The sequence below is a fragment of the Pseudomonas sp. A125 genome (assembly GCF_055409485.1).
In genome coordinates, this window is the sequence record NZ_JBUZVP010000006.1 from 1 (window position 1) to 57,211 (window position 57,211).

51 protein-coding genes (1 of these 51 cut by a window edge) are annotated in these 57,211 nt (G+C 60.7%); 31 read left to right on the forward strand and 20 right to left on the reverse strand.

Annotated features, from left to right (window positions below):
• Positions 1-270: 270 nt before the first annotated feature.
• Both olsB and ACZRN6_RS09785 read left to right on the forward strand, forming a co-directional pair.
• Positions 271-1,026, forward strand: coding sequence for an L-ornithine N(alpha)-acyltransferase (olsB, locus tag ACZRN6_RS09780; RefSeq protein ID WP_322143672.1), 756 nt, complete (start codon positions 271-273; stop codon positions 1,024-1,026).
• Positions 1,026-1,817 (forward strand): lysophospholipid acyltransferase family protein, encoded by a 792-nt coding sequence (locus ACZRN6_RS09785; protein WP_464007845.1) that lies wholly within the window; start codon positions 1,026-1,028, stop codon positions 1,815-1,817. The genes olsB and ACZRN6_RS09785 overlap by 1 nt, the downstream gene beginning before the upstream one ends.
• 11 nt (positions 1,818-1,828) lie before the next feature.
• Here the strand turns inward: ACZRN6_RS09785 and ACZRN6_RS09790 are convergent, their stop codons facing one another.
• A complete protein-coding gene (locus tag ACZRN6_RS09790) occupies positions 1,829-2,413 on the reverse strand; it encodes an acyl carrier protein phosphodiesterase (protein WP_464007846.1) in 585 nt (194 codons plus the stop codon).
• Positions 2,414-2,569: 156 nt separating this feature from the next.
• Here ACZRN6_RS09790 and ACZRN6_RS09795 point away from each other — a divergent pair, with 156 nt between their 5' ends.
• From ACZRN6_RS09795 to ACZRN6_RS09805, 3 genes are read left to right on the forward strand one after another with little or no spacing between them, the layout of a single operon-like run.
• On the forward strand, positions 2,570-2,884 hold the full coding sequence (locus ACZRN6_RS09795; protein ID WP_322143669.1) for an ArsR/SmtB family transcription factor: 315 nt from the start codon (positions 2,570-2,572) through the stop codon (positions 2,882-2,884).
• Positions 2,885-2,897: 13 nt separating this feature from the next.
• On the forward strand, positions 2,898-4,064 hold the full coding sequence (locus ACZRN6_RS09800) for an MFS transporter (RefSeq protein ID WP_322143668.1): 1,167 nt from the start codon (positions 2,898-2,900) through the stop codon (positions 4,062-4,064).
• Positions 4,065-4,089: 25 nt separating this feature from the next.
• A complete protein-coding gene (locus ACZRN6_RS09805; RefSeq protein WP_464007847.1) occupies positions 4,090-5,145 on the forward strand; it encodes an alkene reductase in 1,056 nt (351 codons plus the stop codon).
• A 230-nt stretch (positions 5,146-5,375) separates the two neighbouring features.
• Here ACZRN6_RS09805 and ACZRN6_RS09810 read toward each other — a convergent pair whose 3' ends face one another.
• Positions 5,376-6,008, reverse strand: coding sequence for a TetR family transcriptional regulator (locus ACZRN6_RS09810; RefSeq protein WP_322143666.1), 633 nt, complete (start codon positions 6,006-6,008; stop codon positions 5,376-5,378).
• A 286-nt stretch (positions 6,009-6,294) separates the two neighbouring features.
• On the opposite strand from ACZRN6_RS09810, the gene ACZRN6_RS09815 reads away from it, so the two are divergent.
• From ACZRN6_RS09815 to ACZRN6_RS09835, 5 genes are all read left to right on the forward strand, one after another.
• Positions 6,295-7,443, forward strand: coding sequence for an efflux RND transporter periplasmic adaptor subunit (locus tag ACZRN6_RS09815; RefSeq protein WP_464007848.1), 1,149 nt, complete (start codon positions 6,295-6,297; stop codon positions 7,441-7,443).
• A 3-nt stretch (positions 7,444-7,446) separates the two neighbouring features.
• A complete protein-coding gene (locus tag ACZRN6_RS09820) occupies positions 7,447-10,608 on the forward strand; it encodes an efflux RND transporter permease subunit (RefSeq protein WP_322143664.1) in 3,162 nt (1,053 codons plus the stop codon).
• Positions 10,605-12,062: an AdeC/AdeK/OprM family multidrug efflux complex outer membrane factor gene (adeC, locus tag ACZRN6_RS09825; protein WP_464007849.1), complete on the forward strand. Its 1,458-nt coding sequence runs from the start codon at positions 10,605-10,607 to the stop codon at positions 12,060-12,062. Before ACZRN6_RS09820 ends, adeC begins: the two co-directional genes overlap by 4 nt.
• 171 nt (positions 12,063-12,233) lie before the next feature.
• On the forward strand, positions 12,234-13,484 hold the full coding sequence (locus tag ACZRN6_RS09830) for an OprD family porin (RefSeq protein ID WP_464007850.1): 1,251 nt from the start codon (positions 12,234-12,236) through the stop codon (positions 13,482-13,484).
• 78 nt (positions 13,485-13,562) lie between these two features.
• Positions 13,563-14,462 carry a polysaccharide deacetylase family protein gene (locus ACZRN6_RS09835; protein WP_464007947.1) on the forward strand — a complete coding sequence of 300 codons (900 nt, stop codon included), beginning with the start codon at positions 13,563-13,565 and terminating at the stop codon, positions 14,460-14,462.
• Here the strand turns inward: ACZRN6_RS09835 and pcaC are convergent.
• From pcaC to pcaR, 11 genes are all read right to left on the reverse strand, one after another.
• Complete coding sequence (gene pcaC / locus ACZRN6_RS09840; RefSeq protein ID WP_003219813.1) at positions 14,459-14,851, reverse strand: 4-carboxymuconolactone decarboxylase; 393 nt, start codon at positions 14,849-14,851, stop codon at positions 14,459-14,461. The two genes, ACZRN6_RS09835 and pcaC, sit on opposite strands and share 4 nt — an antisense overlap.
• 187 nt (positions 14,852-15,038) lie before the next feature.
• Positions 15,039-15,830 carry a 3-oxoadipate enol-lactonase gene (gene pcaD / locus ACZRN6_RS09845; protein ID WP_464007851.1) on the reverse strand — a complete coding sequence of 264 codons (792 nt, stop codon included), beginning with the start codon at positions 15,828-15,830 and terminating at the stop codon, positions 15,039-15,041.
• A 10-nt stretch (positions 15,831-15,840) separates the two neighbouring features.
• Positions 15,841-17,205 carry a 3-carboxy-cis,cis-muconate cycloisomerase gene (locus ACZRN6_RS09850; protein ID WP_322143659.1) on the reverse strand — a complete coding sequence of 455 codons (1,365 nt, stop codon included), beginning with the start codon at positions 17,203-17,205 and terminating at the stop codon, positions 15,841-15,843.
• Positions 17,206-17,254: 49 nt separating this feature from the next.
• Positions 17,255-18,550, reverse strand: coding sequence for an MFS family transporter (locus ACZRN6_RS09855; protein WP_322143658.1), 1,296 nt, complete (start codon positions 18,548-18,550; stop codon positions 17,255-17,257).
• A gap of 180 nt (positions 18,551-18,730) precedes the next feature.
• Positions 18,731-19,297 (reverse strand): protocatechuate 3,4-dioxygenase subunit alpha, encoded by a 567-nt coding sequence (gene pcaG / locus ACZRN6_RS09860; RefSeq protein ID WP_322143657.1) that lies wholly within the window; start codon positions 19,295-19,297, stop codon positions 18,731-18,733.
• Position 19,298: 1 nt separating this feature from the next.
• On the reverse strand, positions 19,299-20,003 hold the full coding sequence (gene pcaH, locus ACZRN6_RS09865) for a protocatechuate 3,4-dioxygenase subunit beta (RefSeq protein ID WP_322143656.1): 705 nt from the start codon (positions 20,001-20,003) through the stop codon (positions 19,299-19,301).
• A gap of 28 nt (positions 20,004-20,031) precedes the next feature.
• Positions 20,032-21,237 carry a 3-oxoadipyl-CoA thiolase gene (pcaF, locus tag ACZRN6_RS09870; protein WP_464007948.1) on the reverse strand — a complete coding sequence of 402 codons (1,206 nt, stop codon included), beginning with the start codon at positions 21,235-21,237 and terminating at the stop codon, positions 20,032-20,034.
• A complete protein-coding gene (locus tag ACZRN6_RS09875) occupies positions 21,234-22,016 on the reverse strand; it encodes a CoA-transferase subunit beta (RefSeq protein WP_464007949.1) in 783 nt (260 codons plus the stop codon). The genes pcaF and ACZRN6_RS09875 overlap by 4 nt, the downstream gene beginning before the upstream one ends.
• Complete coding sequence (locus ACZRN6_RS09880; RefSeq protein ID WP_322143655.1) at positions 22,013-22,870, reverse strand: CoA transferase subunit A; 858 nt, start codon at positions 22,868-22,870, stop codon at positions 22,013-22,015. The genes ACZRN6_RS09875 and ACZRN6_RS09880 overlap by 4 nt, the downstream gene beginning before the upstream one ends.
• A gap of 255 nt (positions 22,871-23,125) precedes the next feature.
• Positions 23,126-24,472 carry a 4-hydroxybenzoate transporter PcaK gene (gene pcaK, locus ACZRN6_RS09885; protein ID WP_464007852.1) on the reverse strand — a complete coding sequence of 449 codons (1,347 nt, stop codon included), beginning with the start codon at positions 24,470-24,472 and terminating at the stop codon, positions 23,126-23,128.
• A 145-nt stretch (positions 24,473-24,617) separates the two neighbouring features.
• Positions 24,618-25,460 (reverse strand): pca regulon transcriptional regulator PcaR, encoded by an 843-nt coding sequence (gene pcaR / locus ACZRN6_RS09890; protein ID WP_464007853.1) that lies wholly within the window; start codon positions 25,458-25,460, stop codon positions 24,618-24,620.
• Positions 25,461-26,085: 625 nt separating this feature from the next.
• Between pcaR and ACZRN6_RS09895 the strand changes: the two genes are divergently transcribed.
• Complete coding sequence (locus ACZRN6_RS09895; RefSeq protein WP_003219834.1) at positions 26,086-26,286, forward strand: hypothetical protein; 201 nt, start codon at positions 26,086-26,088, stop codon at positions 26,284-26,286.
• Between the two features lie 311 nt (positions 26,287-26,597).
• Complete coding sequence (locus ACZRN6_RS09900) at positions 26,598-28,073, forward strand: inorganic phosphate transporter (RefSeq protein WP_177050519.1); 1,476 nt, start codon at positions 26,598-26,600, stop codon at positions 28,071-28,073.
• 354 nt (positions 28,074-28,427) lie between these two features.
• Here ACZRN6_RS09900 and ccoM read toward each other — a convergent pair whose 3' ends face one another.
• Both ccoM and ACZRN6_RS09910 read right to left on the reverse strand, forming a co-directional pair.
• Positions 28,428-28,544 (reverse strand): cytochrome c oxidase subunit CcoM, encoded by a 117-nt coding sequence (gene ccoM, locus ACZRN6_RS09905; protein WP_010176679.1) that lies wholly within the window; start codon positions 28,542-28,544, stop codon positions 28,428-28,430.
• Positions 28,545-28,687: 143 nt separating this feature from the next.
• Positions 28,688-28,993, reverse strand: coding sequence for a hypothetical protein (locus ACZRN6_RS09910; protein ID WP_464007953.1), 306 nt, complete (start codon positions 28,991-28,993; stop codon positions 28,688-28,690).
• Here ACZRN6_RS09910 and ACZRN6_RS09915 point away from each other — a divergent pair.
• The 3 genes from ACZRN6_RS09915 to ACZRN6_RS09925 all read left to right on the forward strand — a co-directional run bounded on the left by ACZRN6_RS09915 (position 28,982) and on the right by ACZRN6_RS09925 (position 31,606).
• A complete protein-coding gene (locus tag ACZRN6_RS09915) occupies positions 28,982-29,854 on the forward strand; it encodes a LysR substrate-binding domain-containing protein (RefSeq protein WP_464007854.1) in 873 nt (290 codons plus the stop codon). The two genes, ACZRN6_RS09910 and ACZRN6_RS09915, sit on opposite strands and share 12 nt — an antisense overlap.
• 88 nt (positions 29,855-29,942) lie before the next feature.
• Positions 29,943-30,413, forward strand: a complete 471-nt coding sequence (locus ACZRN6_RS09920) for a RidA family protein (RefSeq protein ID WP_322143651.1) — start codon at positions 29,943-29,945, stop codon at positions 30,411-30,413.
• Complete coding sequence (locus tag ACZRN6_RS09925; protein WP_464007855.1) at positions 30,410-31,606, forward strand: aminotransferase class V-fold PLP-dependent enzyme; 1,197 nt, start codon at positions 30,410-30,412, stop codon at positions 31,604-31,606. Before ACZRN6_RS09920 ends, ACZRN6_RS09925 begins: the two co-directional genes overlap by 4 nt.
• On the opposite strand, the gene ACZRN6_RS09930 is transcribed toward ACZRN6_RS09925, so the two are convergent.
• Positions 31,603-31,944, reverse strand: a complete 342-nt coding sequence (locus ACZRN6_RS09930; protein ID WP_464007856.1) for an aspartate-semialdehyde dehydrogenase — start codon at positions 31,942-31,944, stop codon at positions 31,603-31,605. The two genes, ACZRN6_RS09925 and ACZRN6_RS09930, sit on opposite strands and share 4 nt — an antisense overlap.
• A gap of 218 nt (positions 31,945-32,162) precedes the next feature.
• Here ACZRN6_RS09930 and rapA point away from each other — a divergent pair, with 218 nt between their 5' ends.
• Positions 32,163-35,009, forward strand: a complete 2,847-nt coding sequence (rapA, locus tag ACZRN6_RS09935) for an RNA polymerase-associated protein RapA (protein ID WP_464007857.1) — start codon at positions 32,163-32,165, stop codon at positions 35,007-35,009.
• A 187-nt stretch (positions 35,010-35,196) separates the two neighbouring features.
• Here rapA and ACZRN6_RS09940 read toward each other — a convergent pair whose 3' ends face one another.
• Positions 35,197-36,543, reverse strand: coding sequence for a spinster family MFS transporter (locus ACZRN6_RS09940; RefSeq protein ID WP_464007858.1), 1,347 nt, complete (start codon positions 36,541-36,543; stop codon positions 35,197-35,199).
• A 280-nt stretch (positions 36,544-36,823) separates the two neighbouring features.
• On the opposite strand from ACZRN6_RS09940, the gene ACZRN6_RS09945 reads away from it, so the two are divergent.
• A complete protein-coding gene (locus tag ACZRN6_RS09945; protein ID WP_322143646.1) occupies positions 36,824-39,085 on the forward strand; it encodes a putative bifunctional diguanylate cyclase/phosphodiesterase in 2,262 nt (753 codons plus the stop codon).
• A 234-nt stretch (positions 39,086-39,319) separates the two neighbouring features.
• Positions 39,320-41,497, forward strand: a complete 2,178-nt coding sequence (locus ACZRN6_RS09950) for a hypothetical protein (protein ID WP_464007859.1) — start codon at positions 39,320-39,322, stop codon at positions 41,495-41,497.
• Between the two features lie 977 nt (positions 41,498-42,474).
• Here ACZRN6_RS09950 and ACZRN6_RS09955 read toward each other — a convergent pair.
• Positions 42,475-42,777, reverse strand: coding sequence for a DUF2288 domain-containing protein (locus tag ACZRN6_RS09955; RefSeq protein ID WP_322143644.1), 303 nt, complete (start codon positions 42,775-42,777; stop codon positions 42,475-42,477).
• A gap of 340 nt (positions 42,778-43,117) precedes the next feature.
• Here ACZRN6_RS09955 and ACZRN6_RS09960 point away from each other — a divergent pair, with 340 nt between their 5' ends.
• From ACZRN6_RS09960 to ACZRN6_RS10000, 9 genes are all read left to right on the forward strand, one after another.
• Positions 43,118-44,245 (forward strand): branched-chain amino acid ABC transporter substrate-binding protein, encoded by a 1,128-nt coding sequence (locus ACZRN6_RS09960; protein ID WP_322143643.1) that lies wholly within the window; start codon positions 43,118-43,120, stop codon positions 44,243-44,245.
• Positions 44,246-44,472: 227 nt separating this feature from the next.
• Entirely contained in the window at positions 44,473-45,396 is a 924-nt protein-coding gene (livH, locus tag ACZRN6_RS09965) for a high-affinity branched-chain amino acid ABC transporter permease LivH (protein WP_322143642.1), read from the forward strand.
• Entirely contained in the window at positions 45,393-46,646 is a 1,254-nt protein-coding gene (locus ACZRN6_RS09970) for a high-affinity branched-chain amino acid ABC transporter permease LivM (RefSeq protein ID WP_464007860.1), read from the forward strand. Before livH ends, ACZRN6_RS09970 begins: the two co-directional genes overlap by 4 nt.
• Complete coding sequence (livG, locus tag ACZRN6_RS09975; protein WP_322143640.1) at positions 46,643-47,410, forward strand: high-affinity branched-chain amino acid ABC transporter ATP-binding protein LivG; 768 nt, start codon at positions 46,643-46,645, stop codon at positions 47,408-47,410. Before ACZRN6_RS09970 ends, livG begins: the two co-directional genes overlap by 4 nt.
• A 1-nt stretch (position 47,411) precedes the next feature.
• On the forward strand, positions 47,412-48,113 hold the full coding sequence (locus ACZRN6_RS09980) for an ABC transporter ATP-binding protein (protein WP_003211664.1): 702 nt from the start codon (positions 47,412-47,414) through the stop codon (positions 48,111-48,113).
• 234 nt (positions 48,114-48,347) lie between these two features.
• Positions 48,348-48,653 (forward strand): BufA1 family periplasmic bufferin-type metallophore, encoded by a 306-nt coding sequence (locus ACZRN6_RS09985; protein ID WP_322143639.1) that lies wholly within the window; start codon positions 48,348-48,350, stop codon positions 48,651-48,653.
• 26 nt (positions 48,654-48,679) lie between these two features.
• Entirely contained in the window at positions 48,680-49,555 is an 876-nt protein-coding gene (bufB, locus tag ACZRN6_RS09990) for an MNIO family bufferin maturase (RefSeq protein ID WP_464007861.1), read from the forward strand.
• A complete protein-coding gene (locus tag ACZRN6_RS09995; RefSeq protein WP_464007862.1) occupies positions 49,552-50,328 on the forward strand; it encodes an HvfC/BufC N-terminal domain-containing protein in 777 nt (258 codons plus the stop codon). The genes bufB and ACZRN6_RS09995 overlap by 4 nt, the downstream gene beginning before the upstream one ends.
• Positions 50,325-50,810 carry a DoxX family protein gene (locus ACZRN6_RS10000; RefSeq protein ID WP_322143636.1) on the forward strand — a complete coding sequence of 162 codons (486 nt, stop codon included), beginning with the start codon at positions 50,325-50,327 and terminating at the stop codon, positions 50,808-50,810. The genes ACZRN6_RS09995 and ACZRN6_RS10000 overlap by 4 nt, the downstream gene beginning before the upstream one ends.
• On the opposite strand, the gene ACZRN6_RS10005 is transcribed toward ACZRN6_RS10000, so the two are convergent.
• Positions 50,807-51,715: a LysR family transcriptional regulator gene (locus ACZRN6_RS10005; protein ID WP_169387264.1), complete on the reverse strand. Its 909-nt coding sequence runs from the start codon at positions 51,713-51,715 to the stop codon at positions 50,807-50,809. The genes ACZRN6_RS10000 and ACZRN6_RS10005 overlap by 4 nt on opposite strands.
• A 104-nt stretch (positions 51,716-51,819) precedes the next feature.
• On the opposite strand from ACZRN6_RS10005, the gene ACZRN6_RS10010 reads away from it, so the two are divergent.
• The 3 genes from ACZRN6_RS10010 to ACZRN6_RS10020 all read left to right on the forward strand — a co-directional run bounded on the left by ACZRN6_RS10010 (position 51,820) and on the right by ACZRN6_RS10020 (position 54,955).
• The gene (locus ACZRN6_RS10010) at positions 51,820-52,419 is read left to right on the forward strand and encodes a short chain dehydrogenase (protein WP_464007863.1); all 600 of its coding nucleotides are present in this window, start codon (positions 51,820-51,822) and stop codon (positions 52,417-52,419) included.
• Positions 52,420-52,561: 142 nt separating this feature from the next.
• On the forward strand, positions 52,562-53,233 hold the full coding sequence (locus ACZRN6_RS10015; RefSeq protein WP_322143634.1) for a COG3650 family protein: 672 nt from the start codon (positions 52,562-52,564) through the stop codon (positions 53,231-53,233).
• Positions 53,234-53,341: 108 nt separating this feature from the next.
• On the forward strand, positions 53,342-54,955 hold the full coding sequence (locus ACZRN6_RS10020; RefSeq protein ID WP_464007864.1) for an NAD(P)/FAD-dependent oxidoreductase: 1,614 nt from the start codon (positions 53,342-53,344) through the stop codon (positions 54,953-54,955).
• A gap of 85 nt (positions 54,956-55,040) precedes the next feature.
• Here the strand turns inward: ACZRN6_RS10020 and ACZRN6_RS10025 are convergent, their stop codons facing one another.
• Positions 55,041-56,138 (reverse strand): PLP-dependent cysteine synthase family protein, encoded by a 1,098-nt coding sequence (locus ACZRN6_RS10025; RefSeq protein WP_322148627.1) that lies wholly within the window; start codon positions 56,136-56,138, stop codon positions 55,041-55,043.
• 213 nt (positions 56,139-56,351) lie between these two features.
• On the opposite strand from ACZRN6_RS10025, the gene nhaA reads away from it, so the two are divergent.
• Positions 56,352-57,211, forward strand: partial view of a Na+/H+ antiporter NhaA gene (gene nhaA / locus ACZRN6_RS10030; protein ID WP_322143632.1) — the 5' portion only. The gene runs 328 nt beyond the window's last position; the window shows 860 of its 1,188 coding nt (coding positions 1-860); it begins with the start codon at positions 56,352-56,354; its stop codon lies beyond the right edge, outside the window.

Consider the following 57,211-nt stretch of genomic DNA (forward strand, 5'->3'; position numbering starts at 1 on the left):
GGAACGCCGAGCCACAGCGAGGCGCCGACAGGCGGGGCAGAGCGTTTTGGTTACTTTTGCGCTTTTCAAAAGTGACCCGCTGTAAGAGCGGAACCCATAGCGGCCATCACCCAAATAACGGATATACACCCAATCCCCCGCAAACCACCCCCGACACCTGTCATCCAAGCGTCACCGTAACTTCATGGAGATGACACCCACCCTACATAGCCTGACATGGCACTAACAAGTCGACCGGCCGCAACCCTGGCCGGCACTCGGAGACTCGCCATGACTCAGATCGCCCGCATCAGCGACACCGGCAATGAACGCCGCCTGCAAGCCGAACGCCTGATCGGCGCCCAAGCCCTGCAGGAAGCCCAAGCCCTGCGGTTCAACGTATTCAGCGGCGAATTCAACGCCAAGCTGAAAGGCGCCGAACTGGGCCTGGACATGGATGACTATGATGTTCACTGCAGCCACATCGGCGTGCGGGACTTGAACAGCGGTCGACTCGTCGCCACCACCCGTTTGCTCGACCACCAGGCCGCCAGCACCCTGGGCCGCTTCTACAGCGAAGAAGAATTCAGCCTCCACGGCCTGCTCCACCTCAAAGGCCCAATCCTGGAAATCGGCCGCACCTGCGTCGACCCCGCCTACCGTAATGGCGGCACCATCGCCGTGTTGTGGGGCGAGTTGGCCGAAGTACTCAACCAGGGCGGCTACAGCTACCTGATGGGTTGCGCGAGCATCCCGATGCACGACGGCGGCATCCAGGCCCACGCGATCATGCAGCGTTTGCGCGAGCGCTACCTGTGCAACGAACACCTGCGGGCCGAACCGAAAAAGCCGCTGCCGGCACTGGACCTGCCGACCAACGTCATCGCCGAAATGCCGCCCCTGCTCAAGGCCTATATGCGCCTGGGCGCAAAAATTTGCGGCGAGCCATGCTGGGACGAAGACTTCCAGGTGGCCGACGTCTTTATCCTGCTCAAGCGCGACGAGTTGTGCCCGCGCTATGCCCGCCACTTCAAGGCAGCCATGTGATGAGCCGCCTTCGGGTGTACGGGCGGATTGCCCGCGTGCTGGTAGTCGTGGCCCTGGGCTTGACCATGGCCGCTGTGTTTGGGGTGTTTGAACGCGTGGGGGTGGCCAATTCGATGGTGCGCCGACAGCGCTGGTCGCGTTTTTTCATGGCACGGCTGACCAACGCCCTGCCCTTTCGCGTGACCGTGCACGGTGAGCTGCCGCAGCAGTCGATGTTGTGGGTCAGCAACCATGTGTCATGGACCGATATCCCATTGCTGGGGATGGTGGCGCCGATGTCGTTCCTGTCCAAGGCCGAGGTGCGAACCTGGCCGGTGGCGGGCTGGCTGGCAGCCAAGGCGGGCAGCCTGTTTATCCGCCGGGGCTCGGGTGACAGCCAACTGATCCGCAAACAGATGACCCGCCACCTGGAGCAACAACACCCGCTGTTGATGTTCCCGGAAGGCACCACCACTAATGGCCGCGCCCTGCGTACATTCCACGGCCGGTTATTGGCCAGTGCGATCGATGCCGACGTGTCGCTGCAACCGGTGGCGATTCGTTACCTGCGTGACGGCAACATCGACCCGCTGGCACCGTTCATTGGCGACGATGATTTGCTCTCGCACCTGATGCGTTTGTTTGGCAATGACCAGGGCGATGTGGAAATCCATCTGCTCAAGCCGATTGCCTGCGCCGGGCAGGAGCGTGCGGCGTTGGCGTTCCAGGCGCAGCAAGCGGTGCAGAAGGCGTTGTTCGGCGCGCTTCCTGAGGCCGAGCAAATGCCAACCCGGCCAGCATTCGCGGCTTAAAGCGAGCACATTTAAAGTTGTGCTGCCAACTGGCTGTTTGAGAACTGCTGCAACTGCGGGTAAAACACCCGGAAGTCCTCACTCAACGGCTCGTACAGCGCCCGCAACTCCTGCATGGCATGGCCCAGCTCCTCGGGCCGTGTCAGGCGCCGGCCGATTCCCCGCAGTACCTGCTCCATCACTTCGAACTCGCGGTATGAACCCAACCAGTCATCCGCCGCCATATACGGCGCAATCTGCGCCAGCCGCCCCGGCAGCGCCGGTTCTTCAGCGAGCACCCGGTAAACCCGGGAGGTAAACCGCTCCAGCGGCTGGTCGGCGTACAACGCCCAATCCCGCGCCAGGCAGTGGTCGAAAAACACATCGAGGACGATCCCAGCGTAGCGGCGTCGGGTGAGGGTGAAGCGCGACAACGCCTCCCCGATCAGCGGGTGGCTGTCGGTATAGCGATCGATCGAGCGGTGCAACTGAATCGCCGACTCGATTTGCCGGCTGAACTCGCCTTGCAGGCGCCCTTTAACAAAGTCGCCATACAGGCTGCCGAGCAATTGAGCAGGAAGTTCGCCGCCCAGGTGCAGATGTGCGAGATAATTCATGGCGCGCAGTCTAACACTGCCGCCAACGTATCGTTATAACCCGATATACCGATTTAATCTGGCTTAAGACCAAAATCATATTGGTATATCGGAATACAACGATTTAAAGTTCGCCTCATCGCGATATAACGTTTTACAAACCCGAGCATCACTGCCATGTCCATCGACCTCGACGAAATAATAAAAGCCCTGGCGCACCCAGTACGGCGAGACATCCTCAACTGGCTGAAAGACCCGAAAACCCAATTCCCCGATCAGATCCACCACCATGAGCACGGCATTTGCGCCGGGCAGATCGACCAGCGCTGTGGCCTGTCCCAGTCCACCGTGTCGGCGCACCTGGCCAACCTGCAACGCGCAGGGCTGATCAGCAGCCAAAAGGCCGGCCAATGGCACTTTTTCAAACGCAATGAGGATGTGATCCAAGCCTTCCTCAAAGCGCTCACCGAAGAACTCAGCACACCGCTGTAACAAGGACCCAACAATGCCTCTCTCGCTACTCATCCTGGCCTTAAGCGCCTTCGCCATCGGTACCACCGAGTTCGTCATCATGGGCCTGTTGCCCGATGTGGCGGCCGACCTCGGTGTCTCGATTCCCGGCGCCGGCTGGCTAGTGACCGGTTACGCCCTGGGCGTAGCCATCGGTGCGCCGTTCATGGCACTGGCCACCGCCAAGCTGCCGCGCAAGGCCGCCCTGGTAGCGTTGATGGGCATCTTCATCATCGGCAACCTGCTCTGCGCCCTGGCGAGTGACTACAACGTGCTGATGTTTGCCCGTGTGGTCACCGCGCTCTGCCACGGGGCCTTCTTCGGTATCGGTTCGGTGGTTGCTGCCAACCTGGTGCCGGCCAACAAGCGTGCTTCGGCTGTGGCGCTGATGTTCACCGGCTTGACCCTGGCCAACGTGCTCGGCGTGCCGCTGGGTACTGCGCTGGGCCAGGAAGCCGGCTGGCGCTCGACCTTCTGGGCAGTGACCGTGATTGGTGTGATCGCCTTGATCGGCCTGATCCGCTTCCTGCCGGCCAAGCGTGACGAGGAAAAACTCGACATGCGCGCCGAACTCAGAGCACTAAAGGGCGCCGGCATCTGGCTCTCCCTGAGCATGACCGCACTGTTCGCGGCCTCGATGTTCACCCTCTTCACTTATGTCGCGCCGTTGTTGGGTGACGTAACTGGCGTCTCGCCCAAAGGCGTGACCTGGACCCTGCTGCTGATCGGCCTGGGCCTGACCGTCGGCAACATCATCGGCGGCAAGCTGGCAGACAAGCGCCTGGCCGCCACCCTGATCGGCGTATTCATCAGCATGGCGGTGGTATCCACGGTACTGACCTGGACCAGCGTGGCCGTGATCCCGACCGAAATCACCCTGTTCCTCTGGGCCACCGCCTCGTTTGCCGCCGTACCGGCGCTGCAAATCAACGTGGTGACCTTTGGCAAGGCCGCTCCGAACCTGGTGTCCACCTTGAACATCGGCGCCTTCAACGTCGGCAACGCCCTCGGCGCCTGGGTGGGCGGCAGCGTGATTGCCCATGGCTTCGGCCTGACCAGCGTGCCCCTGGCCGCTGCTGCCCTGGCGGTGCTCGCGCTGCTGGTAACCCTGATTACTTTCCGTCAGAGCGGCGATGCCGACCTGGCCCCCGCGACTAACTGATCAACTAAAGAGAAGGGTGTATCCCATGACGACTATTTTCGATCCAATCAAGCTCGGCGACCTGGAACTGTCGAACCGCATCATCATGGCGCCACTGACCCGCTGCCGTGCCGACGCCGGTCGCGTGCCCAATGCGCTGATGGCTGAATACTACGTACAACGCGCTTCCGCCGGCCTGATCCTCAGCGAAGCGACTTCCGTGACGCCAATGGGCGTGGGCTACCCGGACACCCCCGGCATCTGGTCCAACGACCAGGTTCGCGGCTGGGCCAATGTGACCAAGGCCGTACACGGCGCGGGCGGCAAGATCTTCCTGCAACTGTGGCACGTTGGCCGCATCTCCCATGAGTCGTACCTGGACGGCGAAACCCCGGTCGCGCCAAGTGCCATCCAACCTAAGGGCCACGTCAGCCTGGTGCGCCCACTGGCCGACTACCCAACGCCACGCGCCCTGGAAACCGCTGAAATCGCCGACATCGTCGACGCTTACCGTGTAGGCGCCGAAAACGCCAAGGCTGCCGGTTTTGACGGTGTGGAAGTTCACGGCGCAAACGGCTACCTGCTTGACCAGTTCCTGCAAAGCAGCACCAACCAGCGCACCGACAACTATGGTGGTTCCCTGGAAAACCGTGCCCGCCTGATGCTCGAAGTGACTGACGCGGTGATTGAAGTCTGGGGCGCCGGCCGTGTGGGTGTGCACCTCGCACCGCGCGCCGACTCCCACGACATGGGCGACACCAACCTGTCGGAAACCTTCACCTACGTCGCCAAAGAGCTGGGCAAGCGTGGCATCGCGTTCATCTGCTCCCGTGAAAAGGAAGCGGGCGACAGCCTCGGCCCACAACTCAAAGCAGCCTTCGGTGGCCCGTACATCGCCAACGAGCGCTTCACCAAGGACAGCGCCAACGCCTGGCTGGCCTCGGGCAAGGCGGACGCCGTAGCGTTCGGCGTGCCATTTATCGCCAACCCGGACCTGCCAGCTCGCCTGAAGGCCGATGCGCCGCTGAACGAAGCCCATCCAGAGACGTTCTACGCCAAAGGCCCGGTCGGCTACATCGACTATCCAACCCTGGCACTGTGATCTGCTGAAACGAAAAAGCCCCGGCTTGCGAGAGCCGGGGCTTTTTTATGCACGGCGGGAAACATTCCTTCACAGCCTTGCAACAATATCGCTACAAAATACTTAGCCAACTATCTATCAACCGCCCGCCAGCCCGTATATAAAGTCACCCCACAAAATCAGCGAAAAGGCTGATTGACCACCCTGGGTCTTTATTGTTGACACAACTGGTCGCAATTACGCATTTTGTCTCAATTGCGCAGGCCAGGGCTCAAGCGCAGCATGTCCAACGCGATATCGACCCAGCGCTCTGCGTCTTGGGCCAGCTGGAAACTGTCGGGTACCAGCAGCCATTGGCCGAGAACTCCGTTGATGTAAGCGTGCATGCACACGGCGGCACGTACGCAATCGAGATTCTCCGGAAGCTGCCCGCGATGGACCGCGTTACGCAAGGTCAGCCCGATGCGCAGGTTGCATTCAAGGCTGGCGGTCTGGCGCTGACGGCGCAGATCACACATTTCATCGGTGAATTCGCACTTATGAAACAAAATCTCATTGATGCGCCGGGTCTTCGGGTCCAGGGCTACTTGATGGAACAGATGAATCAGCAGCTTGCGCATGCAACCCAGCGGATCGACCTCGTCCTCGCTCTCACTGGCCCTGGCCAATTCATCCAGCGGCTCGTGCAGCGTATCGAGCATCGCCTGCACCAGGTCGGCCTTGTTGCTGAAATGCCAATAGATAGCACCGCGCGTCACGCCTGCCAACGCGGCGATGTCCGCCAGCGTGGTACGCGCAACCCCACGCTCGTAAAAGGCTTGCTCGGCCGCTTCAAGGATCTGGCTGCGCGTTTCCTGAGCTTCCTCTTTGGTACGACGAACCATGGCAGTAGAACCTCAATCAGAAGGCTTGGGGTGATCGGTAACGCAGACTCAACCTGCGTTAACGACCATCTGAATAATTGTGGGACGACGCCTTCAAGGGCGCCGAACGTACTAGAATCGAGGCTTTGGGCAGTGCTTTGTCTACATTGCGCGAAGCCTGTCAAGAGTTTACAAACAACCATGAACGTAAGTATATTGCGTAGCAAGCTACTTATCTACTCAGTGCCTGTTTTTTACCCTTCCACACTTCTTGTGCGCACCCTGCGCGCCTGACCCGAGGATCTTCATGCAACTTAAGCCAGCTGTTACCGCCCTGGTTACTGCCGTCGCCCTGGCATCGCTGCTCAGCGGATGTAAAAAGGAAGAGGCGGCTCCGCCCGCTCAAACCCCTCAGGTCGGCGTGGTCACTATTCAACCTCAAGCCTTTACCCTGACATCCGAGCTGCCAGGCCGTACCACGGCCTACCGCATTGCCGAGGTTCGCCCTCAGGTCAACGGCATCATTCTCAAGCGCCTGTTCAAGGAAGGCGGTGACGTGAAGGAAGGGCAACAGCTCTACCAGATCGACCCGTCGGTGTATGACGCCACCTTGAAAAGCGCACAGGCGAGCCTGACCCAGACCAAATCGATCACCGACCGCTACAAGCAGTTGGTCGACGAACAAGCTGTCAGCCGTCAGGAATACGACACTGCCGTCGCCAACCGCATGACCGCCGAAGCAAACGTTCAAACCGCCCAGATCAACGTGCGCTACACCAAAGTGTTCGCGCCGATCTCCGGGCGTATTGGCCGTTCCTCGGTCACCGAAGGCGCACTGGTCAGCAATGGCCAGACCGATGCCATGGCCGTGATCCAGCAACTGGACCCGATCTATGTCGACGTAACCCAGTCCTCGGCTGAAATGCTGAAACTGCGCCGCGACCTGGCAAGCGGCCAGTTGGAAAAAGCCGGCGAAAACGCGGCCAAGGTCAAGCTGACCCTGGAAGACGGCACGCCTTACGGCCAGGACGGCAAGCTGGAGTTCTCCGAAGTGTCGGTCGACCAGACCACCGGTTCCGTGACCCTGCGCGCCGTGTTCCCGAACCCTGACCACACCCTGCTGCCGGGCATGTTCGTACACGCCCAACTGCAAGCCGGTGTGAACAGCAAGGCGATCCTGGCTCCGCAGCAAGGCGTGACCCGTGACCTCAAGGGCGTCCCGACTGCATTGATCGTGAACAAGGACAACAAGGTCGAGCAACGTGTACTGGTTGCCAACCGCACCTCCGGCGCCTACTGGCTGGTGGAAAAGGGCCTGGACGCCGGTGACCGCGTGATCACCGAAGGCCTGCAATTCATCAAGCCGGGCATCGAAGTCAAGGTCAAGGACGCTGACAACGCTAAACCCGCCGGCACTGCTGCAGCGCCTGCTGCCGATGCTGGTAAAGGGGAGTAATCCATGTCGAAATTTTTTATCGACCGTCCCATTTTCGCCTGGGTAATTGCCCTGGTGATCATGCTGGTCGGGGCACTGTCGATCCTGAAGTTGCCCATCAACCAATACCCGGCCATCGCGCCGACCGCCATCGACATCCAGGTGACCTACCCGGGCGCGTCCGCACAAACCGTGCAGGACACCGTGGTGCAGGTCATCGAGCAACAGCTCAACGGTATCGACAACCTGCGTTATGTCGCCTCGGACAGTAACTCCGACGGCAGCATGACCATCACCGCGACGTTCAACCAGGGTACCAACCCGGATATCGCCCAGGTTCAGGTGCAGAACAAACTGAACCTGGCGACCCCACTGCTGCCGCAAGAAGTGCAACAGCAGGGGATTCGCGTGACCAAGTCGGTGAAGAACTTCCTGATGGTGATCGGTCTGGTGTCGGAAGACGGCAGCATGACCAAGGACGACCTGTCCAACTACATCGTGTCCAACATCCAGGATCCGATTTCCCGGACGGCTGGCGTAGGTGACTTCCAGGTCTTCGGTTCGCAGTACGCCATGCGTATCTGGCTAGACCCGGCCAAGCTGAACAACTACCAGTTGACGCCGGTTGACGTCAGCGCTGCCATCTCGGCCCAGAACGTTCAGGTGGCCACCGGCCAATTGGGCGGCCTGCCTGCCCTGCCCGGCACCCAGCTGAACGCCACCATCATCGGCAAGACGCGTCTGCAATCGGCTGATGAGTTCGGCAAGATCCTGATGAAGGTCAACACCGACGGCTCGCAGGTTCGCCTGCGTGACGTTGCGCGGATCGAACTGGGCGGCCAGAACTACAGCATCAGTGCGCAGTTTAACGGTAAGCCGGCTTCCGGCATGGCGATCAAGCTGGCCGCCGGCGCCAACGCCCTGGACACCGGCAAGGCCATCCGCGCCACCGTGGCATCCCTGGAACCGTTTTTCCCGCCAGGCATGAAGGCTGTGGTGCCGTATGACACCACGCCGGTAGTGACCGAATCGATCTCCGGTGTTGTTGACACCCTGGTCGAGGCGATCGTGCTGGTGTTCCTGGTAATGTTCCTGTTCCTGCAGAACTTCCGCGCCACCATCATCACCACCATGACCGTACCGGTGGTATTGCTGGGTACCTTCGGGATCCTGGCGGCGTTCGGTTTCACCATCAACACCCTGACCATGTTCGGCATGATCCTGGCCATCGGCTTGCTGGTGGATGACGCCATCGTCGTGGTGGAAAACGTCGAACGGGTGATGGCCGAGGAGCATCTGTCGCCAAAAGAAGCAACGATCAAGTCCATGGGCCAGATCCAGGGCGCCCTGGTGGGTATTGCGCTGGTACTGTCGGCGGTACTGTTGCCGATGGCGTTCTTCGGTGGTTCAACCGGTGTGATCTACCGGCAGTTCTCCATCACCATTGTTTCGGCGATGGCGTTGTCGGTACTGGTTGCCCTGATCTTCACCCCGGCCCTGTGCGCCACCATGCTCAAGCCGATCGACCCGGAAAAACACGGCCAGCCCAAGCGCGGCTTTTTCGGCTGGTTCAACCGCACCTTCGACAGCGGCGTACTGAAGTACGAGCGCGGCGTGGGCGCGATGATCAAGCACAAGATTCCAGCGTTCCTGGTCTATGCGTTGATCCTTGCCGGCATGATCTGGATGTTCACCCGTATTCCAAGCGCGTTCCTGCCTGAGGAAGACCAGGGTGTGATCTTTGCCCAAGTGCAGACGCCGGTCGGTTCTTCGGCTGAACGTACGCAAAAAGTCATCGACGACATGCGTGCCTTCCTGCTGCATGACAAGGAAGGCGAGCCAGGCGAAGGCAAGGCCGTGAAGTCGGTGTTTACCGTCAACGGCTTCAACTTTGCCGGTCGTGGCCAGAGTTCGGGCCTCGCGTTTGTGATGCTCAAGCCGTGGGGCGAGCGTGATTCGACCCAATCGGTATTTGAAGTGGCCAAGCGTGCCCAGGGTTATTTCTTCGGAGCCTTCAAGGACGCCATGGTATTTGCCATCGTGCCGCCTTCGGTTCTGGAGTTGGGTAACGCCACCGGCTTCGACGTGTTCCTGCAAGACCAGGGTGGTGTCGGCCACGACAAGCTGATGGCTGCACGTAACCAGTTCCTCGGTGCGGCAGCGCAAAGCAAGGTCCTGGCGGGCGTGCGCCCCAACGGCGTGAACGATGAGCCGCAGTACGAGCTGACCGTTGACGACGAGAAGGCCAGTGCCCAGGGCATCAGCCTGGCGGACATCCAGCAAACCCTGGCGATTGCCTTGGGTGGCAGCTACGTCAACGACTTCATCGACCGCGGTCGTGTGAAGAAGGTGTATGTACAAGGCGACGCCGCCAGCCGTATGTCTCCGGAAGACCTGGACAAATGGTACGTGCGCAGCACCTCCGGCAAGATGGTGCCCCTGTCGGCCATCTCCTCGGGCAAGTGGATCTTCGGTTCGCCGAAACTCTCGCGCTATAACGGTGTAGCGGCGATGGAAATCCTCGGTACCCCGGCACCTGGTTACAGTACCGGTGATGCAATGGCGGAAGTCGAACGCATTGCCAAGGACCTGCCAGCCGGCGTTGGTTACTCCTGGACCGGCCTGTCGTACGAAGAACGCCTGTCTGGCTCCCAGGCACCTGCGCTGTACGCCCTGTCGCTGCTGGTAGTGTTCCTGTGCCTCGCGGCACTGTACGAAAGCTGGTCGATCCCGATTGCGGTGATTCTGGTTGTACCGCTGGGTGTGATCGGTGCGCTGATCGCCACCAGCCTGCGGGGACTGTCCAACGACGTGTTCTTCCAGGTGGGCCTGTTGGTCACGGTGGGCCTGGCGGCGAAAAACGCCATCCTGATCGTGGAGTTCGCCAAAGAGCTTCACGAGCAAGGCAAAGGCATTGTCGAGGCGGCAATCGAGGCATCCCGTATGCGTCTGCGCCCGATTATCATGACCTCCATGGCGTTCATGCTCGGCGTACTGCCACTGGCGATCTCCACGGGCGCGGGTTCAGGCAGCCAGCATGCGATCGGTACCGGCGTAATTGGCGGTATGATCACAGCCACCGTCCTGGCGATCTTCTGGGTGCCACTGTTCTATGCAACCGTGTCCTCCGCCGGCGAGCGTAAAAAGACTGAAACCAAGCAAACTCCTAAAGAGGCTGGCCAATGAGCAAGTCGCTACTTTCCCTAGCCGTCACGGCATTCGTGCTCAGTGGCTGCTCGCTGATCCCGGACTACCAGCGCCCTGAAGCGCCGGTAGCCGCGCAGTTCCCGCAGGGGCCGGCGTATTCGTCGGCCCAGGCGCCGGGCCAGGCCGCTGCCGAGCAAGGCTGGAAGCAGTTTTTCCATGACCCTGCCCTGCAACAGCTGATCCAGACTGCATTGGTGAACAACCGCGACCTGCGTGTCGCGGCCCTGAATATCGACGCGTATGCCGCGCAGTATCAGATCCAGCGTGCCGACCTGTTCCCTGCCATTTCGGCCACAGGTAGCGGCAGCCGTTCGCGCACCCCGGCCAAACTGTCGCAGACCGGCGAAGCGGGCATCTCCAGTCAATACTCCGCTGGCCTCGGGATCAGCTCTTATGAGCTGGACCTGTTCGGCCGGGTTCGCAGCCTGAGCGAGCAAGCGCTGCAACAATACTTCGCGACCGAAGAAGCGCGCCGCAGCACCCAGATCAGCCTGGTGGCCAGCGTGGCCAACGCCTACCTGACCTGGCAGGCCGACAAGGAACTGCTCAAGCTCACCCAGGACACCCTCGGTGCGTTCGAACAGAGCTACAAACTCACCTCGCGCAGCAACGAAGTTGGCGTGGCGTCGGCCCTGGACCTGAGCCAGGCCCGTACCTCGGTGGAAAACGCCCGGGTGCAACTGGCGCGTTACACCCGCCAGGTGGCCCAGGACGAGAACAGCCTGACCCTGCTGCTGGGCACCGGCTTGCCGGCGAACATCGTCAGCCAGCCATTGGCTGACAACCTGTTGAGCGAAGTACCGGCCGGCCTGCCGTCGGACCTGCTGCAACGTCGTCCCGACATCCTGCAAGCCGAGTACAACCTCAAGGCGGCCAACGCCAACATCGGTGCGGCACGGGCTGCGTTCTTCCCGAGCATCACCCTGACCGCCAGCGCCGGCACCGCGAGCCCGACCCTGGGCGGCCTGTTCAAGGGCGGCTCGGGTACCTGGTCGTTCGCGCCGCAAATCAACATCCCGATCTTCAACGCCGGCAGCCTGCGCGCCAGCCTGGATTACTCCAAAATCCAGAAAGAGATCAACGTCGCCAACTACGAGAAAGCGATCCAGACCGGCTTCCAGGAAGTCTCCGACGGCCTTGCCGCACGTGAGACCTACAAGCAGCAACTGGACGCCCAACGTGGCTTCGTCGCGGCCAACCAGGATTACTACCGCCTGGCCGAGCGTCGCTACCGTATTGGTGTCGACAGCAACCTGACGTTCCTGGATGCCCAGCGCCAACTGTTCAGTGCCCAGCAATCGCTGATCACTGACCGCCTGGCGCAACTCAACAGCGAGGTCAACCTGTACAAGGCCCTCGGTGGTGGCTGGAACGAGCAGACCGCGAAGAACGAGCCGTTGAAAGAAGAAGCACCGGCGCTGAAGTTGTTCTGATAACGCCGTAGCAAAAAGAAACCGCTTCCCTCACAGGAAGCGGTTTTTTTATGCCCATGACTTTACGTTCGATCATCGCCCACAACCCGCTCTCCCCCACTTTCATCGCCCCATACCGCCCCGCACCATGGCCCGCACCTGCATAACCCCAATAACAACAGGTCCAACGCCATGAGCATCGTTCATCCGCGCCAGCTATTGCTGGCGGCCGCTGTTGCCAGCCTCGCCTTTCCCGTCCTCGCCGAAGAACACGGCTTCCTGGAAGACGCCAGCGCCAACCTCAACCTGCGCAACTTCTTCTTCAACCGTAACTACACCAACCCGGCCAAGGCCCAGGGCGGCGCCCAGGAGTGGACCCAAAGTTTCATTCTCGACGCCAGGTCCGGCTTTACCCAAGGCGCCGTCGGGTTCGGCATGGACGTACTGGGTTTGTATGCGCAGAAGCTCGATGGTGGTCGCGGTACCGGCGGCACCCAACTCCTGCCGCTGGACCGTGATGGCGAGCCCGCCGATAACTTCGGGCGCCTCGGTGTTGCGTTCAAGGCGCGAATTTCCAAGACCGAAGTAAAGGTCGGCGAATGGATGCCGGTGCTGCCTATCCTGCGTTCGGACGATGGCCGCTCCTTGCCGCAAACCCTGCGCGGCGGGCAAATCACCTCCCGGGAAATCGCCGGCCTGACCCTCTATGGCGGCCAGTTCCGCGCCAACAGCCCGCGGGACGACAGCAGCATGACTGACATGTCGATGTTCGGAAAAGCCGCGTTCACCTCCGACCGGTTCAACTTCCAGGGTGGCGAATATGCGTTCAACAACAAACACACCCAAGTGGGCGTGTGGAACGCCCAACTCAAGGACATCTACAGCCAGCAATACCTCAACCTGATCCACAGCCAGCCTGTGGGCGACTGGACGCTGGGCGCCAACCTTGGATTCTTCTACGGCAAGGACGACGGCAGCGCCCGCGCCGGAGACCTCGACAACAAGACCTGGTCCGGACTGTTCTCGGCCCGGTACGGCGGTAACACCTTCTACCTCGGCCTGCAAAAGCTCACAGGCAACAGCGCCTGGATGCGCGTCAATGGCACCAGCGGCGGTACCCTGGCCAACGACAGCTACAACGCCAGCTACGACAACGCCCGGGAAAAATCCTGGCAGGTACGCCATGACTACAACTTTGCCGCCCTGGGTATTGCGGGCCTGACGTTGATGAACCGCTATATCAGCGGCAGCAACGTACACAGCGGCACCGTGACCGACGGCAGGGAATGGGGACGGGAAAGCGAAGTGGCCTACGTGGTGCAGAGCGGAACGCTGAAGGATCTCAATCTGCGCTGGCGCAACTCCAGCATGCGCAGGGACTACAGCAACAACGAGTTTGATGAAAACCGGTTGATCGTCAGTTACCCGATAAGCCTGCTGTAAAGCCTCGACAGACTTGCTGTATGGTGCGCGCGTGTCATGGATGACCCGACCCCGCAGCCAACGTCTTTCGAGTCCGCCATGAAACACTTCGCCACCGTATCGGCCGTATTGGCCCTGGCCCTGACGCTCAGCGGCTGCATCGGCCCGCCCTTGGCGCTCACACCGCAAACCGAACAACGCCTGCAAACCGAAGCGCCGATCCGTTTTTTACTGACCTTCGATGATGGCCCCAGCGCATCGGGTTTTATGAACCCCAGCCGTTCGGTAATGGCGGACCTGGCGAAAAACCCGATACAACCGGGGATCAAGGCAGTGTTCTTCCTGCAGACCGAGGCGCCCCGCTCTGGCGGCAACCCGCGTGGCTACAAGACCATGGAGCGCGAATACGCGGCCGGTCATATCCTGGGTTTCCATACCGCGACTCCGTGGCACAGTAATCATCGCTCGCAAAATCCGGTTGAACTGGAGCACTACCTCAGCCTGGGTTCGTCGACACTCCAATCCATCACTGGCCAACCGCCCACGTTGGTACGTCCACCGTTCTGGAACTACGACAAGCGCACCTTCGCCGCCTATCAACAGCATGGCATGCATGTGCTGCTCACCGACCTGAGTGCAAACGATGGGGTGATCTGGGTGTTCAATGGCAGCCCGCGACGACGAGAAAACCTGATCCGCCAACTGTCGGTGGTGCGCGAGCGCATCGCCAAAGGCGAATTACCGACGGTGGACGGCGTGATCCCGGTGGTGGTGACCTTCCACGATATCAACCGCTACACCGCCTGGCACTTGAAGGAATACCTGCAAATCCTGCTGGACAGCGCCCATATCAATGGCGTGCCCCTCGCCACACAGCCTTTCTACACCGACCGGGCAACCTTGCAGCGAGCCGCCATGGCCCGCACGGTAAAAAGCGCCGACGAAGTCGTGCATCTGCCCGGCGTGTGGAATTGGGTATGGGACGCTGACTCGCACTAGGCGCGCGACTCTACCCCCAACTCATCCCACACCGACTCGGCCAAGTGAAACGTCGCATTCGCCGCCGGAATGCCGCAATAGATCGCGCTCTGCATCAGCACTTCCTTGATCTCGGCGCGGGTCACACCGTTGCTCGCGGCGGCGCGCAGGTGCAGCTTCAGCTCTTCGCTGCGGTTCATGCCGATGAGCATGGCGATGGTGATCAGGCTGCGGGTATGCCGCGGCAGCCCCGGGCGGGTCCAGATATCACCCCAGGCGTGGCGGGTGATCATTTCCTGGAACTCGCTGTTGAACTCGGTCAGGGCGTTGAGGCTGCGGTCGACGTGGGCGTCGCCCAGCACTTCGCGGCGCACTTGCAGGCCTTCGGCATAACGTTGTTTCTCGTCCACAAAACGCTCCTCATGCAACGGTGACGACAGGCACATACCTGTGGCGAGGGAGCTTGCTCCCGTTGGGTCGCGCAGCGACCCCAGTGAGGCCGCTGCAGGGTTTTACAAATAGTTGGGTTGCGGCTGCTCAGGGGCTGCTACGCAGCCCAACGGGAGCAAGCTCCCTCGCCACAGGGTTCAGCGATACTCAGCGCGATAGCAGAAATTCCAGCACACGGTCGCTGAACACCGCACCGGCTTGCACGTTGGACAGGTGCGCGGCGTAGAACTCGGCGTACTCGGCGCCCTTCACGTGTTCCTGGATAAAGTGCCCACCGGAAGGCGGCGTGACTGCATCTTCGCTGCCGGCAATCACCAGGGTCGGCACCTTGATGGACGACAGTTGCTCACGCAAATCCGCATCGCGCACGGCCGCGCAATTTGCGGCATAACCTTCGGGGTTGGTTGCTGCCAGCATGTCGGTGATTAGCTTGGCCTGGTCAGGATGTGCCTCGGCAAAGTCGGCGGTGAACCAGCGTGCGATCGACGCGTCACGCAGGGCAACCATCGCTGCCGCCCCGTCGCGCAGGACCATCTCGATCCGTGGATTCCAGATATCGGGCGTGCCGATTTTCGCTGCTGTGTTGCATACCACCAGCCGGAGCAAACGCTCACCCGCATGGATCCCCAGCCACTGGCCGATCAGGCCGCCCATGGACAGCCCGCAGAAATGCGCGCGCTCGACCTGCAAAGCATCCAGCAACGCCAACACGTCACCGCCCAATTGCTCGATGCTGTAGGGGCCTTCAGTGACCAGGGATTTGCCGTGGCCACGGGTATCAAAACGCAGTACCCGAAAGTGTTGCGTGAACGCCTCGATCTGGCTGTCCCACATGTGCAGGTCGGTGCCCAGGGAGTTGGACAGCACCAACACTGGTGCGTCTTCGGGGCCATCGAGTTGGTAGTTCAGTTCGCCATCGGCGAGTTGTACAAATCCCACAGCAGCCTCCTCAGGCAGTCAAAGCAAAATGTTCGGCCACGGCTCGGGTAACCCAGGTTTGCGCCTGGCCGAGGTAGTGCGCCGGGTCCAGCAGGCGGTCCAGTTCGGCGGCCGAAAGCTCGGCGGTTACTTGCGGTTCATCGCCCAGCACCACCCGCAGGTGACGGTGCTCGGAGACGGCACGCTTGCAGCATTGTTCCAGCAGATGGTGCGCGGTTTCGCGGCCCAGGCGTTGGGCGAGGACGATGCTGACCGCCTCGGCCAGTACCAGGCCCTGGGTCAAGTCGAGATTCTGCGCCATGCGCTCGCGGTCGACTTCCAGCCCTTCACTCACCAGTAGCGCCTGGTGCAACGCACCGGACACCAGCCGGCAAATCTCTGGCAAGGTTTCCCATTCGGCGTGCCACAGGCCCAGGCTGCGTTCGTGCTCCTGGGGCATGGCGCTGAACATCGTGGCCACCAGGCCCGGCACGCGGGTTGCGGCACTGATCAGCACGGCGGCGCCCACAGGGTTGCGCTTGTGGGGCATGGTCGAGGAACCGCCTTTGCCGGGGGCCGACGGTTCGAACACTTCCGCCGCTTCGGTCTGCATCAGCAAGCTAATGTCGCGGCCCAGCTTGCCAAGGCTGCCGGCGATCAGGCCGAGTAGCGAGGCAAACTCTACCAGGCGGTCGCGCTGGGTGTGCCAGGGTTGCTCCGGCAGGCCCAGTTGCAACTCGGCGGCCAGCGCTTGCGCCACCGGCATCGCCTGTTCGCCCAGGGCCGCCAGGGTGCCGGACGCACCACCAAATTGCAGCACCAGCAACCGCGGCTTGAGCTCGCCCAGGCGCTGGCGATTGCGAGTGACTGCGCCGAGCCAGCCGGCGATCTTCATGCCCAGCGTGACCGGCGTTGCATGCTGCAGCCAGGTGCGGCCAGCCAATGGAGTTGTTGCATATCGCTGCGCCTGTGCGGCAAGGATGCCGCCCAGGCGCGCCAAATCATGCTCGATCAGCTCGACCGCGCTGCGCAGTTGCAGCACCAGGCCAGTGTCCATCACATCCTGGCTGGTAGCGCCCAAATGCACATAACGTTCAGCGCCGGCATCTTCGCTGGCGATCAACTTGCCGAGGGCCTTGACCAACGGAATCGCCGAGTTGCCCGCCGTGGCAATCGCCTCGCCGAGGGCATCGACATCGTAGAGGGAAGCGAGGCAAGCCTGGGCAATCGGCGCGACGGCCGCTTGCGGGATCAACCCGACCTGGGCCTCGGCCCGGGCCAGCGCGGCTTCGAAATCCAGCATGCCCTGCAAGCGCCCTTGGTCGCAGAACACTTCGGCCATGCTGTTGGCGGTGAAATAGGCGTCGAACAGTTGGTTGCTCGTGCGCATCGTCATAACACATCCCTAGGTGGCGCATACCCGGCAACGGGCATGCGCCAGCCGGTTACAGATCGTGGTGCAAGTACGCCGCCTCTTTGGGCAGGCGCAAGCTGAACAGAAACGCCACCGCCATCATCGCCGTGACGTACCAGTAAAAGGTGTTTTCCATGCCCATGGACTTGAGACCCAAGGCCACATACTCCGCTGAACCACCGAAGATCGCGTTCGCCACCGCATACGCCAGGCCCACGCCCAGTGCGCGCACTTGTGGCGGGAACATTTCGGCCTTCACCAGGCCGCTGATGGAGGTGTAGAAGCTCACGATGGCCAGCGCCAGGGTGATCAACACAAAGGCCAGGAACGGGCTACTGACGGTTTTCAGGGTGAGCAGGATCGGCACCGTGCACAGCGTGCCCAGGGCGCCGAACCACAGCATCGAGTTACGGCGGCCAATCTTGTCCGCCAGCATGCCGAACAGCGGCTGCATGCACATGTAGAAGAACAGCGCGCCGGTCATGATGTAGCTGGCGGTCTTGGCGTGCATCCCGGCGGTGTTCACCAGGTACTTCTGCATGTAGGTGGTGAACGTGTAGAAAATCAGCGAGCCGCCGGCGGTATAGCCGAGTACGGTGATAAACGCCGCCTTGTGATCGCGGAACAGCGCGGCAATGCTGCCGGCGTCCTTGTCCTCACGCATTTCCTTGCTGGTGGTTTCTTTCAGGGTGCGGCGCAGCAACAGCGAGATCACTGCCGCAATGGCGCCGATCACAAACGGAATCCGCCAGCCCCAGGCGCGCAGTTCGTCTTCGGTGAGGATCTGTTGCAGGATCACCACCACCAGCACCGCCAGCAGTTGCCCGCCGATCAGGGTCACGTACTGGAACGAGGCGAAGAAGCCGCGCTGGCCCTTGAGGGCGACTTCACTCATGTAGGTGGCGGTGGTGCCGTATTCGCCACCTACCGACAGGCCCTGGAACAGCCGGGCGACCAGCAGCAAGGCCGGAGCCCAGGCGCCGATGTCTTTATAGGTGGGCAAAAAGGCGATGACCAGGGAGCCGGCGCACATCATCAGCACCGAGATCATCATGGAATTCTTGCGCCCGTGTTTATCCGCCACCCGGCCAAAGAGCCAGCCGCCGATGGGGCGCATCAGGAAGCCGGCGGCGAACACACCGGCGGTATTCAAGAGTTGCACGGTGGGGTTTTCCGACGGGAAAAACGCCGGGGCGAAGTAGATGGCGCAGAAGGCATAAACGTAGAAGTCGAACCATTCGACAAGGTTGCCGGAGGACGCACCGACAATCGCAAAGATCCTTTTGCTGCGTTCTTCTCCGGTGTAGTGACTGGTTTTTGTTGTCATGGTTTTTCACTCAATGGGAACGGTTATAGCCTAGACATACTTTGCAACAACCATGTTCCGCAAGCAGACTTTTGGATATTTGTTGCCTGGGCCGGCCTCATCGCGGGCAAGCCCGGCTCCCACATTTGGAATGCATTCCCCTGTGGGAGCTGGCTTGCCTGCGATAAATCCGCAGCCAACTCAATAATCGAAGAACACCGTCTCTTCGTCTGTGCCCTGCAAAATCACATTCCACTGATACACACCCGCCGCATCCGCCTTGGCGATCAACGTGCGCCGCCGCTCCTGCGGCACGCACGCCAGAAGCGCGTCATCCCCATTCGCAGCTTCACCGTCAAAGTAAATCCGCGTCAGCAGGTGCTTCACCAGCCCTCGGGCAAACACCAGCACCACCAGGTGCGGCGCCTGGGTGGTGCCCTTCAACCCCGGCACACTGCCCGGCTTGATCGTGGTAAAGCGAAAACGCCCTTCGGCATCCACCGGCACCCGGCCAAAACCTTCAAAGTTCGGGTCCACCGGTTTGTCCTGCTCATCTTCAGGATGGTCGTACTTGCCGGCCGCATTGGCCTGCCAGACTTCCAGCATGGCGTCGTTGACCACATCACCGTTGCCATCCACCACCCGGCCGGTGATCGCCACGCGCTCGCCGAGGGTGGCGGCGACGGTCAGGTCTTCGCGGTTCAGCCAGGTGAGGCCGATGTGGTAATACGGCCCTACGGTGTGGGAAGTCGTCGCGTTGAGGCTCATCTCATTTCTCCATCGGCGTGGCGTCGCGGCCGCGCAGGACGATGTCCCAGCGGTAGCCGAGGGCATACTGCGGAATGGTTTTTTCCAGATCGAACGAGGCGATCAGGCGTTCCTTGGCGGAGGTGTCCGGGACGCAGTTGTAGATCGGGTCGTACGCCAGCAGCGGGTCACCGGGGAAGTACATCTGAGTCACCAATCGCGTCAGCACACTGGGGCCGAACAGCGAGAAGTGAATGTGCGCCGGGCGCCAGGCATTGTGGTGGTTGCCCCACGGGTAGGCGCCGGGCTTGATGGTCTGGAACTGGTACCAGCCCTCGGCGTCGGTGACGGTACGCCCGGTGCCGGTGAAGTTCGGGTCCAGTGGCGCGTCGTGCTGGTCGCGCGTGTGGTTGTAGCGGCCGGCAGCATTGGCCTGCCAGATTTCCACGAGGATGCCGGGAACGGGCGAGCCGTTTTCATCCAGCACACGCCCGTGAATGATGATGCGTTCGCCCTGGGGCTCGCCTTCATGCTGGGCGGTCAGGTCGCTGTCCTTCTCGTTGATGCGCTCGGCGCCGATGGTCGGGCCGGTGATTTCCGACAGGGAATGGGGCAGGAACACCAACGGCTTGGACGGCGAACGCAGGTTCGTCGACTGGTAGGCCGGGTGCAGGTAATCAGGCTGAGTACCCGCTTGCGGGCGCCGGTATCCGGGCTTGTCACTCATGGAGCAATCCTCTTTATTCTTGTGGGGCTCAAACGCGTTCGATCGCCAGGGCCAAACCTTGGCCAACGCCAACGCACATGGTCGCCAGGCCTTTGCTGCCGCCGGTTTTTTCCAGTTGGTGCAGCGCGGTCAGTACCAGGCGCGCGCCGCTCATGCCCAGTGGGTGGCCGAGGGCAATTGCGCCGCCGTTCGGGTTGACCTGCGGTGCGTCGTCGGCAATCCCCAATTCGCGCAGCACGGCCAAACCCTGGCTGGCGAAGGCTTCGTTGAGTTCGATCACATCGAAATCAGTCACCGCCAGGCCCAGGCGCTCCACCAGTTTGCGCACCGCCGGCACCGGGCCGATGCCCATCACACGCGGCGCCACACCGGCGCTGGCCATGCCCAACACCCGAGCGCGGGCGGTCAGGCCGTGTTTTTTGACGGCTTCGGCAGAGGCCAGGATCAGTGCGGCGGCACCGTCGTTGACGCCCGAGGCGTTGCCCGCTGTGACGGTCTTGTCGGGGCCGTTGACCGGCTTGAGTTTGGCCAGGGCTTCCAGGGTGGTATCGGCCCGTGGATGCTCGTCATGCTCGACTACGGTTTCGCCCTTTTTATGGGCGACACGCACCGGCACGATTTCTTCGGCGAAGAAGCCGGCGGCCTGTGCAGCGGCAGTACGTTGCTGGCTGCGCAGGGCGAACGCGTCCTGGTCGGCGCGGGAGACTTGATAGTCATCGGCCACGTTGTCGGCGGTTTGCGGCATTGGGTCGACGCCGTACTGAGCCTTCATCAACGGGTTGATGAAGCGCCAGCCGATGGTGGTGTCTTCCAGCTTCATGTTGCGCGAGAACGCCGCATCCGCCTTGCCCATCACGAACGGTGCGCGGGACATCGACTCGACGCCACCGGCAATCGCCAGCTCCATTTCGCCGCTGGCGATCGCGCGAAAAGCCGTGCCGATCGCGTCCATGCCCGAGGCGCACAGGCGGTTCAGGGTGACGCCGGGAATGCTCTCCGGCAGGCCGGCCAGCAATGCCGCCATGCGCGCCACGTTGCGGTTGTCTTCGCCGGCCTGGTTGGCGCAACCCAGGAACACCTCGTCGACCGCGTTCCAGTCCACTGACGGGTTGCGCTCCATCAAGGCCTTGATCGGCAGTGCCGCCAGGTCATCGGCGCGCACGGTGGACAAGCCACCGCCAAAACGGCCGATGGGGGTACGAATGGCGTCACAGATAAATACGTCGCGCATCAGGCTTCTCCGGGGGCTTGGCCATGGGCGGCAGCGGTGCGCGCTTCAAGGTCGCGCAGGGCGGTCAGTTCGATGTCGGTAGGTTCGGCGCTGGTGGTCAGCCGGTCGGCAAAACGAACCGCCCAACCGGTGGCCGCCACCACTTGCTCACGGGTCACGCCGGGGTGCAGGGCGGTGACAACAAACTCGTGGCTGCCCTCCTCCGGTTCCATGATGCACAGGTCGGTAATGATTCCTACGGGACCAGCGCCTGGCAGGCCCAGGCGTTTACGCGAGTCGCCGCCTTCGCCGTGGCCAACCGAGGTAATGAAGTCCAGCTTGTCGACAAACGAGCGCGCCGACTGCTTGAGGATGATCAGCACGCTCTTCGCGGAGCCGGCGATTTCCGGCGCGCCACCGGCACCCGGCAGGCGCACTTTGGGATGGTGATAATCACCCACCACGGTGGTGTTGATATTGCCGAAACGGTCGACCTGGGCCGCACCGAGGAAGCCAACGTCAATACGCCCGCCCTGCAGCCAGTAGCGAAAAATCTCACCGGTCGGCACCACGGTGTCAGCGGTTTCCGCCAGCTCGCCGTCACCGATGGACAGCGGCAGCACCGAGGGCTTGGCGCCAATCGGGCCGGACTCGTAGATCAGCACCACGTCGGGCGACGACGTCAGGCGCGCCAGGTTGGCGGCCTTGGAGGGCAAGCCGATGCCGACGAAGCACACCGAACCGTTCTTCAGGCGGCGGGCGGCGGCGACGGTCATCATTTCGTTGGTGGAGTAAGCCATTATCGGGCCTCCTGCGCAGTGGCCAGCTTGGCCTGGAATTCACTGAAATTGGCGGTGCCGTGGATGTATTCGTTGATCCACGCGGTAAACGTCTCACGGTCCCGGGCGATCGGGTCCCACGCTTGGTAGAAACGGTTATCACGCTCGGTGTAACCGTGGGCGTAGGACGGATGCGCGCCGCCGGGCACATGGCACACGGCGGTCAGGGCCCAGGTTGGCAGCACACAGGCGTTCATCGGTGCGTTGAGGTCGTCGACGATTTCTTCGACGGTGACGATGCAACGTTTGGCTGCCAGGGCTGCCTCCTTCTGCACGCCGAGGATGCCCCACAGCAGCACGTTGCCCTTGCGGTCAGCCTTTTGTGCGTGGATCACGGTGATGTCCGGACGCACCGACGGCACGGCCGCCAGCACTTCGCCGGTAAATGGGCAGGTCACGGTCTTGATCAGCGGGTTGACCTTGGGCAGGTCGGAGCCGGCGTAGGCGCGCAACACCGCGAATGGCAGGCCGGATGCACCGGCGACGTAGGCATTGGCCAGGTCGGCGTGGCTGTGTTCTTCGATCTCCAGCGGTTGCGGCCATTGTTTTTCAACCGCATCCCGCAGCCGGTGCAGGGAGCCCACGCCCGGGTTGCCGCCCCAGGAGAAAATCAACTTGCGGGCACAGCCGGCGCCGATCAACTGGTCGTAGATCAGGTCAGGCGTCATGCGTACCAGCGTCAGGTCTTTCTTGCCCTGACGAATGATTTCATGACCTGCCGCTGTAGGGATCAGGTGGGTGAAGCCTTCGAGCGCGACGGTATCGCCGTCATTCACGAATTGCTTGACGGCCTCGGCCAGGGAAAGGATTTCAGCCATGGGGTTGGGCTCCCGGTATGGATCGAAAAAGGCGCTGGAGGCAGCGCCGAAGTGCTTGAAGATTAAGCCGGGGGTTGAAGCCAAACAATCCGATAATCGACTGAGTGTTCGATTATCGAACGAATTGTTTGCAAGCTATCTTTCCCTGCAGGAGCGAGGTTGCTCGCGAAAAACTTGAAGACGCCGCGTTCATTCAGAATGCCAACGTCATCGTTAAAGACCTTCGCGAGCAAGCTCGCGCCTACAAAAATCGCTTCAAGTAGCGTCGGCATGGCTGACCATGCCCTTGATCACCACCGCCGTAGTGGCCAATGCCGCCGGAATCACCAGGGCCGTCAGCACCTGTTCGAAGTTCCAGCCCAGGCCCAGCAAGGTCGCGCCCATCCAGGCACCGAGGATCGCGCCAAAACGGCCGATGCCGAGCATCCACGACACGCCGGTGGCGCGGCCTTGCGTTGGGTAGAAACGCGCCGCCAAAGACGGCATCGCCGACTGCGCACCGTTGACGCACATCCCGGCGACCAGCACCAGCGTCGCCAGGAGCGTGATATTGCCCAGGCTCTGCCCCACCGCGTAGGCAAACACCCCGGCCAGCAGGTAAAAGGTGCCGATGACCTTGTGGGGATTGAACCGGTCCATCGCCCAGCCCACGCCGACTGCGCTCAGTACGCCGCCAAACTGGAACAACGCACCGATAAACGCGGCCTGTTCCATGCTGGCACCGCTGTCACGCATCAGGGTTGGCAGCCAACTGGTCAGCAGGTAAACAATCACCAGGCCCATGAAGTAAGTCAGCCACAGCAGCAAGGTGCCGGCGCTGTAGGTGCCGGAGAAGATCACCGCAAACACGTTGCGCGCCTTGACAGTTTTTTGCTCGGGCACGCTGAAACTTGAGGCCTGGTTGACGATGCTTGGTTCGATGGGCGCGAGGGTCTTGCGCACCTTGTCGGTACCGCGATTGCGCACCACCAGGTAACGCGCCGACTCCGGCAGCCACACCAGCAACACCACCGCGAGGATCAACGGCAAAATCCCGCCGATCATCAGCAAGCTGTGCCAGCCAAAGGCCGGGATTAATTTGGCCGAGATAAACCCGCCACCGGCCATCCCCAGGTTGAAGCCACAGAACATGCTGGTCACCAGCAGCGACTTATGGCGCTCGGGGGTGTATTCAGAGAGCAGCGTCGTGGCGTTCGGCATGCCGGCGCCCAGGCCCAGGCCGGTGAGAAAACGCAAAATCAGCAATTGATCGACGTTGCTGCTGTAGGCCGACGCCAGGCTGAAGGCACCAAACACCAACACGGCCCCCACCAGCACCACCTTGCGCCCGAAGCGATCAGCCAGCGGCCCGGAACCCAGGGCGCCAAAGACCATGCCGATCAACGCGGCACTCATCACCGGGCCGAGGCTGGCGCGGTCGATGCCCCAGTCCTGAGACAGCGCCGGGGCGATAAAGCCCATGGCGGCAGTGTCGAGGCCGTCGAGGAAAACGATGAGAAAACACAGGATCACCACGCGCCACTGGTACCGCGACAGCGGCTGGGCGTTGATGAAGGACTGAACGTCCAGGCACGTACCGACAACAGGTGAAGGCTGATTCATTATTTTTATTTCCACACCGAGGGGCGGGCGAACGACGCTGAGTCGTCATTATTATTGGCTTGGCGCAGAGCGCTGCCGCACATTAATAAGCCTGGGGAAACACCGTCAATTCATCCGGCCGGGATCTGTGCGATCACCGAACAGCTTAGGCAAACAGTTGGGCGCTCAACTCCTGGCTGGCACTGAGCATGCTCGGCAGGAAACGCTGCTCCAGCTCACTGCGGCTGACCCGCCCGGCATGGGTGCTGACGTTCAGCGCAGCCAGCACCTGGCCGGAAGCGTCGTACACCGGCACGGCAATGGAACGCAGGCCCTGCTCCAGCTCCTGGTCGACGATGCACCAGCCCTGCTGCCGCACTTCCTGCAGGCATTCGAACAAGGCTTGCGGGGTGGTGAGGGTGCGGCTGGTCTTGGTTTGCAGGTCGGCATGGTCGAGGTAGTCCTGCAGCGAGGCATCATCGAGCGCGGCCAGCAGGATGCGGCCCATCGAGGTGCAATAGGCCGGCAGGCGGCCGCCCACCGAGAGGTCGACCGAAATCAGGCGCTGGGTGGTGGCGGAGCGGGCAATGTAGAGGATGTCATCACCTTCCAGGGTGGCCATGTTGCAGGCTTCGTGGAGTTGCTCGCTCATGCGGTCCAGGTACGGCTGGGCCGACACTGCAAGAGGCGTGGACGACAGGTACGCGTGGCCGAGGGTCAGCACCTTGGGCAGCAGCGAATAGGTGCGCCCGTCGGTGGTGGCGTAGCCGAGCTTGATCAGGGTATGCAGGCAACGGCGCACGGCTGCGCGAGGAATTTCCGTGCGGTGGCTGATCTGCGCGATGGTGAGGTGGCGCTTGCGCTCCTGGAACGCCTGCACCACGGCCAGGCCACGGGCCAGGGAAGTCATGAAGTCCGGATCACCGATAAACGCCTGGATGCGCTTGGCCGGTGACGCAACGATCGGCGGCGCCACTGATGCGAAGGAGTTGCGCAATTGATCGTTCATTTGGGGTCCTTTCTCTTATTTTTAACCGCAGCGGGAGGTGACTGCTATTACAAGCCGCCGTGCAATTGATACACAAGGCAACAGGGCCAACATCGGGCGATTATCGGACGATCATTCGATTATCGCAATTTGTGACCGCCGGTCGGTGGGTGATCCAAACCAGCACCCCGCTGGGCTTGCCTTCAATCGACTTCGGAATCAGCTGATGTACGAGGGAACTTAAGGTTTATTTACCGCTTGTAGAACACCGCAGAATTTATGGCGCCAATAGTTCAGCAAGAACCTCACATGCCCGTGTAACAAAACCCTCACACAAAGTTGACGTTTTTTAACTTGATCGCGATAGTGTTATTCAAACGCATCGCTATAATGCATCCTAGGCGAGGCCAGGCCCGTATCAAACCGTGGGGCCTGATCAGGCAACGTACAGACTTTGTGCATGCCCCCTCGCAAGTACCTGACACTCATTCAAGATGCTGCCAATTGCTTGCGACTGTGAAAACAAAACTGTTGCTACGACAGCTGTTCTTCTTCCGGTGCCGTGGCCGCCTGCAATAAGGAACTGGTTTATCCTTTGCCGCATCGCGCTTCACTGGAATTAAACTCAACTCAATTAGGTAACAATGTGACGAAAGACGAACTGCGCGCGGAACTTGAGCGCCAGGAACAACGTTACAAGGATGTTTACGGCGGGGAAGTCACCACCTACGCCGCCCAGCCAGAACCTGAACGCAAGCCATGGCGTAAACGAGCCAGTCTGCTCGACCAGGCCTTTGCCCAGGAAATCCAAAAGATTGAACAGGACCTCAAGGCCGAAGAGCCATAAGCGATTCGGGTTGAGCTTCCAGAGGTGCCATCTCTCTGCCAGTACCGCACTGGCGGAGGGACGCCCCTTCATGGCGTCTTACCGAAATTTCATACAATTGTTTCAGGCATCCCCTTTTTGCGGTTTAACCCGTTTATTTTCGCCCTATTCGTTTTAAATCAAAGACTTGCCAAAGCCCCAAAAACGCTGGGGTGCGCCCTTCCCCTGGCTTTTTTTTCATTGAAGAATGTTACCGATGAGCAGCTAGTGCATTGATTACCGATGTTTTCTGGCATAATCGCGCCCCCTTACGACCGGGTCAGAAAACCTTCATGATCGATTTATTCAGCGGACTGGATGCTTGGGTTCTAGTGAGCCTGTTGCTCGCCCTGGCCTTTGTCCTCGCCTTCGAGTTCATCAATGGCTTTCATGACACCGCTAACGCGGTTGCCACAGTCATCTATACCAAAGCCATGCCGCCGCATCTGGCCGTGTTCTTCTCCGGGGTGTTCAACTTCCTCGGCGTGTTGCTCGGTGGTGTCGGTGTTGCGTATGCCATCGTGCACTTGCTGCCGGTGGAACTGCTGATCAATGTGAACACCGGCCACGGTCTGGCCATGGTCTTCTCATTGTTGGCCGCGGCCATCACCTGGAACCTCGGCACCTGGTATTTCGGGATCCCGGCGTCCAGCTCCCACACCCTGATCGGCTCGATCCTTGGTGTCGGCCTGGCCAACGCCCTGATCAACGACATTCCTCTGGCTGACGGTGTCAACTGGCAGAAAGCGATCGATATCGGCGCCTCGCTGGTGTTCTCGCCGATGGCTGGTTTCGTGGTGGCAGCCCTGGTGCTGCTCGGCCTGAAATGGTGGCGCCCGCTGTCGAAGATGCACAAGACGCCGGACCAGCGCCGCAAGCTCGACGACAAGAAGCACCCGCCTTTCTGGAACCGCCTTGTACTGGTGATTTCGGCGATGGCCGTGAGCTTTGTGCACGGCTCCAACGACGGGCAGAAAGGTATTGGCCTGATCATGCTGGTGTTGATTGGTATTGTGCCGGCGCAGTTTGTACTGGACCTGGGCAGCACCACTTACCAGATCGAGCGTACCCGCGACGCCACGCTGCACTTGAATCAGTTCTACCAGCGCAATCACGAAACCCTTGGTGAGTTCCTTGCCTTGGGCAAAAGCGTGAAAGATGATTTGCCGGGCAAGTTCCAGTGCAATCCGCAGCAGACTGAACCGACTATCAATGCGTTGCTGGGTACTTTGAAGGGTGTCTCTGACTACCATTCATTGACCGCCGAGCATCGGATTGAAGTGCGTCGTTACCTGTTGTGCCTGGATGACACCGCAAAGAAGGTCGGCAAGTTGCCTGGCCTGGATGCGCGTGAAAAGTCGGACCTGGACAAGTTGCGCAAGGACCTGACGGCTACCACCGAATATGCACCGTTCTGGGTGATCCTGGCCGTGGCGTTGGCCCTGGGCCTGGGCACCATGGTGGGCTGGAAGCGTGTGGTGTTGACCATTGGTGAGAAGATCGGCAAGCAAGGGATGACCTACGCCCAGGGCATGTCGGCGCAGATCACCACGGCCAGCATGATTGGCTTGGCCAACATCTTCAGCTTGCCGGTTTCCACGACCCATGTGTTGTCTTCGGGTGTGGCCGGTACCATGGTGGCTAACAAGAGCGGGTTGCAAGGTGGCACTGTCAAGACCATTTTGATGGCTTGGGTGTTGACGCTACCGGCGACTGTGGGCCTTTCGGCCGGGTTGTTCTGGTTGGCATCCAAGGCTTTGGGTAGCTGACGGTTCTGGCGTTTGCGAAGAAGGTGCGACCTGTGAGGGTTGCGCCTTTTTTTATGGCTGGGGTTGGGGTGTATATCCGTTATTTAGGTAACGGCGACTTATGGTTCCGCTCTTACCTGCGATGGCATCACATCGGTATGTCTGAAAGACCGAGTTGTCTGCATTGCAGGCAAGCCAGCTCCCACAGAAAAGCAGAGCCACACCGCCCGTAGCAGCTGTCGAGCGCCAGCGAGGCTGCGTGCTGTAGCCGTTACCGCAGCACCGGATATGTACACAAATCAAAAAATCCAAAACAAAAAAAAGGCGACCGAAGTCGCCCAAAATGCCTTGCGTGCTCATGTATCCCGAAAAGACCTAAGGCTTCTTACGCTTATTAGCGTCTTTCCAGATAAAAATTCCAAACCCGACAAAGAACATCACCATGAGGCCAACCGTCAGCACTCCGGCAAATACCACATTATCGAAAAACATGACTGGCCTCCTGCACTTGCCCTGTTGCGATAGGGCTAAGTTAACCAAGAAGACGATGCAAGAAATTGACGAGGATCAATGTCGCCCACGACGGAGCGTAAAGAAGGGGAATAACTGACCTGCATCAATCGATGCAGGCTATATCAACGCTTTTTCGGTTTGTTTTTCGGCTTTTTCCTCGCCTTGCCCAACGGCATCGCCTGCTCAAACGCCTGGCGCACTTCATTCAGTCGCTTGTCATTCAGGTCATGCACACGTTTGGCCCGCTCGGCGTTCAGGTCTATCAGTTTGTCGTCATCACTCATGGCTTGGCTTACGTAATGGCTTGGATGCTCCAATAATGCGTCCTGTGCCAATCCCGCGTAAACAAAATCGATGTCATCCCGCGCATTTGCCCGCAAAATCCCCCTCTCCCCCCCTAAAAAAGAGCGTTCGACGTGGCACTGCACAAGGACCTTCCCCCGCTCCTGGCCCTGCGCGCCTTTGAGGCCGTGGCCCGGCACCTGAGCTTTATCAAGGCCGCCGCCGAGCTGTCGGTGACCCAAAGTGCCCTCAGCCATCAGGTACAAAAGCTCGAACAGCACCTGGGCAAGCCGCTGTTTATCCGACGCACCCGCGCCATCGATCTGACTGAAGACGGCCAACACTACTACGACCAAATCCGCCCGGCCCTTGACGCCATCGCCGCCGCCACCCGCCAGCAACAAACGCCACCCGCCACCACCGTGCTGCGCATCGGCCTGCTCGCCTCGTTCGCCACTTTGTGGCTGGCGCCGCGACTGGCCGGGTTTCTGAGCCGTTACCCGCACATCCAGGTGGAGTTGGTACCGGCGATTCAGCTGGCAGATGTCGCCGCGGCCGAGGTCGACCTGGCGATTCGCTACGGCAAGGGCGACTGGGCCGACGTGCAGGCCACGCGCCTGATGAGCGAAACACTGTCGCCGGTGTGCAGCCCGGCGTTCAAGGCCAGCCAACTGGATAACGGCCCATTGCTGATGGCCACCTCGCACCGCCCTTTTGAGTGGACCGACTGGTCCAGGCATTACCAGGTGGACGTGGAGCATTACCCCAAGGCGTTGCTGCACGACTACAACATCGTGGTCGAAGCCGCCGTCGCCGGCCAGGGCGTTGCCATGGGCCGTCACCGCCTGATCGAACGCCGACTGAAGGACGGCACGTTGGTGAAAGCCTTCGACTGGCCGCCCTACCAGAGCGAGATCGGCTACTGGTTGATCACCCCGCAAGGCGATATCAGCAAAGCAGCCACCTGTTTCAGTGAGTGGCTGCAGCAAACCTGTGCCGACGCATGAGTTATTTTGATACGTCGAGTTAGATCTATCCGTTTGTCGGCAAAAATTGCCCTGCCCATGCTGATGACTCTTCCCAAGAGGATTCAACATGAGCCACTCCATTGCCCAACGTGTACAAGCCCTCGGCCTGAGCCTGCCGACACCCAGCCAGCCAATCGCCAACTACGTCAATTACGTGATCAGCCAGAACCAATTGTTCATCTCCGGCCAAATCCCGCTGCAGGACGGCAAACCGACGTTCATTGGCCGGCTGGGCGAATCCATCAGCGAAGACGAAGGTGCCAAGGCTGCCGAACTCGCCGCGCTGGGCCTGCTGGCGCAATTGAGCGATGCCCTGGGCGATGACCTTTCGCGGCTGGTACGCATCATCCGGCTGGGCGTGTTTATCGCCAGCAGCGGGGATTTCCAGCGCCAGGGCGCGGTGGCCAATGGCGCCTCGAACCTGCTGGTCAACGCCCTTGGCGACAAAGGCCGCCACGCCCGCACTGCCGTGGGCGTCGCCAGTCTGCCGGGCGGCGTGGCGGTGGAGATCGATGCGATTTTCGAGCTGCAACCGTGACCGTGCTGTCCCTGGCGCAAGTCCGGGCACTACGCGACGAAACGCCGGGCTGCCAGTCGGGCATCGTCCACTTCAACCACGCGGGAGCATCCCTGCCCAGCCAGGGGACGCTCGACGCGATCATTGACCAGTTGCAGCGCGAAGCCCGCGACGGCCCAATGGAAGCTGGCGAGCACGGTGCGCTGCTGGCGGAGAAAGCCCGTCGCGCCGCTGCCCAATTGCTTAATGCGCCGGCGTCCTCGATTGCCTTTGCCAGCAGTGGCTCGACCGCCTGGAGCATGGCGTTCCAGGCCCTGGGCCCGTGGCAAGCGGGTGACCGCATCCTGGTGGGCCGCCACGAATGGGGCGGCAACCTGGCGAGCATGCAGTCGGCCGTGCAAGCCGGTGCACAGGTGGAGGTGATCCCTTGCGATGAAACCGGCGCCGTGTCTGTCGCCGGCCTGGAAGCCATGCTCGACGCCCGGGTGCGGTTGATCGACCTGACCTGGCTCCCCGCCAACAGCGGTTTGATCAACCCCGCCGAGGCCATCGGCCAGTTGGCCAGGCGTCACGGTATCGCCTACTTCATTGACGCCGGGCAAGCCATCGGCCAAGTGCCGGTGGATGTGCAAGCGTTGGGGTGCGATGTGCTAAAGGGTGCCGGGCGCAAACATCTACGGGGCCCGCGCGGGACAGCGCTGCTCTACGTGCGGGCGGATTTTCTGGAGCGTTTGAACCCGGCCCAGCGCGACGTGCTTTCTGCACCCTGGAGCCCTGCGGGTTTTGATCTGCGCAACGACGCGCGGCGCTTTGAAACCAGCGAAGTGTCATTCGCGTTGTTGGCAGGCCTGGGCAATGCGCTGCTGGAGATCAATCGGCTGGGGGTTGAGCACGTCCGCCAGACGGTCCAGCTTCTAAGCGAGAGCCTGCGCGAAGAACTGCGCCGAATCGAGGGGGTTACCTTGCATGATTTGGGAACTGCCGCGAACCAGTCCGGCCTTATCGCCTTCAACCTCGCCGGCTGGGACGCCTTCGAGCTCAAACGGCGCCTGGGGCTCAAGCGGATCAACATTGGCGCCAACGGCGTGCCCTACACCCCACTGGACATGCAGGCCCGCCAGCTGCAGAGCGTGGCGCGAATCTCTGTGAGTTACCTCAATACCGCGCAAGACATCGAGCAACTGTCCGCCGCCCTGCACGAGTTGCGGGGTTAAACCTCGACGTCCACCCACAAGCCTTGCCGGGGCGCATCTTCGATCAGCGGCACCACGGGCACGGTGTTGTCGGCGTTGAGTTCGTCACCGGGAATGGCCAGGTGCTCGTGCGGGTCTTCGTCGGCTTCGCGACGGCGCCTTTGCTGTTCCTGCTGGCGTCGCTGTTCCTCGCGCAGCAACAGTGCCGCTTCCTCGGGGTCGCGTTTTTGCAGGTCGATGGTGCTTTCGTTGGAGCTTGCCTGAACAGGCGCCACGGGCGGGATATCCGGTTTCTGACGGACCGGGTCGAGCTGCGACGTGACCGGCACAACACTCAAGGGCAGCATGGGTGGCAGCATAATTATTAGTCTCCTGTCAGCAGGCTGTCGGCTGGCGCGGCATCCACTTGAGCCTTCGTTTGCCAAGTTGTGACTCAGTCGTCAGTCGCAAGTGCCTTGCCACCCGTCGATTGCAGCCCGAACCACCTGTAAAGCTTGGTAGTTTTTGTCAGAGTCCTTTGGCTGGGGCCCGTGTTCCGTTAAGATAGTCGGCTTTTTCACGGCGGGAGTCAGGCAGCATGGCGCAGCAGTATCAACCGGGGCAACGCTGGATTAGTGACAGCGAAGCAGAGCTGGGGTTAGGCACCGTTCTGGCACAGGACGGCCGCTTGTTGACCGTGCTCTATCCGGCCACTGGCGACACTCGCCAGTATGCGCTACGGAATGCGCCCCTCACTCGCGTGAGGTTTTCGCCGGGTGACAGCATCACCCATTTCGAAGGTTGGAAAATGACCGTGCAAGAAGTCGACGACGTCGACGGTTTGCTGGTCTACCACGGCCTCAATGGGCAGAACGAGCAGGTCACCCTGCCGGAAACCCAACTCTCGAACTTCATCCAGTTCCGCCTGGCCAGCGACCGTTTGTTCGCCGGCCAGATCGACCCGCTGGCCTGGTTCTCCCTGCGTTACCACACCCTGGAACACACCAGCCGCCAGTTGCAGTCTGCGCTCTGGGGCCTGGGCGGCGTGCGCGCGCAACCTATCGCGCACCAACTGCACATCGCCCGTGAAGTCGCCGACCGTATCGCGCCACGGGTTTTGCTGGCCGACGAAGTGGGCCTGGGCAAGACCATCGAAGCCGGCCTGGTGATCCATCGCCAGTTGCTGTCGGGCCGCGCCAATCGCGTGCTGATCCTGGTGCCGGAAAACCTCCAGCACCAGTGGCTGGTGGAGATGCGCCGCCGCTTCAACCTGCAGGTCGCGCTGTTCGACGAAGAACGTTTTATCGAAAGCGATGCTGCCAACCCGTTCGAAGACACCCAGCTCGCGCTGGTGGCCCTGGAATGGCTGGTGGACGACGAGAAAGCCCAAGACGCGCTGTTCGCCGCCGGTTGGGATTTGCTGGTAGTCGACGAAGCTCACCACCTGGTCTGGCACGAAGAGAAAGCCAGCCCCGAGTACACGCTGGTTGAACAACTGGCCGAAGTGATTCCGGGCGTGCTGCTGCTGACCGCAACCCCTGAGCAACTGGGCCAGGACAGCCACTTCGCGCGTCTGCGCCTGCTGGACCCGAACCGCTTCCACGACCTGCACGCCTTTCGCGCCGAGAGCGAAAACTATCGCCCGGTGGCCGAAGCCGTCCAGGAGCTGCTGGACAAGGGCCGCCTGTCTCCAGCCGCCCACAAGACCATCCAGGGTTTCCTCGGCAACGAAGGCGAAGCGCTGCTGACCGCCGTCAACGATGGCGACGCCGAAGCCAGTGCCCGCCTGGTGCGCGAACTGCTGGACCGCCACGGCACCGGCCGTGTGCTGTTCCGCAACACTCGCGCCGCCGTGCAAGGCTTCCCGGAGCGCAAGCTGCACGCCTACCCGCTGCCGTGCCCGGACGAATACCTCGAACTGCCCCTGGGCGAACACGCCGAGCTGTACCCGGAAGTCAGCTTCCAGTCGCAGCCGGACGTGGACGAAGAACAACGCTGGTGGCGTTTCGACCCGCGCGTCGAGTGGCTGATCGACCAGCTTAAAATGCTCAAGCGCACCAAAGTGTTGGTGATCTGCGCCCACGCCGAAACCGCGATGGACCTGGAGGACGCCCTGCGCGTGCGCTCCGGCATCCCGGCCACGGTGTTCCACGAGGGCATGAACATCCTCGAACGCGACCGCGCCGCTGCGTACTTCGCAGACGAAGAGTTCGGCGCCCAGGTGCTGATCTGCTCGGAAATCGGCAGTGAAGGCCGCAACTTCCAGTTCTCCCATCACTTGGTGCTGTTCGACCTGCCGGCCCACCCGGACCTGCTGGAACAACGGATCGGCCGTCTGGACCGGATCGGCCAGAAGCATGTGATCGAACTGCACGTGCCGTACCTCGAAACCAGCCCGCAAGAGCGGCTGTTCCAGTGGTACCACGAAGCGCTGAATGCGTTCCTCAATACCTGCCCGACCGGCAACGCCTTGCAGCACCAGTTCGGCCCGCGCCTGCTGCCGCTGCTGGAAAACGCCGACGACGGTGAGTGGCAAGCGCTGATCGACGAGGCCCGTGCAGAGCGCGAGCGCCTCGAAGCCGAGCTGCACACCGGCCGCGACCGTCTGCTGGAGCTCAACTCCGGCGGCGCCGGCGAAGGTGATGCGCTGGTGGAAGACATCCTCGAGCAAGACGATCAGTTCACCCTGCCGATCTATATGGAAACCCTGTTCGACGCCTTCGGCATCGACAGCGAAGACCATTCGGAAAACGCACTGATCCTCAAGCCCAGCGAAAAAATGCTCGACGCCAGCTTCCCCTTGGGCGACGACGAAGGCGTGACCATCACCTACGACCGCAACCAGGCACTGTCGCGCGAAGACATGCAGTTCATCACCTGGGAACACCCGATGGTGCAGGGCGGCATGGACCTGGTGTTGTCCGGTTCGATGGGCAACACCGCCGTGGCGCTGATCAAGAACAAGGCGCTCAAGCCGGGCACCGTGTTGCTGGAACTGCTCTATGTCAGCGAAGTGGTTGCCCCGCGCTCGCTGCAACTGGGCCGCTACCTGCCACCGGCGGCGCTGCGTTGCCTGCTGGACGCCAACGGCAATGACCTGTCGGGCCGCGTCTCGTTCCTGACCTTGAACGACCAGCTGGAAAGCGTGCCACGGGCCAGCGCCAACAAGTTCATCCAGGCCCAGCGCGACCAGCTGACGCCACGGATCAACGCCGGTGAAGAGAAGATTGCCCCGCGTCACGCCGAGCGTGTGGCCGAGGCTCAACGTCGCCTGGCGGCGGATACCGATGAAGAGCTGGCGCGCCTGACCGCGTTGCAAGCGGTCAACCCGACTGTGCGTGACAGCGAACTGGTTGCCCTGCGCCAACAGCGCGAGCAAGGCCTGGCCATGCTCGACAAGGCGGCGCTGCGACTGGAAGCGATCCGGGTGTTGGTCGCGGGCTAACCTCGCCGCCCTACCCTGCCAAACAAAAAGGCCCGCGCAATGCGGGCCTTTTTTTATTCACGGGGTTTCATCGGTGACCTTGATGCCCTCATCGCGGGCAAGCCCGGCTCCCACATTGACGGTGTACATCAGCAACAATTCGGTCAACTGTGGGAGCTGGCTTGCCTGCGATGGCCTCACCTCGATCTCAGGCAGTAACCGCCCTGGCCGGCACCTCCACCACCCCCAACCCATCCTTCATCCGCTGGGCATCGCGCACAAAACTGCGGGACGCCTGGAACAGAAACAGCATGGTCAAAAACAGCGCCACCGGAATCAGGTACATGGCGTCATGCAGTCCCACCGCCTTATAGGCTTCAGTCATCTGCTGGGCACCGTCGGCATACATCGCCGAATGGGCAAAATGATCCGACAACCCGCCCACCACAATCGGCCCCATGCCCCCGCCCAGCAAATACAAGCCGGCGAAGAACAGTGCCATCGCCGTCGCCCGCAGGCGCGGCTCGACTACGTCCTGGATCGCCGTGTACACGCAGGTGTAGAAGTTATAGGCAAACAGCCAGCCGACACTGAACAGCGCCACAAACACACCAATCTCGATCCGCCCCGCATGCAGCGCCCAGGCGGTAGTGACGGTGGAGATAATCAAGCTGCACGCCGCGAACAACAGCCGACCATTGGCCACCCGCTGATGGATCTTGTCTGCCACCCAACCGCCCAGCGTCAGGCCAAATAAGCCGGTCACCCCGACAATCACCCCCGTTGCCACCGCCGCATCCTGCAACGGCAGCAGGAAATAGCGCTGCAGCATCGGCACCAGGAACGAGTTGCAGGCGTAGGTGGCGAAGTTGAAGCACAAGCCCGCCAGTACCAGCCAAAGGAACGTCGGCACCGCCAGCACCCGGCGAATCGGGCGGTCGACTTTCTCTTGGGAGACTTGCACGGTTTCTGCAGCGCCGCGCTTGGGTTCCTTGATGTAGAACATGAACACCGCGAGGATCAACCCCGGCACCGCCGCAATAAAGAACGGCGCGCGCCAGCTGTCGAACGCCTTGACCATCGCGCCAATGGTGAAGAACGCCAGCAACAGCCCCAAGGGCAGGCCCAGCATGAAGATGCCCATGGCCCGGGCCCGACGATGCGCCGGAAACAGGTCACCAATCAGCGAGTTGGCCGCTGGCGCATAACTGGCCTCACCGATGCCGATGCCCATGCGCACCAGCAAAAAGGTCCAGAAGCTGCCCACCAGCCCGTTGACCGCCGTCAAGCCGCTCCACACCGCCAGGCCCCAGCCCATGAGTTTGCTGCGCGAGCCGGTGTCGGCCATGCGCCCGAGGGGCAAGCCGGCAATCGCATAAACCAGGGTGAACGCGGTGCCGATGATGCCGAGCTGGAAGTCGCTGAGGTGCCACTCCATACGGATGGGTTCGATGATGATCGCGGGAATGGTGCGGTCGAAAAAGTTGAACAGGTTGGCCAGGAACAGCAGGAACAGAATGCGCCAGGCATTCGCCGCTTGGGTCGAGTTCTGCATGGGTCCGTCTCTTTTATTGTTATGTGAGCCGCGATGCCAGACGCATCCTGGGCCCGGAACCTGCAATCTAGTCAGGCTCGGGGGGATTGTCTGTAATGATTCGTAAGTCTGATGTCACTCCATCGGGCGACACTGGCGGTCATCCCTATTCATTTAGTTCTAGTTGTTTATAACTTCATCGCCAAATGATTAGAAGCAATCTGCCATCAACCCTTGCAACCCGCTCAGGCTCTCTATACTCAAAGCATTGTCAGGCGAAGACTTTGTAACGGGACATGCTATGGAATGGCTTGGTTTGCATTTTTTTACCGACCTTCCGGACAGCGGGCACTTATTACTCAATTGCAGTCATAACCCCTTTCTGGTGCTACTTGCGTATGTAGTGGCGTGTGCAGCGGGCTTCGGCACGCTGGACATGGCCGAGCGTGTCGGCCATGTGGACAACCCCAAGGCTCAACGGCACTGGCGCTGGGTAGGCGCGGGCTGCCTGGCCGGCGGAATCTGGGCGACCCACTTCATCAGCATGCTGGCCTTCCAGGCGCCTATCGCGATTCACTACGAATTGATCATGACGTTTGCCTCGCTGCTGATCGCCCTGATCGCATCGCTGTTCGCCATGCAAACTCTCAGTCACGCGCATTTGCACCTGTATCAGTACATGTTGGCGTCGGTATGGATGGGGCTGGGTATTGCCCTGATGCATTACGTCGGCATGTCCGCCATGCGCTCCGAAGCCGGTGTGTATTTTCAGACCGGGTTGTTCCTCGCCTCCGTCGTGATCGCCATCGGTGCCAGCCTGGCGGCGTTGCTGCTGTCGCTGTACCTGCGCAACGGCACCGGCATGTTCCATCAATTGCTCAAGTACGCAGCCAGCCTGGTGCTCGGGGCCGGCATTATCAGCATGCACTTCACCGGCATGGCGGCCATGCAGCTACTGGTGCCGGAGGATGTCGTGCCGGCGGCATTGCCCGTCGACAACAACCCGATCCAGTTGGGCCTGCTGGTGGCAGTCATTGCCTTACTGGTGATCGGCAGCAGCATCAGCGCCGCCCTGGCGGACAAGAAACTGCAACACAAGGAAACCGACCTGCGCCGGGTCAATGCACTGCTCACCGAGCTGGACCAGGCCCGGGCCTCCCTGCAACAGGTGGCGCACTACGACGCCTTGACCAGCTTGCTCAACCGTCGCGGCTTCAACCAGATTTTTGCCGAAAAGCTCGCAGAAAAAACCGCCAGCGACGGCATGCTGGCGGTGATCTTCCTGGATATCGACCACTTCAAGCGCATCAACGACAGCCTCGGCCATGACGCCGGTGACGAGTTGCTCACCGTGCTGGCCAGCCATATCAAAAGCTCGGTGCGCAGCCATGACGACGTGGTCGCGCGATTTGGCGGGGACGAGTTTTGCATCCTCATCAGCATCCACCATCGCGATGAAGCGCGGCACATGGCCCAGCGCATCATGCAGAAAATGAAAGACCCCATCGAATTGGCCGGCCGGCGCATGGTGATGACCACCAGCATCGGCATCAGCCTCTTCCCCGAAGACGGAAAGACCAGCGAAGAACTACTGAAAACCGCTGACCTGGCGCTGTATCAGTCCAAGGATGCCGGGCGAAACAGCCTCAATTTCTTCAGCTCCAACCTGAAAACCCGGGCCTTCCTGGAACTCCAACTCGAAGAAGAGCTGCGCGCCGCGCTACGGGGCAAGAACGAACTGGTGTTGTTCTACCAACCGATCCTTGACCTGAAAAAAGGCAAGATCACGCGCCTTGAAGCGCTGGTGCGCTGGCAGCATCCCCAACATGGCCTGCTCACCCCTGACCGGTTTATCAGCATTGCCGAAAACAACGGGCTGATTGCCGAACTTGACCATTGGGTGCTGCGCCAAGCCTGCCATGACCTGAGCCTGCTTTCGGAGCAGGGCCACACCGAACTGATCATGGCCGTGAATTGTTCGGCCCTGAACCTGGCTCGTGACGAACTGGCCGATGAAATCGAGAGCGCCCTGCGCTTCGGCGGGATTGCCGCCCACCGCCTGGAACTGGAAGTCACCGAGAACGCGCTGATGGGCAACATCGGCAGCACCTTGGCGCTGCTGCGACAAATTCGCGCCCTGGGCGTGTCGCTGTCGATCGACGACTTCGGCACCGGTTATTCGTCTCTCGCCTACCTCAAGCGCCTGCCGCTGAACACCTTGAAAATCGACCGCTCCTTTATCCAGGACATTCCCAAGTCCAACGCCGACATCGAGATCGTCCAGGCCATCATCGGCATGGCGCATACCCTGCACTTGCAGGTGGTGACCGAAGGCGTGGAAACCCTGCAACAGTTTGAAGTGGTGCAGCAACACGGCTGTGATTTCGTTCAGGGTTACCTGCTCAGTGCAGCGGTGCCGATGAGTGATATTGGCGCGGTGATCAACGGCCTCGATCAGCACAACATGTTCAGCCTGCTGGGCCTCACCGGCACAGAAGCCGCGCCGAAAGACCCGCCTTCAGGTCGTACGGGCCCCGCCTCCATCGTTCGGCCAATTCGCTGAATCTGAATAAACTGTGGGAGGGGCTTGCTCCCACGGATTTGGCAATTCGCCATCATTTCGTTAAAGAACTCCGACGAACGGCCGATTCATCAGAGTCCGGCCAGGATTCCCCCTAAAAACCCTAGGGTTAAACCCTATCGCCCAGGACTAGGACGCACTGTAAAGTCGCGATCTCTCATTCCGTGATGGCTATTTGATGCTTCTTCAGCCATCCGTCCAGGCACATGGCGCACAATGACTTCTAAAAATAACTCTGCCACCGCGGTATCCGACGTGTTGCTGACAGCTCCTGCGGAAAAACCCTCAGGTTCAAAGTCATTGAGCACCGCCCGCCCGCTGGCCACCCAGCAATACCTGTACTTCACCGAGACCAACACCGACCGCATCCTCGATAACCTCGACGGCCTGCGCGACATGGTGTTTCCGCGCGCACCGCATCTGGAAGTCGACGGTGAACTGCGCAACGAGCAAGAGTTCCCGTCGGTGTGCCTGATCGGCCTGGGCCGCTGCGGTTCGAACATTGCCCTGGATGTGGCGGAGCTGGTGTACAACGCCCGCAAGTTTTATCTCAACGAATTCAGCACCGAAGACAAGTCCACCGACAAGGGCTACCGCCCGGCCCAGTGGATTCGCAACAACCTGCGCCTGGGCTCGAACAAAGGCACCAAGCCGGTGTTCCTGGTCGAGCCACTGGTGATGCTGGGTGACCTGGACAAGGACATCGCCGGGCGCATCCGTTTCTCGCGCAAGGGTGAGAAAAGCGGCTTCCTGCGCGACTACAGCAAGATGAAAATCATGGACCTCTCGGAAGTCCATGCTGGCGGCGCCGGTAACGCACCGATCCTCGGCCAGTACCTGGCCAAGATCATCCTCAACAAAGACACCCAGCGCTTTTCCAGCCCCGACTGGAAGATGATCCACTCGTACTTGATCGACTCCTGCGGCATCAAGGCCAACCAGTCGCGCCTGTACTTCTCGATCTTCAGCGCTGGCGGCGGCACCGGTTCGGGCATGGCCTCGGAATTCGGCCTGGCCCAGCAGCACTCGTACATGAACAAGACGTTCGACACCAAGCCTGCCGACGAGCACGACAGCAAGAGCGGCCATGCCTTTGTGTTCGAGCCGATCTTCACCAGCGGCATTTGCGTACTGCCGAACATCTCCGACCACCGCAGCGAAATGTCCGAGGCACTGCACATCAACGCCGGGCGGCTGTTGTGCAAATACCTGTCAGAAGAATGGGACTTCTCGTACAACTTCGACAATGAAGACAGCAGCGAAGCCAGCGTGAAAGGCCGCATCCGGCCGTGGAACGCGATGATGCTGATCTCCAACGACATCATGCGTTATGCCGAAGAAAGCGATGACGGCAACATCCAGAACATTGACGTCAATGCCATGGAAAAGCACGCCAACCAATACATCTCGCAGCAGATCTTCAACATTCTGACGGCCCAGGCGGTGACGACTGACTACGACCAGAACTACTTCCGTCGGGCCGGGATCGACATCGGCGAAACCATCCGCCTGGATGCCAACGACCTGTTCATGAGCCTGGCCGGTCCGGTGGCGATTGCCTACGCCGAATCCGTGGTTCCGGAAACCCCGGCGCCGTCGAGCGACAAGTTCAAGGTGTTCGAAAAAGAGCCGCAGCGGCTGAATATCGATGACCTGTTTTTCCGCTCCATTGATTTGCCGCACTTCAACAAAGTGACCCAGGCGATCGAAGGTATCAGCCTGTTGCCGATCGAGTCCAAGCGCTACAAGGCATCGCTGGAGCAGTACAAGAATTCCGGGTATGACGCGGCGGCGCTGCATGACTTGCACTTCTTCAAGAACTGCTCGTCGGTGGTGTCGATTGTATCGTTGCCCAAGGATTACAAACTGTCCTATATGGACCTGAACCGGCTCAAGACGCACCTCAACAGCCTGTTTCCCAATACCACGCTCAAGCGTTATGCGTTGGTGATCGGGGCGTCGGCCAACTTGTCGCTGACAACGTTGATCGCCAAGAGCCCATGTTTGTCGGATGACTTTTTGACGTTGATCGTGGCGTTTATCAAGCGCTGCTTTGCGCGCAATCCGTATCGCTTTGATGACACGCTGGATAATTCGATTTTGGATTTCATCATCCATGAGGATTTTGATGAGGGCCGGATTGACGAGTTACTCAATGAGTTTGAAAACCCGGCGAAGATTCTGGATACCAACTGGTATGCGATCAAACCGATGTATGAGAAGAAGTATCGTGAGTTGATCAACGACAAGGACAAGTTTGTGTCGATCAACGATATTCGGCTGTCGCGGGATTGTGTGAAGAAGGCGATCAAGTACCTGCGTGAGATTTATCGTCACCGGATTGGGAAGACCAAGGTTATTTCGTTGAACAACCATACCGGGAAGACTGCGTAGGCTTGTTTCTTGGGTGGGGTGTATATCCGTTATTTGGGTTGTTGCCGATATGGGTTCCGCCCTTACGGCGGGTCACTTTTGAAAGGAGCCCAAAAGTAACCAAAAGGCTCTTGCCCCACCACTCGGCACCTCGCTTAGGCTCGGTGTGCCCTCACGCAGGCTTTGGACCGTGGGCCGCCGCGATGGGCCATCCTTGGCCCAGCGCGGCTAACCCGGCGTCCTGCCGGGTTACCCACGCTCCAAAGCCTGCGTTCGGCCAGCGTGGTTGACGGGGCGCCTAAGATCAAGATCACAAGCAGATCAAGAACACAGCGGCCTACAGGCCGGCTTGAGTGTTAAAAGCCAGATCAAAAGCTAAAGCAGGCGGGCACGGTTCAAATGTGGGAGCTGGCTTGCCTGCGATGGCATCGCCTCTGTGTATCTGAAAGAACGAGTCGCCTGCATCGCCGGCAAGCCAGCTCCTACAGCTTTTGCTTTGGCTTTTAACACTCAGGTCGGCTTTCAGGCCGCCGTGTTCTTGATCTTGCTTTTGATCTGACTGCCCCATTCAGCCCGAGGCCGAACGCAGGGATTGAGGAGCGGGTAAACCGGCAGGACGCCGGTTTAGCCGCGACGGGCCAGGGACGGGCCGTCGCGGCGGCCCGCGGAGCAATGCCGGAGTGAGGGCACGCCGAGCCACAGCGAGGCGCCGACAGGCGGGGCAGAGCGTTTTGGTTACTTTTGCGCTTTTCAAAAGTGACCCGCTGTAAGAGCGGAACCCATATCAGCCGTTACCGCAGCAACGGATAAACACCCAAAACTCACACCCAGAAACAATTCCCACCGCATTCCGACGCGAGCAAAACTGTTCCCATGACGCGCACGTAACCCCCGCCTGTGACCTTTCTCTACGGCAACATGCCATCACGGCGAAACCAGTTACCCCGCTACACACTCAAACCCCGAAAAATCCCGCACCGTTTTTGTGCAGACACTTCCTACGCCGCCCTTTCCTGGATCAGAATCCAAGGCGAAACCACCACCGCCCAAAGCGCCGGCCCCCGCTCAACCAGGTCCAATGCCCGCGTCGCAGACACCTCGCCCAAGCTCCCCGCAGCCAGCCAGGCAGCGACTTTGTCACGGTTATCCTCAGCCATCCCCTCGGCGGCCTCGATCAAATCCAGCCCGGCGTCGACCCACAATAGGGCACCCTTGGCAAAGAACGGCTCTAGCTCCTTCCAGGAAATTTCGGCGGTTTCACCAAGCAGCTTGGCATAGAGGGTGCTAGGTTCTTGCGTCATGGGAGTTCACCTGTAGAAAAAATCGGCGCAATCATACCGTCGAGCACCAGGCAGAAAAACCCAGTTGCAAATGAGGCACCGAACGAAAGTGTCAGGAAAGCCAAGGATTGCCCGAGACTCTGGCATCACCCCGCCGCAATTCTGTCTTTTTCTTTCATTTAAGCGACATACCCGGGTTTTGCCCCCAGCAGCCAGCTTTTCAAGCGATCAACCGGCGCTCTACACTGTACCGGTACAGTTGCCAGGCCGCTGCCGGGGGATATCCCAGATATCTGATCCGGTTCTGCAGCTCACAAGGCCGCTAGAACTATAAAAAATACAACAGTAAGAGTGGAGCACTATGAATAAGGCTACTAAGCAGATTTCCAAACTGTTTGCCGCTATGGTCCTGGCCGGGGTTGCCAGCCATTCGTTCGCAGCTGACACCATCAAGATCGGTATTGCCGGCCCTAAAACCGGCCCTGTGACCCAGTACGGCGACATGCAGTTCATGGGTGCCAAACAGGCCATCGCCGACATCAACGCCAAGGGCGGCGTCGATGGCAAAATGCTCGAAGCCAAAGAATACGACGACGCTTGCGATCCTAAACAAGCCGTGGCCGTCGCCAACAAAGTGGTCAACGACGGCGTCAAGTTCGTGGTCGGTCACCTTTGCTCCAGCTCCACTCAGCCAGCATCCGACATCTACGAAGACGAAGGCGTGATCATGATCACCCCGGCGGCCACCAGCCCGGAAATCACCTCCCGTGGCTACAAGCTGATCTTCCGCACCATCGGCCTGGACAGCGCCCAGGGCCCGGCTGCCGGCAACTACATCGCCGACCACGTGAAGCCAAAAGTGGTTGCCGTCGTTCACGACAAGCAGCAATACGGTGAAGGCATCGCTACCGCCGTTAAGCAGACCCTCGAGAAGAAAGGCGTGAAAGTCGCCGTCTTTGAAGGCATCAACGCTGGCGATAAAGACTTCAGCTCGCTGATTCAGAAACTCAAGCAAGCCAACGTCGACTTCGTCTACTACGGCGGCTACCACCCTGAGCTGGGCCTGATCCTGCGCCAAGCCAAGGAAAAAGGCCTGGACGCCAAGTTCATGGGCCCAGAAGGCGTCGGCAACGACTCCATCTCGCAAATCGCCCAAGGCGCTTCCGAAGGCCTGCTGGTTACCCTGCCGAAGTCTTTCGACACCGATCCTGCCAACAAGGCAATCGTTGAAGAGTTCGCCAAGAACAAGCAGGACCCAACCGGTCCGTTCGTGTTCCCGGCCTACTCGGCTGTTGAAGTGATCGCCGGCGGTATCACTGCCGCGAAGAGCGAAGACACCGCCAAAGTGGCTGCTGCCATCCACGCCGGTAACTTCAAGACCCCAACCGGCGACCTGAGCTTCGACGCCAAGGGCGACCTGAAGGACTTCAAGTTCGTGGTCTACGAATGGCACTTCGGCAAACCAAAAACCGAAGTTTCCCCTCAGTAAGCCAGGCGTTTCTGGTCAACAAGCCCACTGTGCAAGCAGTGGGCTTTGTTTTACGAGGTTTATGGGCCTGTCACCCGCGATCCGGGCGCTGGCTCACCTGAAAATCTTAAAACCGTCACCAGCGGTTCGCTGGCAAACGCTTTGTGCAACCTCTGTCACAGAACAGGGCACCGAGCCGGAAATGACTCCACCAGTGAAATGCGTATCGGGTTTTTAGGAGCGCTGTAATGCCTGAGATCTATCATTTTTTCCAAACGCTGGTTAACGGCATGACCGTTGGCAGCACCTATGCCTTGATAGCCATTGGCTACACAATGGTTTACGGCATCATTGGAATGATTAACTTCGCCCATGGCGAGGTGTACATGATTGGTTCCTACGTGGCCTTCATCGCCCTTGCCGGGCTGGCCATGCTGGGTATCCATTCCCTGCCGCTGTTGATGACCGCTGCGTTCCTGGCGTCCATCGTCGTAACCAGTGCCTATGGCTACAGTATCGAACGCGTTGCGTACCGCCCCTTGCGTGGCAGCAACCGCTTGATCCCGCTGATCTCTGCGATCGGCATGTCGATTTTCCTGCAGAACACCGTACTGCTGTCCCAGGATTCCAAGGACAAATCCATTCCCAACCTGATCCCGGGGAACTTCTCCTTCGGCCCAGGTGGCGCACAAGAAGTGCTGATTTCCTACATGCAGGTCCTGGTCTTCGTCGTCACCCTGGTGGCGATGCTCGGCCTGACCCTGTTCATCTCCCGCTCCCGTCTGGGACGCGCCTGCCGGGCCTGCGCCGAAGACATCAAGATGGCCAACCTGTTGGGCATCAACACCAACAACATCATCGCCCTGACCTTCGTCATCGGTGCCGCACTGGCCGCTGTCGCCGCCGTGTTGTTGAGCATGCAGTACGGCGTGATCAACCCCAACGCCGGTTTCCTGGTGGGCCTCAAGGCCTTCACTGCGGCGGTATTGGGCGGCATCGGCAGCATTCCGGGCGCGATGCTCGGCGGGCTGGTGCTGGGTGTGGCTGAAGCCTTTGGCGCTGATGTGTTCGGCGACCAGTACAAGGACGTGGTGGCATTCGGTCTATTGGTTCTGGTGCTGTTGTTCCGGCCGACCGGCATTCTGGGCCGTCCGGAGGTTGAGAAAGTATGAGCAGATATCTTAAATCGGCGTTTTTCAGCGCCTTGCTGGTCTGGGCCGTGGCCTTTCCGGTACTCGGGCTCAAGTTGAGCATTGTCGGGATCAACCTTGAAGTGCATGGCACCGGTCCGGTGACATTGACCATCATTGCCTTGTGCTCGGTGTTGATGTTCCTGCGCGTGCTGTTTACCCAGCAGGTCGGTGCCCTGTTCAAAGGCAACCGTGGCCCACTGGTGTCGCCCAAGGTCAGCCAGTTCCTGACCCTGCCGCGCACCCAGCGCTACATCATCACCGGCCTGATCGTGGCCGCGTTGATCTGGCCGTTCTTCGGTTCCCGTGGCGCGGTGGATATCGCCACCCTGATCCTGATCTACGTGTTGCTGGGCCTGGGCCTGAACATCGTGGTGGGCCTGGCCGGCTTGCTCGACCTGGGTTATGTGGGTTTCTACGCCGTGGGTGCCTATACCTACGCGCTGCTCTCGCATTACCTGGGCTGGGGCTTCTGGATCTGCCTGCCGCTGGCCGGCATGGCGGCGGCCACATTTGGCTTCCTGCTGGGCTTCCCGGTACTGCGCTTGCGTGGTGACTATTTGGCGATCGTGACCCTGGGCTTCGGCGAAATCATCCGTCTGTTCCTGCGTAACCTCACCGATATCACCGGCGGCCCCAACGGCATCAGCAGCATCCCCAAGCCGACGTTCTTCGGGCTGTCGTTCGACCGCACCGCGGCCGAAGGCATGCAGACCTTCCATGAGTACTTCGGGATCGACTACAACCCGGTGAGCAAAGTGGTGTTCCTGTACCTGGTGGCGTTGTTGCTGGCGCTGGCGGCCTTGTTCGTGATCAACCGTTTGCTGCGCATGCCGATCGGACGCGCGTGGGAAGCGCTGCGCGAAGATGAAATCGCCTGCCGTGCGTTGGGCATGAACCCGACAATCATCAAACTTTCGGCCTTCACCCTCGGGGCAACCTTCGCCGGTTTCGCCGGCAGCTTCTTTGCCGCTCGCCAGGGTTTGGTGACCCCGGAGTCGTTCACCTTCATCGAGTCGGCGATCATCCTCGCCATCGTGGTACTGGGTGGCATGGGCTCGCAGCTGGGCGTGATTCTCGCGGCGATCGTGATGATCCTGCTGCCGGAAATGATGCGTGAGTTCAGCGAATACCGCATGTTGATGTTCGGCGCCATGATGGTACTGATGATGATCTGGCGCCCTCAAGGCCTGCTGCCCATGCAACGTCCACACATGGAGCTGCGCAAATGAGCCGCGAGATCCTGAAAGTCGAAAACTTGAGCATGCGCTTCGGCGGTTTGCTGGCGGTCAACGGCGTGGCCCTGACCGTGCAAGAGAAACAGGTTGTAGCCCTGATCGGCCCCAACGGCGCCGGCAAGACCACGGTGTTCAACTGCCTGACCGGTTTCTACAAGCCGGCGGGCGGCACCATCCTGCTGGACGGCCAGCCGATCCAGGGCCTGGCCGGCCACGAGATTGCCCGCAAGGGCGTGGTGCGGACCTTCCAGAACGTGCGGTTGTTCAAGGACATGACGGCGGTCGAGAACCTGTTGATCGCCCAGCATCGTCACCTGAACACCAACTTCTTTGCAGGCCTGTTCAAGACCCCGTCGTTCCGCAAAAGCGAGCGCGAGGCCATGGAGTACGCCGAGTACTGGCTGGACAAGGTCAACCTCACCGAGTTTGCCAACCGCCCTGCCGGCACCCTGGCCTACGGTCAGCAACGTCGCCTGGAAATCGCTCGCTGCATGATGACCCGCCCGCGGATCCTCATGCTCGACGAACCGGCCGCCGGCTTGAACCCAAGGGAAACCGAAGACCTCAAGGCGCTGATCAGTGTGCTGCGTGAAGAAAACAACGCCACCGTGTTGCTGATCGAACACGACATGAAACTGGTCATGAGCATCTCCGACCATATCGTCGTGATCAACCAGGGCACGCCACTGGCCGACGGTACGCCGGAGCAGATCCGCGACAACCCGGCCGTGATCAAAGCCTATTTGGGGGAAGCGTAAAATGCTGCAATTCGAAAACGTTTCCACTTTCTACGGCAAGATCCAGGCGCTGCACAGCGTTAACGTGGAAGTTCGCCAGGGCGAGATCGTCACCCTGATCGGCGCCAACGGTGCCGGCAAATCCACCCTGTTGATGACCCTGTGCGGTTCGCCCCAGGCCCACAGCGGCAGCATCCGCTACATGGGTGAAGAGTTGGTGGGCCAGGCGTCCTCTGAAATCATGCGCAAGAGCATCGCGGTGGTTCCGGAAGGTCGTCGGGTGTTTGCGCGCCTGACCGTGGAAGAGAACCTCGCCATGGGCGGGTTCTTCACCGACAAGGGCGATTACCAGGAGCAGATGGACAAGGTGCTGCACCTGTTCCCGCGGCTCAAGGAACGCTTCAGCCAGCGGGGCGGCACCATGTCGGGCGGTGAACAGCAAATGCTCGCCATCGGCCGCGCGCTGATGAGCAAGCCCAAGCTGCTGCTGCTGGACGAACCCTCACTGGGCCTCGCGCCGATCATCATCCAGCAGATCTTCGACATCATCGAACAGCTGCGCAAAGACGGTGTAACGGTGTTCCTGGTGGAGCAGAACGCCAACCAGGCCCTGAAGATCGCCGACCGCGCCTATGTGCTGGAAAACGGCCGGGTGGTGATGCAGGGCAGCGGCGAGCAACTGCTGACCGATCCGAAAGTGCGTGAGGCTTATTTGGGCGGTTGATGCCGTCTGGAAGTAAAAGCCGGCCTCTGTGGGAGCTGGCTTGCCTGCGATAGCATCGCCTCGGTGGAACTGAAACACCGAGGCGTCAGCATCGCAGGCAAGCCAGCTCCCACACTTGTTTGGCGAAACCTGAAATTATTTTCGCCAGGTTTGTAACGAATCCCTCCTCCCTATCTCTAGTGGTGTAAGCAGGCAACTAAGCTTGCCAACTCAACCCACTGCTGGAGATACACCATGACTACCAAAACCCGTTCGCTGTCCGCCGCTACCCTCATCCTGGCCCTGGGTTCGGCCCTGAGCCTGTCCGCCCTGACCACCACCGCCCACGCTGCCGATGACATGCAAAAATGCTTCGGTGTGGCCGAAGCCGGCAAGAACGATTGCGCTGCAGGCGCTGGCACCTCTTGCGCGGGCACCTCGAAGGTCAAGGATCAAGCCAACGCCTGGAAATTGGTCCCGGCCGGCACCTGCCTTAAAACCCCAAGCGCCACCTCGCCAAGCGGTTTTGGCCAGGAAGCGGCCTTCACCGCCAAGTCCTGAAACCCTGCGCAGCCTGAGTACTGACGATGACGCTTTCATGCACCCACTCCATCTCCCAGGCTCAGGCGCCTGGCCTCCCCCGTCGGGCCGGGCTGGGGCTCAAGAACGAGCACTTCAGTGAAGTGCTCAAGACTTCCCCCGACATCGGTTTTTTCGAAGTCCACGCCGAAAACTATATGGTGGCCGGCGGGCCTTTCCATCACTACCTGGGTTTGATCCGCGAACAGTACCCGCTGTCGCTGCACGGTGTGGGCCTGTCGATCGGCGGCGAAGGTCCGCTGAACGATGACCACTTGGCGCGCCTTGCGAGGCTGATCGAACGCTATCAACCCCACTCCTTTTCCGAACACCTGGCCTGGTCCAGCCACGGCCCGGTGTTTCTCAATGATTTGCTGCCACTGGCGTATGACGATGAAACCCTCACGCGGGTGTGCGAACACGTGGACCAGGTGCAAACCCGACTGCAACGGCCAATGCTGCTGGAGAACCCCTCGACCTACCTGCAGTTCCAGTGCTCCACCCTGCAAGAGACCGACTTCATCAGCGAAGTGATCCGCCGCACCGGCTGCGGGCTGCTGCTGGACGTCAACAATGTGTATGTGTCGTGCATCAACCACCAGCAAGACCCGCTGAAGTACATCGATGCCTTGCCGCTGCACGCGGTGGGCGAGATTCATCTGGCAGGGTTTGCCGAAGACACTGACAGCCTTGGTGATCGTTTGCTGATTGATGATCACGGCGCGCCGATCGACAACGCGGTATGGCAGCTTTACCAGCACGTGCTTGCGCGCACTGGGCCAGTCGCCACACTGATCGAGCGTGACAACCAGGTGCCGGCCTTCAGCGTGCTGCACGCCGAAGCGCGCCAGGCCGAACGCTTCCTGCTGGAGGCGCGCCCATGAGCCGTCATGACGTATTCGCCAATGCCCTGCTGTCACCCGATGAGAGCTGCCCACAAGGCTTGTTCAGCTACAACGGTGCCGATCCCGCCAGCCGTTTTGCGGTGTATCGCAACAATGTTCACAGCTCGCTGATTAACGCCTTGGCAGCCGGCTACCCGGTCACGTTGCAATTGGTAGGCGATGAGTTTTTTCGCGCAATGGCCGGCGTGTATGTTCAGGGTTTCCCGCCGACCAGTGCGCTGATCAATGAGTACGGCGGCGACCTGGCCGACTTTATCCAGGGCTTTGCCCCCGCCGCCAGCGTGCCCTACCTGGCTGACGTGGCACGCCTGGAGCGGCTGCGGGTCAGGGCCTATCACGCCGCAGACGCGGTGGCACTGGATCAACAGGACGTCATCGCCGCCCTGCAACACCAATCAGACGTAAGCGATCTGCGCCTGCAACTGCATCCGTCCCTCGCCACCCTGAACTCGTCCTACGCCGTGGTGGGATTATGGGCCGCGCATCAGACAGCCGAATCCCTCGCTACCCTCGACCCTTTCCATGCCCAAAGCGCGCTGATATTACGCAGCGGCCTGGACGTGAAGGTGTTCCACATCGACAGCGGCTCAGTGGCGTTTATCAACAGCCTGCAAAACGGCTGGCCGCTGGAAATGGCCGTGGCCTATGCCCTTGATGCGGCCGCCGAATTTGACCTGCACCAATGCCTGGCGCTGCTGATTGGCCACGGCGCCATCACCCACTTGCACACAGAACAAAAGGTATCGCCATGAACGCCACCGCTCCCGGCCTGATCCAACGGATCATTCAGCTCTTCGAGAAAATCCCCTACGGCCTGATCGCCTTCGTCGCACGCTTCTCGATTGCGGCAGTGTTCTGGAAATCCGGCCAGACCAAGGTCGAAGGCTTCGCCGTGGACCTGATCGGCGGCACCTTCCAACTGGGCTGGCCACACTTGGCGCCGTCCACACTGCCGCTGTTTCGCAGTGAATACCACGTGCCACTGCTGTCAGCGGAAGTGGCCGCGCACATGGCTGCGTTCGCCGAGCACTTTTTCCCGGTGCTGATTCTGGTGGGGTTTGCCACACGGTTCTCGGCGTTGGCGTTGCTGGGCATGACCCTGACCATTCAGCTGTTCGTGTACCCGGACGCCTACCCGACCCACGGCACGTGGATCGCGCTGCTGTTGCTGTTGATGGCCAAGGGACCGGGCTGCTTCTCCATCGATCACCTGATTGCACGGCGCTACCGCTAAAGGCGATCCAGGGCCTCGCCGCTGCGCTTGAACCAGCCCACGAGATAATCCGCCAATACCTGGGTGCGGCGCGGCAGGCCGCCCTGGTACGGATGCACCAGGTACATCGGCATGCTGCGGGTCTGATAATCACGCAGGAGCCAGCGCAGGCGACCGTCAGCCAATTCCGCGTGTAGTACGTAGGATGGCAAACGTGCGATGCCCGCGCCCACCAGCGCAGCCTTCTTCAACAAGTTGTAGTGGTTGGAGGCAAAGGTGCCGGAGACGCGAACCCGTAATAGCTCATGTTGCTGGTGATACAGCCACTCTTCACGACCGCTGTAGTGGCTGTTCAGCAGGCAGTTGTGGCCCACCAGTTCAGCCGGCGCCAGCGGCTCGCCGTGTTGTTCCAGATAAGCCGGGCTGGCGCAGGTCATTTCGTGCCATGCGAGCAACGGCTTGGCCACCAGGCGCTCGTCGTTGGCGACTTCCGAGCGCACCGCCAGGTCAAAGCCGTCCCGCGCCAGGTCTCGATACTGGTTGTTGAGTTCCAGTTCGATCTGCACCTGCGGGTACTCCCTGGAAAATTCCAGCAACAAACCATCGAAGAAGGTTTCTCCCAAAGAAACCGGAACCGTCATACGCACAGGGCCGACCAAATCGTCCTTGAGCCGGGCCAACGCCTGACGCGCCCGCTCCACCTGAACCACCAACGCCTGCGCCTGAGGCAACAGCGCTGCACCCGCCGCCGTCAGGCTCAGGCGGCGAGTGGTCCGGTGCAGCAACACCACCGAAAACTGTGCTTCCAACTGGCTGATGCGCTTGGACAACTGCCCCTTGCTGCAACCCAATTGCTGGGCGGCCAGGGTAAAGCTGCCGGCTTCGATGAGCACCGCAAACGCCGCCAGGTCATCCATTTCGCTCATGGATTGTTTCCATTTGAGAACCAAAGGTTGCCTATTAGTGCGCTTATCCGCGCAAAAAATCACTCTAGACTGAAACCTCACCTACACATCTGGAGGAAGGCACGATGAAAATCCTGTTGATTGGCGCAAGCGGTACCGTGGGCTCGGCGGTCAAGGCAGAGCTGTCCCAACGGCATGAAGTGATCAGCATTGGCCGCAAGAGCGGCGACTTCCAGGTCGATATCAGCGACAGCGCCTCGATCCACAAACTGTTTGAGCAGACCGGCACATTTGACGCACTGGTCTGCGCTGCCGGCAGCGTCAACTTCGTGGCCCTGGGTGACATGAGCGCAGCCGACTTCGACCTGGGCCTGCAAGACAAGCTGATGGGCCAGGTCAACCTGCTGCTGATCGGTCGTGAGTTCGCCAATGACGGTGCATCGTTCACCTTCACCAGCGGCATTCTCAACCGCGACCCGATTCGCACCGGCGCCTCGGCGGCCCTGGTCAACGGCGCGCTGGACGCGTTCGTGAAGGCCGCGGCGATCGAGTTGCCGCGCGGCCTGCGCATCAACTCGGTCAGCCCGACCGTATTGCTGGAAGCCATGGGCAGCTACGCACCGTACTTTCGCGGGTACAAACCGGCTCCGGGTGCAGAAGTGGCATTGGCCTACGCGAAAAGCGTGGAAGGCTTGCAGACGGGGCAGACGTTTATCGTAGGCTAGACATACCCTGCTTGATGGTACGAGCCAGCGTGTTGTGGCGAGGGGGCTTTTCCCCTCACCACAGTCAATTCAACCTGTGTGCCGGGCTTGTGATGCACCGCCAGCCTGCGTAACGTGGCGGCACTTATCAGGAGACCCGATAATGCGTGCCGCCCGTACCCTAGCTTTGTTCGCCCTGTTGCCCCTGTTTACCGCCTGCCAGATGTTCGATAGCGAGCCGGCCAAGCCCTCTCTCGCAGGGCTCACCCGCATGCAGGGTGAGCTGACGGCGCAGGGTGACAAACTGCTGTTCCAGCCCTGCAACGACAAACGCAACTACGTGGTCAACGACACCGGTGGCACCAGTATCCTGCAGGAAGCCGCCTCCCTGGCTGGCCAGCAAGGTGCGCTGTTTGCCGATTTGCGTGGCAAGTTCTCCGGCGTCGCCAGCGGCACCCAGGGCACGGTGGACCTGCAACAGGTGTATCGCGTCGAGCGCTCTACCTCGGCCTGCGATGACCCGGACTTCAAACGCATGATCTTGCGGGCCAACGGCCACAAGCCGGCCTGGGCGATGAACGTCACCGCCAAGGGCATGGTGCTGGAACGCGAGGGCCAGCCACCATTGGCCGTGCCGTATGTGGAAGAGCAATCGGGCGACGGACGGTTCAACCTGATGACCGAAGCCAATAACCAGCACATCGAATTGTGGGTAGCCCCGCAACGCTGTGTCGACAGCGCCAGCGGCAGCCTGCAGCACATGTCGGCCGAGTTGCGGGTCAATGGCCAGGTGCAGCGCGGTTGCGCGTCGTTCGGCGGCTCGCGGGACGACTGATTGCCCCCCTGCGCTGTTTTAGCATGACGGGAAACCGCTGTTGGGGCTTATAATCGCCGGTTTGCAAAACAGCCGGCCTCTTTGCCCGCCGCCTACCGGATTCCTGTCATGTTACGAATCACCGAACTCAAGCTGCCCATCGACCATCCCGAAGAAGACCTGCGGCCTGCCATCGTGCAGCGCCTGGGCATCGCCAGTGATGACCTGCTCGATTTCACCCTGTTCAAACGCAGCTACGACGCTCGCAAAAAGTCGTCGGAGCTGTGCTTCATCTACACCGTCGACCTGCAAGTCAAAGGCGAGGCAGCGCTGCTGCTCAAATTCGCCGACGACCGCAACGTCAACCCGGCACCGGACATCAGCTACAAGGTCGTGGGCCACGCGCCGGAAGGCCTGACCGAGCGGCCAATCGTCGTCGGGTTTGGCCCGTGCGGGATCTTCGCCGGGCTGCTGCTGGCACAGATGGGTTTCAAGCCGATCATCCTCGAACGCGGCCGCGAAGTGCGCCAGCGCACCAAGGACACCTGGGGCCTGTGGCGCAAAAATGTGCTGAACCCCGAATCCAACGTGCAATTTGGTGAAGGCGGCGCCGGGACCTTCTCTGACGGCAAGCTCTACAGCCAGATCAAAGACCCGAAATTCCACGGTCGCAAAGTGCTGCACGAGTTCGTCAAGGCCGGCGCGCCGGACGAAATTCTCTACGTCAGCAAGCCGCACATCGGTACGTTCCGCTTGACTGGCGTGGTGGAAAACATGCGCCAGCAGATCATCGCCCTGGGCGGTGAAGTGCGCTTTGAGCAACGGGTCACCGACGTGCTGATCGAAGACGGCCAGTTGAATGGCGTGGTGGTGGATGGCGGCGAGCAGATCCTGTCCAAACACGTAATCCTGGCCCTCGGCCACAGCGCCCGCGACACTTTCCGTATGTTGCATGGCCGTGGCGTGTACATGGAAGCCAAGCCGTTCTCGGTGGGTTTCCGCATCGAACACCCGCAATCGCTGATCGACGCCGCGCGCCTGGGCAAATACGCCGGGCACCCGAAACTCGGGGCGGCCGACTACAAGCTGGTGCACCACGCCAAGAACGGCCGTTCGGTGTACAGCTTCTGCATGTGCCCGGGCGGCACTGTGGTAGCGGCGACATCAGAGCCGAACCGCGTAGTGACCAATGGCATGAGCCAATACTCGCGTAACGAGCGCAACGCCAACTCCGGGATCGTGGTGGGTATCACCCCGGACGTTGATTACCCGGGTGGCCCACTGGCCGGCATCGAGTTGCAGGAGCGCCTGGAATCCCACGCGTTCATCCTCGGCGGCAGCAACTACGAAGCACCGGCGCAGTTGGTGGGTGATTTCATCGCCGGCAAGCCGTCCACCGCCACCGGCACTGTGGAACCGTCCTACAAACCCGGTGTGGCCTGGGGTGACCTGGCCCTGGCATTGCCGGACTTTGCCATCGAAGCCATCCGCGAAGCGCTGCCGGCGTTCGAGAAGCAGATCAAAGGCTACTCGCTGCACGACGCGGTGCTGACCGGGATCGAGACCCGCACTTCATCACCGCTGCGGATTACCCGTAACGAATCGATGCAGAGTCTCAACGTGAAAGGTCTGTTCCCGGCGGGCGAAGGTGCCGGTTATGCCGGCGGGATCTTGTCGGCGGGCGTCGACGGGATTCGGATTGCCGAAGCGCTGGCGCGGGACATGTTGGGTATCGAGGCCTGACCTAAAACCTTGTAGGAGCCGGCTTGCCGGCGATGGCATCCTCAAGATCGCCATCGCCGGCAAGCCGGCTCCTACAGTGGGTGTTTCAGATATTGGCGCGCAACACGCTGTCCGGCAGCGCCTCTCCCCGCTCGACACTCGCCGCAACGGCCGCAATCAAGCCGTCCAGCTCATACCCCTGCCCCGCCAGCCAGGCCGGATCGTAATAGGTCGTGGCATAGCGCTCACCACCGTCGCACAAGATCGCCACGATCGAGCCCGACTCCCCCGCCGCTTTCATCTGCTGCGCCGCTACCAACGCGCCAATCAGGTTGGTGCCGCTGGAACCGCCCACTCGCCGCCCCAAACGCTGGGCCAGGTAATGCATGGCCGCCAGGGACAGTGCATCCGGCACCTTGACCATCGCATCAATCACCTTGGGCAAGAACGACGCCTCAACCCGGGGCCGGCCAATACCCTCGATGCGCGAACCACAGTCCAGGCGCAGGCTGGCGTCGCCACTCAGGTAATAGTCGAAAAACACCGAACGCTCCGCGTCCGCGCACAACACCCGGGTGCAGTGCTGGCGATAACGCACATACCGTCCCAACGTCGCCGTGGTGCCGCCCGTGCCGGGACTGGAAATCAACCAGCTCGGTTCCGGGTAACGCTCAAAGCGCAGTTGCTGGAAGATCGATTCGGCAATGTTGTTGTTGGCGCGCCAGTCGGTGGCGCGTTCGGCGTAAGTGAACTGGTCCATGAAATGGCCACCGCTTTCCCGGGCCAGACGCTCGGATTCGGCGTAGATCTGCGTCGGGTCCTGTACCAGATGACTCTTGCCACCGTAGAAGGCGATCTGCGCAATTTTTTCCTGAGAAGTGGTGGCCGGCATCACCGCAATAAACGCCAAGCCCAGCAGCCGGGCGAAGTACGCCTCGGAAATCGCCGTGGAGCCACTGGATGCCTCGATCACCGGCGCACCGGGCTTGAGCCAGCCATTACACAACGCATAGAGGAACAACGAACGCGCCAACCGGTGTTTCAGGCTGCCGGTGGGATGGCTGGACTCGTCCTTGAAATACAGTTCGATGCCTGGCAAACCCGGTAACGGCAAGGGGATCAGATGGGTGTCGGCGCTGCGCTGGAAGTCCGCTTCAATAATACGGATGGCTTCGCGGGCCCATTGGCGGTTGTCGCTCATGATCGGTTTCTCTAAGGATTTCAGACTTGATCTTAGGATGTTTCCTACACTCCACACAGATACAGTCATGACTCAATTGGACACACAATTTTCCGGGTTTTGCGCGCAACTGATCGGACCGATTCCTTATAACAAATAAGAATATAACTTTTGTTTTAACAACTAACGGTACGGGTTAGGGTACCCACCTATTGAACCTTGATTGGAGAGCATCCCTTGCCTCTGCGTAGCACTTTCACCCGTTTCTTCCAGCTGGAAGCTGCCAGCGGTCTGCTGCTGATCGCTGCCGCCGCCTTGGCGCTGATCATCAACAACTCACCGTTGTCGCACTTGTACGCGAGCTTTCTCGACGTCCCGGTGGTCGCACAAATTGGCGCGCTGAAAATCGCCAAGCCAGCGCTGCTGTGGATCAATGATGGCCTTATGGCTCTGTTCTTCCTGCTGATCGGCCTTGAGGTCAAACGCGAGTTGCTCGATGGCCAACTGTCCAAGCCCTCGCAAGTGGTACTACCCGGCGCGGCAGCCATCGGCGGCATGGTGGTACCGGCGCTGATCTACTGGGCGCTGAACAAGGACAACCCGGCCGCCCTCGGTGGCTGGGCGATCCCCATGGCTACCGACATTGCCTTCGCACTGGGTGTACTGGCCCTGCTGGGCAAACGCGTGCCGGTGTCGCTGAAGTTGTTCCTGATGACATTGGCCATCATCGACGACCTTGGCGCGATCATCGTCATTGCCCTGTTCTACTCCGCCGACCTGTCTGGCGCTTCATTGGCCGGTGCAGCGGCATGCCTGATCGCCTTGATTGCGATGAACCGGCTGGGCGTGGTCAAGCTGGGTCCGTACATGATTGTGGGGCTGATCCTGTGGGTATGCGTGCTCAAGAGTGGTGTGCACGCGACCCTGGCGGGCGTGACGTTGGCATTCTGCATTCCCTTGCGCACCAAAAACGCCGAGCCTTCGCCGCTGCTGACCCTGGAACACGCGCTGCACCCTTGGGTGGCCTACGCGATCCTGCCGCTGTTTGCCTTCGCCAATGCCGGCGTCTCGCTGACGGGCGTCAACCTGGAGAGCTT

What these genes read in the sequence shown, in the direction of transcription:
- olsB (WP_322143672.1), top strand. Translation starts at nt 271, where the DNA reads ATGACTCAGATCGCCCGCATCAGCGACACCGGCAATGAACGCCGCCTG.
- ACZRN6_RS09785 (WP_464007845.1), top strand. Translation starts at nt 1,026, where the DNA reads ATGAGCCGCCTTCGGGTGTACGGGCGGATTGCCCGCGTGCTGGTAGTC.
- ACZRN6_RS09790 (WP_464007846.1), bottom strand. Translation starts at nt 2,413, where the DNA reads ATGAATTATCTCGCACATCTGCACCTGGGCGGCGAACTTCCTGCTCAA.
- ACZRN6_RS09795 (WP_322143669.1), top strand. Translation starts at nt 2,570, where the DNA reads ATGTCCATCGACCTCGACGAAATAATAAAAGCCCTGGCGCACCCAGTA.
- ACZRN6_RS09800 (WP_322143668.1), top strand. Translation starts at nt 2,898, where the DNA reads ATGCCTCTCTCGCTACTCATCCTGGCCTTAAGCGCCTTCGCCATCGGT.
- ACZRN6_RS09805 (WP_464007847.1), top strand. Translation starts at nt 4,090, where the DNA reads ATGACGACTATTTTCGATCCAATCAAGCTCGGCGACCTGGAACTGTCG.
- ACZRN6_RS09810 (WP_322143666.1), bottom strand. Translation starts at nt 6,008, where the DNA reads ATGGTTCGTCGTACCAAAGAGGAAGCTCAGGAAACGCGCAGCCAGATC.
- ACZRN6_RS09815 (WP_464007848.1), top strand. Translation starts at nt 6,295, where the DNA reads ATGCAACTTAAGCCAGCTGTTACCGCCCTGGTTACTGCCGTCGCCCTG.
- ACZRN6_RS09820 (WP_322143664.1), top strand. Translation starts at nt 7,447, where the DNA reads ATGTCGAAATTTTTTATCGACCGTCCCATTTTCGCCTGGGTAATTGCC.
- adeC (WP_464007849.1), top strand. Translation starts at nt 10,605, where the DNA reads ATGAGCAAGTCGCTACTTTCCCTAGCCGTCACGGCATTCGTGCTCAGT.
- ACZRN6_RS09830 (WP_464007850.1), top strand. Translation starts at nt 12,234, where the DNA reads ATGAGCATCGTTCATCCGCGCCAGCTATTGCTGGCGGCCGCTGTTGCC.
- ACZRN6_RS09835 (WP_464007947.1), top strand. Translation starts at nt 13,563, where the DNA reads ATGAAACACTTCGCCACCGTATCGGCCGTATTGGCCCTGGCCCTGACG.
- ACZRN6_RS09850 (WP_322143659.1), bottom strand. Translation starts at nt 17,205, where the DNA reads ATGACGATGCGCACGAGCAACCAACTGTTCGACGCCTATTTCACCGCC.
- ACZRN6_RS09855 (WP_322143658.1), bottom strand. Translation starts at nt 18,550, where the DNA reads ATGACAACAAAAACCAGTCACTACACCGGAGAAGAACGCAGCAAAAGG.
- pcaG (WP_322143657.1), bottom strand. Translation starts at nt 19,297, where the DNA reads ATGAGCCTCAACGCGACGACTTCCCACACCGTAGGGCCGTATTACCAC.
- pcaH (WP_322143656.1), bottom strand. Translation starts at nt 20,003, where the DNA reads ATGAGTGACAAGCCCGGATACCGGCGCCCGCAAGCGGGTACTCAGCCT.
- ACZRN6_RS09880 (WP_322143655.1), bottom strand. Translation starts at nt 22,870, where the DNA reads ATGGCTGAAATCCTTTCCCTGGCCGAGGCCGTCAAGCAATTCGTGAAT.
- pcaK (WP_464007852.1), bottom strand. Translation starts at nt 24,472, where the DNA reads ATGAATCAGCCTTCACCTGTTGTCGGTACGTGCCTGGACGTTCAGTCC.
- pcaR (WP_464007853.1), bottom strand. Translation starts at nt 25,460, where the DNA reads ATGAACGATCAATTGCGCAACTCCTTCGCATCAGTGGCGCCGCCGATC.
- ACZRN6_RS09900 (WP_177050519.1), top strand. Translation starts at nt 26,598, where the DNA reads ATGATCGATTTATTCAGCGGACTGGATGCTTGGGTTCTAGTGAGCCTG.
- ccoM (WP_010176679.1), bottom strand. Translation starts at nt 28,544, where the DNA reads ATGTTTTTCGATAATGTGGTATTTGCCGGAGTGCTGACGGTTGGCCTC.
- ACZRN6_RS09920 (WP_322143651.1), top strand. Translation starts at nt 29,943, where the DNA reads ATGAGCCACTCCATTGCCCAACGTGTACAAGCCCTCGGCCTGAGCCTG.
- ACZRN6_RS09930 (WP_464007856.1), bottom strand. Translation starts at nt 31,944, where the DNA reads ATGCTGCCACCCATGCTGCCCTTGAGTGTTGTGCCGGTCACGTCGCAG.
- rapA (WP_464007857.1), top strand. Translation starts at nt 32,163, where the DNA reads ATGGCGCAGCAGTATCAACCGGGGCAACGCTGGATTAGTGACAGCGAA.
- ACZRN6_RS09940 (WP_464007858.1), bottom strand. Translation starts at nt 36,543, where the DNA reads ATGCAGAACTCGACCCAAGCGGCGAATGCCTGGCGCATTCTGTTCCTG.
- ACZRN6_RS09945 (WP_322143646.1), top strand. Translation starts at nt 36,824, where the DNA reads ATGGAATGGCTTGGTTTGCATTTTTTTACCGACCTTCCGGACAGCGGG.
- ACZRN6_RS09950 (WP_464007859.1), top strand. Translation starts at nt 39,320, where the DNA reads ATGACTTCTAAAAATAACTCTGCCACCGCGGTATCCGACGTGTTGCTG.
- ACZRN6_RS09955 (WP_322143644.1), bottom strand. Translation starts at nt 42,777, where the DNA reads ATGACGCAAGAACCTAGCACCCTCTATGCCAAGCTGCTTGGTGAAACC.
- ACZRN6_RS09960 (WP_322143643.1), top strand. Translation starts at nt 43,118, where the DNA reads ATGAATAAGGCTACTAAGCAGATTTCCAAACTGTTTGCCGCTATGGTC.
- livH (WP_322143642.1), top strand. Translation starts at nt 44,473, where the DNA reads ATGCCTGAGATCTATCATTTTTTCCAAACGCTGGTTAACGGCATGACC.
- ACZRN6_RS09970 (WP_464007860.1), top strand. Translation starts at nt 45,393, where the DNA reads ATGAGCAGATATCTTAAATCGGCGTTTTTCAGCGCCTTGCTGGTCTGG.
- livG (WP_322143640.1), top strand. Translation starts at nt 46,643, where the DNA reads ATGAGCCGCGAGATCCTGAAAGTCGAAAACTTGAGCATGCGCTTCGGC.
- ACZRN6_RS09980 (WP_003211664.1), top strand. Translation starts at nt 47,412, where the DNA reads ATGCTGCAATTCGAAAACGTTTCCACTTTCTACGGCAAGATCCAGGCG.
- ACZRN6_RS09985 (WP_322143639.1), top strand. Translation starts at nt 48,348, where the DNA reads ATGACTACCAAAACCCGTTCGCTGTCCGCCGCTACCCTCATCCTGGCC.
- bufB (WP_464007861.1), top strand. Translation starts at nt 48,680, where the DNA reads ATGACGCTTTCATGCACCCACTCCATCTCCCAGGCTCAGGCGCCTGGC.
- ACZRN6_RS09995 (WP_464007862.1), top strand. Translation starts at nt 49,552, where the DNA reads ATGAGCCGTCATGACGTATTCGCCAATGCCCTGCTGTCACCCGATGAG.
- ACZRN6_RS10000 (WP_322143636.1), top strand. Translation starts at nt 50,325, where the DNA reads ATGAACGCCACCGCTCCCGGCCTGATCCAACGGATCATTCAGCTCTTC.
- ACZRN6_RS10005 (WP_169387264.1), bottom strand. Translation starts at nt 51,715, where the DNA reads ATGAGCGAAATGGATGACCTGGCGGCGTTTGCGGTGCTCATCGAAGCC.
- ACZRN6_RS10010 (WP_464007863.1), top strand. Translation starts at nt 51,820, where the DNA reads ATGAAAATCCTGTTGATTGGCGCAAGCGGTACCGTGGGCTCGGCGGTC.
- ACZRN6_RS10015 (WP_322143634.1), top strand. Translation starts at nt 52,562, where the DNA reads ATGCGTGCCGCCCGTACCCTAGCTTTGTTCGCCCTGTTGCCCCTGTTT.
- ACZRN6_RS10020 (WP_464007864.1), top strand. Translation starts at nt 53,342, where the DNA reads ATGTTACGAATCACCGAACTCAAGCTGCCCATCGACCATCCCGAAGAA.